Annotated in this window: 43 protein-coding genes and 1 pseudogene (1 of these 44 running past the window's edge); 26 read left to right on the top strand and 18 right to left on the bottom strand. The window is 72.1% G+C overall.

Going from position 1 to position 57,671, the window contains the following annotated elements; genetic code table 11:
• Positions 1–266, bottom strand: the beginning of a protein-coding gene (locus WN71_RS32710; RefSeq protein ID WP_046591912.1) for a zinc-binding dehydrogenase. The gene continues 709 nt to the left of window position 1, outside the view; the window shows 266 of its 975 coding nt (coding positions 1–266); it begins with the start codon at positions 264–266; the stop codon falls past the left edge of the window.
• A 164-nt stretch (positions 267–430) separates the two neighbouring features.
• On the opposite strand from WN71_RS32710, the gene WN71_RS32705 reads away from it, so the two are divergent.
• The 5 genes from WN71_RS32705 to WN71_RS32685 all read left to right on the top strand — a co-directional run bounded on the left by WN71_RS32705 (position 431) and on the right by WN71_RS32685 (position 5,066).
• The gene (locus tag WN71_RS32705; RefSeq protein ID WP_046591913.1) at positions 431–1,060 is read left to right on the top strand and encodes a TetR/AcrR family transcriptional regulator; all 630 of its coding nucleotides are present in this window, start codon (positions 431–433) and stop codon (positions 1,058–1,060) included.
• A 165-nt stretch (positions 1,061–1,225) separates the two neighbouring features.
• Positions 1,226–1,669, top strand: a complete 444-nt coding sequence (locus WN71_RS32700; protein WP_046591914.1) for an ATP-binding protein — start codon at positions 1,226–1,228, stop codon at positions 1,667–1,669.
• Positions 1,670–1,782: 113 nt separating this feature from the next.
• Positions 1,783–2,943: a PP2C family protein-serine/threonine phosphatase gene (locus WN71_RS32695; protein ID WP_046591915.1), complete on the top strand. Its 1,161-nt coding sequence runs from the start codon at positions 1,783–1,785 to the stop codon at positions 2,941–2,943.
• 309 nt (positions 2,944–3,252) lie between these two features.
• Entirely contained in the window at positions 3,253–4,380 is a 1,128-nt protein-coding gene (locus WN71_RS32690) for a sensor histidine kinase (protein WP_046591916.1), read from the top strand.
• Entirely contained in the window at positions 4,377–5,066 is a 690-nt protein-coding gene (locus tag WN71_RS32685) for a response regulator (protein ID WP_046591917.1), read from the top strand. Before WN71_RS32690 ends, WN71_RS32685 begins: the two co-directional genes overlap by 4 nt.
• Before the next feature lie 39 nt (positions 5,067–5,105).
• Here the strand turns inward: WN71_RS32685 and WN71_RS32680 are convergent, their stop codons facing one another.
• From WN71_RS32680 to WN71_RS32670, 3 genes are all read right to left on the bottom strand, one after another.
• Entirely contained in the window at positions 5,106–7,154 is a 2,049-nt protein-coding gene (locus WN71_RS32680) for a hypothetical protein (RefSeq protein ID WP_046591918.1), read from the bottom strand.
• A 120-nt stretch (positions 7,155–7,274) separates the two neighbouring features.
• Positions 7,275–7,967 carry a response regulator gene (locus tag WN71_RS32675; RefSeq protein WP_046591919.1) on the bottom strand — a complete coding sequence of 231 codons (693 nt, stop codon included), beginning with the start codon at positions 7,965–7,967 and terminating at the stop codon, positions 7,275–7,277.
• Complete coding sequence (locus tag WN71_RS32670; protein WP_240529847.1) at positions 7,964–9,346, bottom strand: sensor histidine kinase; 1,383 nt, start codon at positions 9,344–9,346, stop codon at positions 7,964–7,966. The genes WN71_RS32675 and WN71_RS32670 overlap by 4 nt, the downstream gene beginning before the upstream one ends.
• 333 nt (positions 9,347–9,679) lie before the next feature.
• On the opposite strand from WN71_RS32670, the gene WN71_RS32665 reads away from it, so the two are divergent.
• Both WN71_RS32665 and WN71_RS32660 read left to right on the top strand, forming a co-directional pair.
• Positions 9,680–10,372 (top strand): ABC transporter ATP-binding protein, encoded by a 693-nt coding sequence (locus WN71_RS32665; RefSeq protein ID WP_046591920.1) that lies wholly within the window; start codon positions 9,680–9,682, stop codon positions 10,370–10,372.
• The gene (locus WN71_RS32660) at positions 10,369–12,888 is read left to right on the top strand and encodes an ABC transporter permease (RefSeq protein ID WP_079178292.1); all 2,520 of its coding nucleotides are present in this window, start codon (positions 10,369–10,371) and stop codon (positions 12,886–12,888) included. Before WN71_RS32665 ends, WN71_RS32660 begins: the two co-directional genes overlap by 4 nt.
• Before the next feature lie 48 nt (positions 12,889–12,936).
• On the opposite strand, the gene WN71_RS32655 is transcribed toward WN71_RS32660, so the two are convergent.
• The 6 genes from WN71_RS32655 to WN71_RS32630 form a co-directional block, all read right to left on the bottom strand.
• Positions 12,937–15,396 (bottom strand): RICIN domain-containing protein, encoded by a 2,460-nt coding sequence (locus tag WN71_RS32655; protein WP_079178291.1) that lies wholly within the window; start codon positions 15,394–15,396, stop codon positions 12,937–12,939.
• Between the two features lie 251 nt (positions 15,397–15,647).
• Positions 15,648–16,244 carry a hypothetical protein gene (locus WN71_RS32650; RefSeq protein WP_046591921.1) on the bottom strand — a complete coding sequence of 199 codons (597 nt, stop codon included), beginning with the start codon at positions 16,242–16,244 and terminating at the stop codon, positions 15,648–15,650.
• Between the two features lie 203 nt (positions 16,245–16,447).
• The gene (locus WN71_RS32645) at positions 16,448–17,944 is read right to left on the bottom strand and encodes an MFS transporter (protein WP_046591922.1); all 1,497 of its coding nucleotides are present in this window, start codon (positions 17,942–17,944) and stop codon (positions 16,448–16,450) included.
• Between the two features lie 188 nt (positions 17,945–18,132).
• The gene (locus WN71_RS32640) at positions 18,133–18,774 is read right to left on the bottom strand and encodes a hypothetical protein (RefSeq protein ID WP_046591923.1); all 642 of its coding nucleotides are present in this window, start codon (positions 18,772–18,774) and stop codon (positions 18,133–18,135) included.
• A gap of 347 nt (positions 18,775–19,121) precedes the next feature.
• Complete coding sequence (locus WN71_RS32635) at positions 19,122–19,526, bottom strand: peptidoglycan-binding domain-containing protein (RefSeq protein WP_046591924.1); 405 nt, start codon at positions 19,524–19,526, stop codon at positions 19,122–19,124.
• 144 nt (positions 19,527–19,670) lie between these two features.
• Positions 19,671–22,505, bottom strand: coding sequence for a tetratricopeptide repeat protein (locus WN71_RS32630; protein WP_167382979.1), 2,835 nt, complete (start codon positions 22,503–22,505; stop codon positions 19,671–19,673).
• Between the two features lie 249 nt (positions 22,506–22,754).
• On the opposite strand from WN71_RS32630, the gene WN71_RS32625 reads away from it, so the two are divergent.
• From WN71_RS32625 to WN71_RS32610, 4 genes are all read left to right on the top strand, one after another.
• On the top strand, positions 22,755–23,324 hold the full coding sequence (locus tag WN71_RS32625; RefSeq protein WP_079178289.1) for an RICIN domain-containing protein: 570 nt from the start codon (positions 22,755–22,757) through the stop codon (positions 23,322–23,324).
• Positions 23,325–23,553: 229 nt separating this feature from the next.
• Positions 23,554–24,189: a hypothetical protein gene (locus WN71_RS32620; RefSeq protein ID WP_046591926.1), complete on the top strand. Its 636-nt coding sequence runs from the start codon at positions 23,554–23,556 to the stop codon at positions 24,187–24,189.
• Between the two features lie 228 nt (positions 24,190–24,417).
• Positions 24,418–24,960, top strand: a complete 543-nt coding sequence (locus WN71_RS32615; protein ID WP_046591927.1) for an ArsR/SmtB family transcription factor — start codon at positions 24,418–24,420, stop codon at positions 24,958–24,960.
• A gap of 17 nt (positions 24,961–24,977) precedes the next feature.
• Entirely contained in the window at positions 24,978–26,249 is a 1,272-nt protein-coding gene (locus tag WN71_RS32610) for an MFS transporter (RefSeq protein ID WP_420856551.1), read from the top strand.
• 143 nt (positions 26,250–26,392) lie between these two features.
• Here WN71_RS32610 and WN71_RS32605 read toward each other — a convergent pair whose 3' ends face one another.
• Positions 26,393–26,887 carry a hypothetical protein gene (locus tag WN71_RS32605; protein ID WP_046591929.1) on the bottom strand — a complete coding sequence of 165 codons (495 nt, stop codon included), beginning with the start codon at positions 26,885–26,887 and terminating at the stop codon, positions 26,393–26,395.
• A gap of 156 nt (positions 26,888–27,043) precedes the next feature.
• On the opposite strand from WN71_RS32605, the gene WN71_RS32600 reads away from it, so the two are divergent.
• From WN71_RS32600 to WN71_RS40360, 8 genes and pseudogenes are all read left to right on the top strand, one after another.
• A complete protein-coding gene (locus tag WN71_RS32600; protein ID WP_046591953.1) occupies positions 27,044–27,832 on the top strand; it encodes a VOC family protein in 789 nt (262 codons plus the stop codon).
• A gap of 220 nt (positions 27,833–28,052) precedes the next feature.
• Positions 28,053–28,886 (top strand): hypothetical protein, encoded by an 834-nt coding sequence (locus tag WN71_RS32595; RefSeq protein ID WP_240529846.1) that lies wholly within the window; start codon positions 28,053–28,055, stop codon positions 28,884–28,886.
• Between the two features lie 241 nt (positions 28,887–29,127).
• Complete coding sequence (locus tag WN71_RS32590; protein ID WP_046591930.1) at positions 29,128–30,690, top strand: APC family permease; 1,563 nt, start codon at positions 29,128–29,130, stop codon at positions 30,688–30,690.
• 108 nt (positions 30,691–30,798) lie between these two features.
• Positions 30,799–31,218 carry a hypothetical protein gene (locus tag WN71_RS32585; RefSeq protein ID WP_046591931.1) on the top strand — a complete coding sequence of 140 codons (420 nt, stop codon included), beginning with the start codon at positions 30,799–30,801 and terminating at the stop codon, positions 31,216–31,218.
• A 130-nt stretch (positions 31,219–31,348) separates the two neighbouring features.
• Positions 31,349–31,645 carry a hypothetical protein gene (locus tag WN71_RS32580; RefSeq protein WP_046591932.1) on the top strand — a complete coding sequence of 99 codons (297 nt, stop codon included), beginning with the start codon at positions 31,349–31,351 and terminating at the stop codon, positions 31,643–31,645.
• A gap of 221 nt (positions 31,646–31,866) precedes the next feature.
• A complete protein-coding gene (locus WN71_RS32575; RefSeq protein WP_071369905.1) occupies positions 31,867–32,346 on the top strand; it encodes a hypothetical protein in 480 nt (159 codons plus the stop codon).
• A 284-nt stretch (positions 32,347–32,630) separates the two neighbouring features.
• A pseudogene (locus WN71_RS43000) lies at positions 32,631–33,164 on the top strand (NB-ARC domain-containing protein); the annotation flags it as partial.
• A gap of 50 nt (positions 33,165–33,214) precedes the next feature.
• Complete coding sequence (locus WN71_RS40360; RefSeq protein ID WP_240529845.1) at positions 33,215–36,172, top strand: tetratricopeptide repeat protein; 2,958 nt, start codon at positions 33,215–33,217, stop codon at positions 36,170–36,172.
• A 101-nt stretch (positions 36,173–36,273) separates the two neighbouring features.
• Here WN71_RS40360 and WN71_RS32565 read toward each other — a convergent pair whose 3' ends face one another.
• The 6 genes from WN71_RS32565 to WN71_RS32540 all read right to left on the bottom strand — a co-directional run bounded on the left by WN71_RS32565 (position 36,274) and on the right by WN71_RS32540 (position 43,307).
• Complete coding sequence (locus WN71_RS32565; RefSeq protein ID WP_240529859.1) at positions 36,274–38,040, bottom strand: ATP-binding cassette domain-containing protein; 1,767 nt, start codon at positions 38,038–38,040, stop codon at positions 36,274–36,276.
• 185 nt (positions 38,041–38,225) lie between these two features.
• Complete coding sequence (locus tag WN71_RS32560; RefSeq protein WP_046592276.1) at positions 38,226–39,107, bottom strand: aminoglycoside phosphotransferase family protein; 882 nt, start codon at positions 39,105–39,107, stop codon at positions 38,226–38,228.
• Positions 39,108–40,194: 1,087 nt separating this feature from the next.
• Positions 40,195–40,458 carry a TM2 domain-containing protein gene (locus WN71_RS32555; RefSeq protein WP_046592275.1) on the bottom strand — a complete coding sequence of 88 codons (264 nt, stop codon included), beginning with the start codon at positions 40,456–40,458 and terminating at the stop codon, positions 40,195–40,197.
• Between the two features lie 265 nt (positions 40,459–40,723).
• Complete coding sequence (locus WN71_RS32550; protein WP_240529844.1) at positions 40,724–41,131, bottom strand: DUF2752 domain-containing protein; 408 nt, start codon at positions 41,129–41,131, stop codon at positions 40,724–40,726.
• Positions 41,124–41,597, bottom strand: coding sequence for an NINE protein (locus WN71_RS32545; RefSeq protein ID WP_046592273.1), 474 nt, complete (start codon positions 41,595–41,597; stop codon positions 41,124–41,126). The genes WN71_RS32550 and WN71_RS32545 overlap by 8 nt, the downstream gene beginning before the upstream one ends.
• Before the next feature lie 141 nt (positions 41,598–41,738).
• On the bottom strand, positions 41,739–43,307 hold the full coding sequence (locus tag WN71_RS32540; RefSeq protein ID WP_046592272.1) for a coiled-coil domain-containing protein: 1,569 nt from the start codon (positions 43,305–43,307) through the stop codon (positions 41,739–41,741).
• Positions 43,308–43,627: 320 nt separating this feature from the next.
• Here WN71_RS32540 and WN71_RS32535 point away from each other — a divergent pair, with 320 nt between their 5' ends.
• From WN71_RS32535 to WN71_RS32515, 5 genes are all read left to right on the top strand, one after another.
• Entirely contained in the window at positions 43,628–44,764 is a 1,137-nt protein-coding gene (locus WN71_RS32535; RefSeq protein WP_143074899.1) for an FHA domain-containing protein, read from the top strand.
• 210 nt (positions 44,765–44,974) lie between these two features.
• Positions 44,975–46,618 (top strand): hypothetical protein, encoded by a 1,644-nt coding sequence (locus WN71_RS32530; protein WP_143074898.1) that lies wholly within the window; start codon positions 44,975–44,977, stop codon positions 46,616–46,618.
• Positions 46,618–47,925: a hypothetical protein gene (locus WN71_RS32525; protein WP_046592270.1), complete on the top strand. Its 1,308-nt coding sequence runs from the start codon at positions 46,618–46,620 to the stop codon at positions 47,923–47,925. The genes WN71_RS32530 and WN71_RS32525 overlap by 1 nt, the downstream gene beginning before the upstream one ends.
• Complete coding sequence (locus WN71_RS32520) at positions 47,922–50,045, top strand: vWA domain-containing protein (RefSeq protein WP_046592269.1); 2,124 nt, start codon at positions 47,922–47,924, stop codon at positions 50,043–50,045. The genes WN71_RS32525 and WN71_RS32520 overlap by 4 nt, the downstream gene beginning before the upstream one ends.
• The gene (locus WN71_RS32515) at positions 50,042–51,895 is read left to right on the top strand and encodes a serine/threonine-protein kinase (RefSeq protein WP_046592268.1); all 1,854 of its coding nucleotides are present in this window, start codon (positions 50,042–50,044) and stop codon (positions 51,893–51,895) included. The genes WN71_RS32520 and WN71_RS32515 overlap by 4 nt, the downstream gene beginning before the upstream one ends.
• A 101-nt stretch (positions 51,896–51,996) precedes the next feature.
• Here WN71_RS32515 and WN71_RS32510 read toward each other — a convergent pair whose 3' ends face one another.
• Positions 51,997–53,469: an MFS transporter gene (locus WN71_RS32510; RefSeq protein ID WP_046592267.1), complete on the bottom strand. Its 1,473-nt coding sequence runs from the start codon at positions 53,467–53,469 to the stop codon at positions 51,997–51,999.
• Positions 53,470–53,629: 160 nt separating this feature from the next.
• Here WN71_RS32510 and WN71_RS32505 point away from each other — a divergent pair, with 160 nt between their 5' ends.
• Entirely contained in the window at positions 53,630–54,277 is a 648-nt protein-coding gene (locus tag WN71_RS32505; RefSeq protein WP_046592266.1) for a TetR/AcrR family transcriptional regulator, read from the top strand.
• A 948-nt stretch (positions 54,278–55,225) separates the two neighbouring features.
• Complete coding sequence (locus WN71_RS32500; RefSeq protein ID WP_052743227.1) at positions 55,226–57,043, top strand: stealth family protein; 1,818 nt, start codon at positions 55,226–55,228, stop codon at positions 57,041–57,043.
• Positions 57,044–57,671: the final 628 nt, after the last annotated feature.

Genomic DNA, 57,671 nt, shown 5'->3' with positions numbered 1-57,671 from the left:
CCGACGGTGGTGGCCACGACCCGCCTGCCGAGGAGGGCCGGGTCGACTCCGGTTCCGACGGCCGCGACCGTGCCGCCCACCTCGAGCCCCGGGACGTAGGGCACGGGAAACGGATAGCGGCCCGCCCGGACGATGATGTCGCCGTAGCCGACACCGGCCACTTCGACGTCGACCAGTACCTGGCCGTCGGCCGGGGCCGGCTCCGCCGTCTCCTCGACGCGCAGAACCTCGGGCGGCCCGAACCCGGTGACACGAACGGCTCTCAACTGGGGCTCCTCGCTCGCTGATTGACACCCGCACCCGAGCGGGACACCCTGTCCCGGATGAGGCGGCCTGTACGGTTCCAGCGTTGTCAGGCCTCGATCGTCCGACAAGCCTCAGACCGTGCACGGTGCTGCGTAGGTGTTCCGAACGGGACAGGGAGGCCGATGTGTCCCAGCCCGGGACCGGCCGCGTGACCGAGAACCTGCGGGTCCGGCGCACGCGCAAGCTGTTGCGGGACGCCCTCGTCGAGCTGATGGAGGAGCGCGGCTTCGACCGGCTCACGGTCGGCGAGATCACCGGCCGGGCGATGGTCAGCCGGTCCGCGTTCTACCGCAACTACCACGACAAGTTCCACCTCGCCGAGCAGATCTTCGACGACGCGATGGCCGCGCTGCTGGGCACCGTCACCGACGACACAGCGACCCGTTCCCCGGCCGAGCGATGGGTGGCGTTCTTCGAGCACATCGACCGCTACCACCGCTTCTACGGGGTCCTGCTGAGCAGGAAGGGCAGCCCGTGGTTCGCCACGAAGATGCGGGCCGCGCTGACGGACATGGTCGAGCGGCACCTCCGGCCGCCGGCCGAGGGTCGTGCGCCCGCGGACGACGGGGTGCGGGGCGGCGCGTCCGAGAGTCTTCCCGCGACCGTGCTGGGGGCGATGTTCACGCAGTCGGTCACCTGGTGGCTGGAACACGACCGGCCCTGCCCGCCGGAGGAGATCGCGGCCCGGTCCGCCCGGCTGGCGGGGGCCGTCATCGCGGCGGCCAACGGCGGGGCGGAGTCCGCGGGCGCATGACCGTGAGCCCACCGCGGGCTCACGGCGGGGGGTCGTACTTTCGGCCGATCCGGTCCGGCCATCGGGCCGATCCGCGGCGCTCCCGGCCGACCTAGCGTGAAGTGCTGTGCGGTCGCCCACCGGCACCGCCCGACACCCCACGTCCTCGACCCGGGAGGAATTCTCGTGCCCACCCGTGACCGGCGCCCCTGCATCGAACTGGTCCTCGTCCCGCACCCCGCCGCCGCGGCACAGGCCCGCCGTGCCGTCGCCGTCGTCGCCCGCCACGACCAGGAGATCGTCGAACGCGGTCAGCTGCTGGTCACCGAGGCGGTGGCCAACGTCGTCAAGCACACCGACAGCGCGCGGGTGAGGGTGAAACTCGCCGCGGACCGCGGCTCGGGATCGGTCTTCTGCGCCGTCTACGACGACGACCCCGACACTCCCGAGAACGGTGCGACCGGTCGTCCCCAGGCCGCGGACTGCGCCGACGCCCGGCTCGCCGAGTCCGGTCGGGGGCTGCACCTGCTGGAGAGCGAGAGCGACGACTGGGGCTGGGCTCAGGTCGACTGCGGGAAATGGCTCTGGTTCCACCTGCACCCCGCCGACGACCCCGTGTGCGGGGCCTGACCCACTCGCAGCGGCGGCCCCCGGGCCTGTCCGTCGGCCCGGGCGCGCAAGCGCGCGTGCCGCGCCCGCCCGCGCCCGCCTCGCCTCTCCCGACGCCGAAGGAGCCCCTGGCCATGCGCCTGCCTGCCGCAGTCGGCGTACGACTGCACCAGCGCCCCGAGCAGCCCGCGACCTGGGTACGTCTGCTCCCCGCGCTCCTCGTCCTGGCCGACCTGAGCCTCGACGCCTCCCTGCCGCGGCACGTCGCCGCCGGCTTCCTGTTCATCGCGCTCCCCGCGTGTACGGCGTTCTCCGCCGGGCCCGCGGGAACGGCCTGGGCGACCCTCGTCGCGGTCGCTCTGGAGGTCGGCCTCGCCGCGCGGGTCGGCCACCTGGTCGAGCAGCACCATCTGGCCGCCTACGCGACCACGGCGATCATCGGAGCGGTGAGCTGCGCCTTCGCCCATGAGCGGCGCAGGCGCAGCCAGGAACTGGTCCATGCCCGCTCCGTGGCCGAGACCATGCACGCCGCCCTGCTCAAGCCCGTACCCGAGCGGGTCGGACCGCTGCGCGCCAGCGGCCTGTACCGGCCCGCGGACGCCGCGACCCCGATCAGCGGCGACCTCTACGACGTGGAGGAGACCCCGTACGGCTGCCGCGTGCTCATCGGCGACGTGCGCGGCAAGGGGCTCGGGGCGGTGCGCACCGTGGCCGCCGTACTGGGCACGTTCCGTGAGGCGGCCCACGAGGCACCGGATCTGCGCGCCGTCGCGGCCTGCCTCGACCGGCGCCTGCGCCGCCAGTCCGCCGGGGACGACGACGCCGAGCTGTTCGTCACGGCCGCGCTCGTGGAGTACGACCAGGCCACCGGCCGGGTGACCGTGGTGAACCGCGGCCATCTCGAACCGCTGCTGGTGAGCTCCGGCGAGGTCCGGGAGCTGAGCGCGGGCCCCGGCCTGCCGCTCGGCCTGGGCGATCTGCCGGGCACCGGGACCGGGAGGGGCGGCCATGCCGCGGCCGGGACCGGGGCGGAAGTCGACAGCGAGACGGTGCACGGCGCGCCCGCCCGGCACACCCTGCGCCCCGGCGAGGTCCTGCTGCTGCACACCGATGGCGCGAGCGAGGCCCGGGACGCCGACGGCGGCTTCTACCCGCTTCAGGAGCGGCTCCGGCACCGCTTCGGTGAGGGCACCGAGCCGACCCCGGCGGACGTCGTCGCGCACCTCGCCGCCGACATCGCGCGCTTCAGCGACCGCAACCGCGACGACCTCGCCCTCCTCGCGCTGGCCCGCTGACCCCGCGGGGGCGAGCGCGGGGGCCTCGGGCACCTCGTGCAGCCGCCCGGTACGGCACCCCCGTGCAGCTCCGCCCGTTACGGCACCCGTACAGCCGCCCGGCACGGCACCCCGTGCAGCACATCCCGCAAGGCACCTCGCCGTCACCCGACAGCGCGCCCGCGGAGCCCGGCCGATTGCGCGCTCCCGGGCCGTGCGCTGTGCTGGGAGCTGTCGACCCGGACTCGGATGACCATGTTTCCCGAAACGCGCAGTGATCCCCCGCCCCGTGATCCCCCGCCCCGCTCGGCCCGCCGGGTCCGCGGCGCGGTGGCCCGTGGTGCGGTCGCCGCGGTCCTGGCGGGGCTCATCGCCGCCGAGGGCGTCGTCCTGGGCGGCCAGCCGACCGCGCCGCGGGCGATCGCGCTCGCCGCCGGGGTCGTCGTATGCCTGTGCGCGGTGCCCTGGCCGGGGGTGCGGCTGGAGGTGCGCGGAACCGTGGCGGCGGCCGTCTCGCTCGCCACCACCGTCGTCCTGCTCAGCGTCGACCGCTCCCTGCGGGACTGGGGCCTCGGCGAGTCGCTCGCCCTGCTGTTGCTGCTCGGCCCGGTCCTGCGGCGCAGCGCGGCGCCTACGGCGGCGCGGCTGGGGGCGGCTCTGGCGGTGGCCGCGGTCGGGGCACCGGCCCGGGACGCCCACCCGGGACCGTTCACCCTGGCCGCCGCCACGATGACGGCGCTCGTGTGCGCCCACACCCTGTCCCTGCGCGCCTACGACACCAGGCGGCTGGCCGAGCTGCGGGCGGTACGGGGCCAGGAGCGACGGGAGCTGGCGAGGGAGCTGCACGATCTCGTGGCCCACCACATCGCCGGGATCGTGGTTCTGGCCCAGGCCGGCCGCTGGACCGGCGCCGACGGACCGGGCACCGAGGCGTTCGCCCGGATCGAGAAGGAGGGCGACGAGGCGCTCGCGTCCATGCACCGGCTGGTCGGCCTGCTGCGCGACAGCGCGCGCACCGAGCCCGTCGCGGGCCTGAAGGAGGTGCGCGAACTCGTCGACACCTTCTCCCGCACCGGGCCCCCGGCCGAGTTCGACCTCGCGCCGGGCCTCGCCGCCCGCGTCGACAGGGCGTCCGCGGCGGCCGTGCACCGGGTGGTGCGGGAGGCGCTGACCAACGTACGGCGGCACGCCCGCGACGCGACCTGGGTCAAGGTCTCCCTGGAGCCGTACGGCGCCGACGGCCTGCGCCTGACCGTGCGCGACGACGGCCGGTCCGCCGCACCCGCCCCCGAGAGCCAGGGCGGCGGATTCGGCGTGGCGGGGATGGCGGAACGGGTCGAGGCGCTGGGCGGCAGCCTCACCGCCGGACCTGGGCCCGAGGGCGGCTGGCAGGTCCAGGCGCTGCTCCCCGCCACCCTGAGCGCCGCACGCACCGACCGCGGGAGCACGGCACCATGACGATCAGGGTCCTCATCGCGGACGACCAGGACATGGTCCGGGCCGGATTCCGGCTGATCCTGGAGCGTGAGGACGACATCGACGTGGTGGCCGAGGCGGCCGACGGCCGGGAGGCCCTGGAGCTCGCCCGGGACGTCCGGCCCGACGTGTGCCTGCTCGACATCCGGATGCCGGCCGTCGACGGCCTGGAGGTCACCCGGCGGCTCAACGCCGAGGCCGCGGCCGGCGGCACGAGGGCCCCGCGGATCGTGGTGGTCACGACCTTCGACCAGGACGAATACGTCCACACCGCGCTGCGCAACGGCGCCGTCGGCTTTCTGCTGAAGAACTCAGGTCCCGCCCTCCTGGTCGAGGCGGTCCGCGCCGCAGTGAACGGCGAGTCCCTGATCGCACCGGCGGTCACGGTCCGCCTCCTGTCCCGGATGACCGACCGCGGTGGCCCCCCGAAAGCCCCGGCCCAGCCGCTGACCGACCGGGAGCGCCAGGTGGTGGCCCTGCTCGCCCGCGGCGCCACCAACCAGGAACTGGCGTCGGCCCTGCACCTGTCGCTGTCCACCGTGAAGACACACCTGTCGAGCGTCCAGACGAAACTCGGCGCCCGCAACCGCGTCGAGATCGCCGCCTGGGCCTGGGAGAGCGGCCTGGTACCGCCCGCGCCCGGGGGCGGCCCGGACAACAGGCGCTGAATCCCCGGCGGTTGTGGCACCGGCCCGGCACCCGGACCGTCACCCGAGCCCGCTCTGCTCCAGGGCGTCCGCCGAACCCTCCCCGTACGTCCGGGACACGGCCTCGGCTCGTTCCGTCTCTGCCTTCGAAGCCAGGGCGTTGGCCGCGGAGTTGAAGCGTTCCATGGAGGTGGGGCGGTCGGGGCCGAGGACGTAGTCCTTCAAGGTGCGGCGGTGCAGGGCCATCGGGTCGGTGTACGGGGCGCGGACGGAGTCGAGGATCTCCGGCAGGCGGGTGCAGGCGCGGTCGAGGAGGTAGGCGCCGCCCGCGGTGGTGTAGGCCGAGCGGAACTCGTCGTCGGGGAGGTCGTCGGCGTTGGTCAGGACGTACGGCTTGAGGCCGGCCACGAAATCGGCGACCACCGAGGAGACGTCGCTGACGAGGATGTCCGCCTGGTTGAAGCACTCGTAGAGGGTGGGGAGTTGGTGGCGTATCACGCTGTGCGGGACGGGGCCTCGGCTCTCCCAGAAGATCCGGTGCCACTCGGCGCGCAGTTCCTCCCACTCGGCCGCCCGCAGGTGGTCGGGAAGCCGTGCCTCGCGCATCTGCTCGGCGGGGTCGCCGCCGTGCCGGCCGGACAGTTCGTCGAGGCGGGCTTCGATCTCCCGCAGCCGGAGCCGCGCGGCGGCGGTGGCGGCCTCGGTCTGTGCGGCGCCGTGCCGTGCGTTGTCGGCGCGCAGCAGTTCGCGGATCGCCTTGTCGGCGGCCCGGGCCTCGGCCGAGCGTTTGCCCGTGAGCGGGTGCGGCTTGTAGAGGATCCGTACGTTTTGCGCCAGGAGTCCCTCGACGAGGGGGACGCCCATCGGGATCAGGGAGGTGTGGCAGTCGTCGTCGCTCCAGCCCTCCCAGGTGGGCGCGTACAGGACCACGGGAACCGGGCCGGGGACGTGGTCGGCGTGCAGGCGGATCGTGGCCAGCTGCGGGCGGCCCACCTCGACGATCGCGCTGTCGCTGATCGCGTGCCGCACCCGCCGGTAGCGGTCGCGGCCCGCGCGGCCGGCCACCCAGATCTCGTCGTAGACCTTGCTCACCCGGTTGCTGCTGGCGAGCTTGTCGCTGTCGCCGTGGCCGATGAAGACGTGCTTGGCCTCGGCCATGCGCAGCATGTGCACGTTCTTGCCGGCGTTGCCGGGATACAACACCACCCGCACGTCGGAGAGTTCGAGTTCGGCGAGGTCGGCGGCCGCGGGCACGCACACCACCGGGGTCCGGGTGCGGCCGAGGTGGCGGAACGAGGCGCTCTCGCGGAGGATGATCACCGGTCGCAGGTCGAGCTGTTCGAGCGTCTCGGTCCACATGTCGACCTGGTACATGAAGTCACGGGAGATCGCGGCGAAGTTGAAGTAGAGCGCCATCTGCGGCCGGTAAACGGCCAGTTGGCGGTTGACCTCGGCGAGCACCTCCTGCCGGGGCGGGATGCGGCGCGTCCTGCGGTACTGGTCCAGCATCGCCACGACCGCCACCGCGCTCACGACGACGGTGAGGGTGAAACCGGCGAAGGCCGGCTCCCAGGTGCCGGCGGCGAGCGCGGCGAGGAGCCCGACGTGGGTCGGCAGATCGAGGTGGAGCAGCTTGCGCAGATGGCGCCGGTAGAGCACGGCGGGCGGCTGCCGCGGTATCGGCAGCTCGCTCATGTCGAGGTTGCGCACCACCACCGGCAGCGCCCGGCGCCTGCGGACGGCGTGGTGCACGGCGGCGTACAGCATCATCATCGCGAAGTGGGCGCTGACGACCACGAGGGCGGTGACCAGGACGGCGTCCGGCGCTGCCATGCGGCTGGCGAGCGCGAGCAGCATCACCGTGCGGATCGCGAACCGCATGGTCCGGTCGAGGTGCAGCGCCGCCAGCCGCCGCACCAGAGTCGGCGCGCGCACATGGAGCACCTCGTCCACCACGTACGTCACGGCCGACGCCGCCACGAACCCCCACAGGGAGGGAAGCAGCGCGCACACCGGCAGCGCGGCGAAGCCGGCGCCGAGCAGGAACACGAGGAGCAGGTCGCTCACGCCGCGCACGCGTAAGACGCCGCACAGCCGACGGATCATCATGGGCCGGTCTCCCCCCGGGGACGTTCGCCCCGACGGGCGATCTGGTGTAGCCAGTTCGACTCCGAAGGAGGGGGAAGAGTTGTACACCCGGACCACGCGAGATGTTCAACTCCCGTTGGCTCAGTGGGGCGGGCCCTGAGGAGCGATCAGTCCGCTCTCGTAGGCGAGGACGACGGCCTGGACGCGGTCGCGCAGGCCCAGCTTCGACAGGATGCGGCCGACATGGGTCTTGATCGTGGTCGGGCTGAGGAAGAGGCGGTCGGCGAGTTCGGCGTTGCTGAGGCCCGTCGCCAGCAGCCGCAGCACCTCCAGTTCGCGCGGGGTCAGCTCGGACAGGTCGGCGTGCGGGCCGGCCGGCGGGGACTCCTGCCGGTGGGCGAACCGCTCGATCAGCCTGCGGGTGATGGTGGGTGCGAGCAGCGCGTCGCCCGAGCGCACGAGGCGCACGGCGGCCACGAGGTGTTCTGGGGTGACGTCCTTGAGCAGGAAGCCGCTCGCCCCGGCGGTGAGCGCCGCGTACACGTAGTGGTCGAGGTCGTACGTGGTGAGGATGACGACGCGGGTGCCTTCGCAGCCGTCGGGCGGGTCGCCGAGGATGCGCCGGGTGGCCTCGATGCCGTCCATGCGCGGCATCCGGACGTCCATGAGGACGACGTCGGGCCGGGTGCGCCGGACGGCGTCGACGGCCTCGGCGCCGTCGGAGGCCTCGGCCGTCACCTCGATGCCGTCGGCGGCGAGGATCATCCCGAAACCCGTGCGCACCAGCGCCTGGTCGTCGGCGATGACCGCGCGCAGCGGGGCGGGCCCCTTCACAGTGCCTCCCACGGGACGCGGGCCGTGACCCGGTAGCCGCCGGCGAGCGTCGGACCGGCGGTCAGTTCGCCGCCGTAGAGCGTGAGGCGCTCGCGCAGCCCGATGAGGCCGCGGCCGTTGCCGTCGACCGGTGGCGAGTCCCGGACCGCTCCGGTGTCGGTGATCTCGATCTCCAGCCAGGACCCGGTGAAGCCGATGGCCACGGTCGCCGCGGCGCCCGCGGCGTGCTTGATGGTGTTGGTGAGCGCCTCCTGGACCACGCGGTACACGGTGAGTTCGACTCCGGGCGGCAGCGGACGGGGCGGCAGGGACACGGTCAGGTCGACGGGCGTCCCGGCGGAGCGCACGCGCTCGGCGAGGGCGTCGAGCTGTTCGAGACCGGGCTGCGGTTCGAGGCCGTCCGCGGGGGTGTCGCTGCCCGCGGACGGCCCCGCGAGCAGGCCCATCACATGGCGGAGCTCTGCCATGGCGGCGCGGCCGCCGGCCTCCACCGCCAGCAGTGCCGCCTTGGACCGGTCGGGGGCCGCGTCCATGACCTTGCGTGCCGCGCCCGCCTGGATGACCATCACGCTCACATTGTGGGTGACGACGTCGTGGAGTTCGGCGGCTATCCGGGCCCGCTCCTCCTCGACGGCCCGGCGCATGGCCGCCTCCTGGGCCTGCTGGAGGTCGGTGAAGCGTTTCCTGCTGGCCTCCAGCCGCCGCCGTCCGAGCCGGACGAGACTGGCCAGCACCCCGACGACCAGGAGCACGACGGCGGGGCTCGACCAGCCGGGCAGGACCGGGTCCGAGTCCCGGAAGGCGACTCCGGCCAGCACTGCGGCGAGGATCAGCGCGGCCATCGCGCGCCGCCGGTAGCGGCTGTGGGAGACCGCCCCGTAGGCGCCGATGCTGCACGTCAGCACGTTGATCCAGGAGACGCGGTCGCCTATGGCCAGGGCGGCGGTGGCGACCACGCCGAAGGTGAGGAGCGGATAGCGGCGCCGGGCCGCGAGGGGCAGGGCCGACAGCACCACCAGGAGCCAGGGCGCGGTGGAGGGGGACGTCTCGTACTGGAGACCGGGAACGGGGGCGTCCGGCGGGAAGGGGGCGTCGAGGCCGGTGGCGCCGGCCCTGGGGCTTGGCGTGACCCGTACCGGTCCGTCGCCCGGATAGCGTGCCGCCACGATCAGCGCGGCCACGGTCAGCGCGATCGCCAGCAGCACGTCCAGGCGGATCGCCCGCCGGGACAGTGGGGCGGGTTCCTCCGCCTCCGGGCGCATCGCCTCGCGCAGATGGCCCCACCACGTGCCCGGCCGCAGCGCGTCGCCGGCCCGCTCTCGCCATGTGCCCGCCCACCGTGCCGCGTGCGGCCCCCCGTACGGGTCCTCCTTCTCCATCCGCACATTGTGCGGCCCCGCGGCACGGGTGGACGTCCCCCTGCGTGACCAGCCCCTTGTCCCTCAGGCGTACGTCTTGAGGATGACCCCGCGCCCGGGTCCTGCGCGGGGTGGGCGGCATGTCGGTGCCAGGGCCGACGCGCCGCCGCCGTCCGCGCCCGTACGTTCACCGCATTCGCGGCGCGACCGCCGCGTACGACCGCAGCCGCGGGCACGACCGCGCCGCAGCCGCAGCCGCAGCCGCAGCCGCAGCCTGGGCCTGAGCCGCAACTGCAAGGCAGCTGCATCCGCACAGGGCAGCGCCCCACGACCCCGAAGGACGGACACACACCCATGACTCACGTGATCGAACTGGAGGGCGTGGCCAAGCGGTACGGCGGCGCCGACGCACCGGCGCTGGGCCCGGTCGACCTCGCGGTGGCGGAGGGCGAGGCCCTCGCGGTCACGGGCCCGTCGGGCAGCGGCAAGTCCACCCTGCTCAACCTCGTGGCCGGTCTCGACCGGCCGACGGAGGGCACCGTGACCGTGGCCGGACAGCGCATCGACCGGCTCAGCGAGCACGCCCTCGCCCGCCATCGCCGTACCCGCATCGGCATGGTCTTCCAGTTCTTCAACCTCCTCGACGACCTCACCGTCGTCGACAACATCCAGCTGCCCGCCCAGCTGACCGGGGCCTCCCGGCGGGCGGCGGCATCCCGCGCCGGGGAGCTGATGGACGTGCTCGGCATCCAGAAGCACGCCCGCGCCTACCCGGGCAGGCTGTCCGGCGGAGAGCGCCAGCGGGTCGCCGTGGCGCGGGCGTTGGTGAACCGCCCGGCCCTCCTGCTCGCCGACGAACCGACCGGCGCGCTGGACACCGCGTCGGGACAGGAGGTGCGCGAACTGCTCGTGGATCTGCACCGCGGCGGCCAGACCGTCGTCCTGGTCACCCACGACCTGGAGCTGGCCCGCGCGTGCGCGCACCGTACGATCCACCTGGTCGACGGCCGGATCGCGCTCGACACCCGCGCGGAGGCCGTCCGATGACCGGGTCCGACGGCGATGGCTTCGGGCCGGCGGCGGGCCCCGACACGGGCGGCGGTGCCCCCGAGCGTGCGGCGCGCCCCGACATCGACGGCGGCTCGCTCAAGCGTGTGCTGCGCTCCGGCATCGGCGGCGGTGCTCTCGGCCGGGTGGTGCGCTCCGGCGTCGGCAGACGGCGGGTCCAGACGCTGGTGATCGCCGTGGCCACGATGATGGCGGTGGCCGCGGCCGTGGTCGCCGGGTCCCTCATGGTCGCCACCGACGCCCCCTTCGACCACGCCTTCGCGCGCCAGCACGGTCCGCACCTCACCGCCACGTTCGACCCGGACAAGGCGACCACGGCCCAACTCGCTGCCACCCGCCACCTGGAGGGGGTCACGGCGAGCGCGGGACCGTTCCCGTCCACGACGATCAGTCCGGTGGACGGCAACGGCGGGCACCTGCCCTCCCTGACGCTGGTCGGCCGCGCCGATCCGGGAGGGACCGTCGACGAGCTGGACCTCAAGTCCGGCCGGTGGCCGCGAAAAGAGGGTGAGGTCGTGCTGTCGGACTCGTTCTCCGGCGACTTCCTCCGACTCGGTTCGACGTTGAAGAGTTCGGCGGACGCGGACGCGCAGACCCTGACCGTCGTCGGCTTCGCGCTGTCCGCCGGTCAGAGCGCCGACATGTGGGCGACCCCCGGCCAGGTCCGGGCGCTGGCCTCCGACGGGGCCGCCCTCGCGAGCCAGATGCTCTACCGCTTCGACTCGGCCGGCACGAAGTCCCGGATGGCGAACGACCGCAAGAAGATCGCCGCGGCGCTGCCCGCCGGAGCGCTCACCGGCGCCACGTCATGGCTGGACACCAAGCACCAGGCCAACCGGAACGCGTCGGTGACGATCCCGTTCCTGTTCGCCTTCGGTGTGCTCGGCCTCGTCATGTCCGTGATCATCGTCGGCAGCGTGATCAGCGGCTCCGTCGGCACCGGCCTGCGCCGGATCGGCATCCTCAAGGCCATCGGGTTCACCCCGCGCGAAGTCGTACGGGCCTATGTCGCCCAGGCGTTGATCCCCGCGGCCGCGGGCATCGCGCTGGGGGTCGTCCTCGGTAACCTGCTGGCCCTCCCGCTGCTGGCCGACACCGAGTCCGTGTACGGCACGGTCTCGCTCTCGGTGGCGTGGTGGGTGGACGTGCTGGTGCCGGCCTGCGCGCTGCTGGTCGTCGGGGTCGCGGCGCTCGTGCCCGCACTGCGGGCCGGGCGGCTGCACACCATCGAGGCGATCGCCGTCGGTCGCGCTCCGCGCACCGCACGCGGCCGGTGGGCGCACCGCGCGGCCGGGCGGCTCCCGCTGCCGCGACCGGTGACGTACGGCCTCGCGAGTCCGTTCGCCCATCCCGTCCGCGCCCTCGCGATGGTGCTCGCGGTGACCTTCGGGACGGTGGCCGCGACCTTCGCGGTGGGCTTGACCCAGTCCCTCAACGCGGTGGGCGCCGCGGACGATCCGCAGAACCGGGCCGATGTCACGGCCGTTACCGGTGCGTCCGGGGGCGGGGGCCCGCAGCGGCACCAGGCCCCGGCCGGCCCCCAGCAGGCGCCCGCGGCCTCGGGCGCGGGCGAACAGACACCGGCCGATCCGGCCGCGGTGCGTGCGGCGATCGCGGCACAGTCCGGTACCGCCTCGTACTACGGCACGACCGAGGGCGACGCCACGGTGCCCGGCGTCTCGGGCACCGTCCGGGCCACCCTCTACCAGGGCGACTCCCGCCCCGGCGCCTACGAGATGATCCACGGGCACTGGCTCTCCGGCCGGGGCCAGGTCGTGGTGCCCACCGCCTTCCTGGAACGGACGGGCACCGAGATCGGAGACAGCGTGCGGGTGACCTTCGAGAAGGAGACGGTGAGTCTGCGCATCGTCGGCGAGGCCTTCGACTCGTCGAACGACGGCATGGACGTCCACGCCGACCTCGCCAGCTTCACGAAGGCCGCGCCCACGGAGTTCCACATCGAGGTCAAGTCCGGTGTCACTCCCGCCGCCTACGCGACGAAGCTGAGCGCCGCGGTCCGGCCGCTGGGCGGCGACGCCTTCGCCGAATCCGTCCAGGAGGGCGGGGGCATGATCGTCATCCTGGAGGCGATGGCCGCGCTCCTCACCCTCATGCTGGTCTCCGTCGCGGGGCTCGGCGTCCTCAACTCCGTGGTCCTCGACACCCGCGAGCGCGTCCACGACCTGGGGGTGTGCAAGGCGGTCGGCATGTCCCCGCGGCAGACGGTGGGTTACGTGCTCGCCTCGGTCGTCGGCATCGGCGTGGTCGGCGGACTCGTCGGCGTCCCCGCCGGATTCGCCCTGCACGGCTACGTCCTGCCGGTCATGGGAAGGGCCGCGGACACCGGCCTGCCCCCGTCGGTCCTCGACGTCTACGGCACCCCGGAACTGGTCCTGTTGGGCGTGGCCGGCGCGCTCGTCGCCGTACTGGGGGCGCTGGGTCCGGCCGGATGGGCGGCCAGGGTCCGCACGGCCACGGCGCTCCGCACGGAGTGAACGAGCCCACCGGCCGGTGACGGCGACGCGGCGGCGGACGGCGCGACCTCAGGCGAACTGCCAGAGGTGGTCGGCGGTGCCGTTGTCGTCGTACTGGACGACATGGGCGCTGTTGGCGGTGGACATGAGGTCGACGCCGAGTACCTTCTGGGAGTTCTTGTTGCGGATGCGGTACCAGCCGTCGCCGTTGTCGATGAGCTGCCAGAGGTGGTCGGCGGTGCCGTTGTCGTCGTACTGCACGACGTGGGCGCTGTTGGCGGTGGACATGAGGTCGACGCCGAGTACCTTCTGGGAGTTCTTGTTGCGGATGCGGTACCAGCCGTCGCCGTTGTCGATGAGCTGCCAGAGGTGGTCGGCGGTGCCGTTGTCGTCGTACTGCACGACATGGGCGCTGTTGGCCGTGGACATCAGGTCCACGCCCATGACCTTGCCGGAGTTCTTGTTGCGGATCAGCCGGTAGGCCGCGGCCGGCTGCCAGAGGTGGCCGGTCGTCGAGGTGGTCGGGAAGGCCGAGATCCGCAGGCGGGCGGCGCCCATCGGGATCAGCGTCACGGTCTCGACGGCCGCGGCGGTGCGGGCCGGTGAGTCCTGGAGCGGGGCGACCACGTGCTGGTCGTCCGCCTGCCACTCGGCGATCCGCCGCGCGGGCGCGCCGATCCGCACCGGTGTCGCGGTCCGGTCGAAGGGGTCGGCGGGCAGCGGGCCGCCGCTCCGGCTGAACGTCCAAGTGCCCTCGTCGGGGGCGAGTCCGTAGTTCCACGGCGTGGTGGCGTGCACCTCGTACGCGGGGAACCGGGTGGTGCCGTCGTACTGGACGTAGTTCTCGCCGATGTCGAGCGAGTAGGTGAGGGGCCCGTGGTCGACCGCGGTGGCGCCGTGGTTGCCCGTCCAGGTGCGCAGCGTCGTCGACTGCGGGAACCGGAGCGTCACGGTGTCGCCGTTCTTCCAGGTGCGCGTGACGACGGTCCAGGACGGTCCTGCCGTGGCGGAGACGGCGGTGCCCGCGACGGTGACCTGCGGGGATCCGCACCAGCCGGGGATGCGCAGATACAGCGGGAAGGCGAGCGGCTTCGGCGCGGACAGGGTCAGGGTGACCGTGTCGCCGAAGGGGTAGTCGGTGGTCTCGGTGACGGTCACCGCGGTGCCGTCGGCGACCTTCGCGGTGACCTGGCTGGGTGCGTACATCGCGGCGGCCAGCCCCTTGTCGGGGGTGGCGAGCCAGAGCTCCTCGGTGAAGTAGGGCCAGCCCATGCCGTAGTTGTGCGGGCAGCAGCGGTACTGGTCGACGCCCGGCATGAACGCCTGCATGGCGAAGCCGTTCTGGAACTGCCCTTGGGACTTCGGGGTGTTGTCGAGGTCGACGCTGTTGGCGCCGGTGATGTAGTGGACCGCCTTGCCGGCCGGATCGAGTGCCGCGGGCAGCGAGTTGAAGGCCAGGTCCTCGCAGCGGTCGGCCCACACCGCGTCGCCGGTGATCCGGGTCAGCAGTTGGTGGCTGGCCATGAACTCGACGATGCCGCACGTCTCGAAGCCCTGACGGGGGTCGCCGAATCCGGGCCGGGCGTTCTCGTCACCGGCGAACCCGCCGCCCGGGAACTGGCCGTACGAGGTCATCACCGACGTGTAGTTGTGGTAGGCGGACTGGGTGAGCGTCGTGGACGGCGAGCGAAGCGCGTACTGGGCGGGCTCGCGGAATCCCTGCGCGATGTTGACGTTGTGCAGGGACGGCAGGTTGTCGACCCAGTTCGCGCCGTTGGCGTGGATCTTGTCGGCGAGGTCCAGCAGGAACGCGTCGCCGGTGCGGTTGTAGAGCCAGAAGACGCTGTCCAGTCCGTCGCCCCAACGCACCGACACCCAGCTCTGGTTGAACGCCGAGGCGCCCTGCGCGTTCATGAACCGGAAGAAGCCGGTGAGCAGCGGGACGATGCGGCTGTCGCCGCTGTACTCCTGCCAGTTGCGCAGGGCCCAGGTCAGCGGCAGGAAGGGCCAGAAGTCCGGGCCGCCGCCGAGCGAGGTGCGCAGCGCGGTGGGACCGAACCAGCCGTCCGACCGGCCGGTGGCCACGATCGCGTCGATCCACTGGCGTACGGCGGCCAGCGCCGTGGCGTCCTGGGTGAGGATCGCCAGGTCGACGTACCCGCGCAGCCAGTACGGCACTTCCTCCCAGCCGGTGCGCTCGGGGTGCGCCCAGCCGCTGTCGGACATGACGAGGAAGTGCGAGAGGGCGGCGTACTGGCCGCACAGGCCCGCGAGTTGCTGACGCAGCCGGGTGTCGAGCCAGCCGCGCGCGGTCACCGCTCCGGGCGGCAGCCGCAGGAAGGCGGTCGGCGCCAGGGGCGCGGCGTTCGGCGAGTACAGCCCGCCTTCGGCCGCCGCCACGCGGGAGACCGCGGCGGCGTGTGCGCCGCCGCCCGCCGCCTGCGCGCTGCCGGTCACGGCGAGCGGGATGCCGCCCGCCCCGACGACGGTCAGCGCGCTCGCGACGAAGTGCCTGCGGTCCAGGGACATGAGCGCCTCCGAGCACGATCCGACACGTGAACAGACAAGAACCCACGAGCCCGCGGGCGGCGCCACGGAAGCTGGGGTTTTCAACGTTGGAAAGCGGAGTGTTAGTGAGCATGACAACATGAACCATCAAGAGTGTCCAGAGGAAGCGCACAACCTCGCACAGCGTCGGGACGGTGTGCGAGGTTCTCGGTCCGGCGCGGGGGAGTGCGATCGGTGCGGAGGACTTCCTACGGCTCCGGCTCCGGCTCCGGCTACGGCTCCGGCGCGGGCTCCGCGGCCTCCGGGAATCCCAACTCGTCCAGCAGCGCGCCGAAGAGGTCCTCCACGAACGTCTCCTGGGACCGCAGCAGCTCTTCGATCCGGGACTGCCGCGCGGCGGCCGGGACGCCCGCGTCGGCAGCCCACAGGAGGGCGCCCTCGGCGTCGGCCGGCACATCCGCTTCGAGCTCCGCGCGCTTGCGGCGCACGGCCTCGGCGAACTCGGGTGTGGACACCCACAGGCTCACGTCGTCCAGGTCCTCGGGTTCCTCGGCGAGGAGAGCCGCGGCGTGGTCCAGGTTGAGCCACGCCTGCCAACGCCGGCCGTCGGTTCCCAGCCCGGTCACGAGGGCGACGTCGCTGTCGGAGACGTCCGCGACACAGGCCGGGGCGCCGGTCCAGCCGACCAGTGCGGACAAGTCGTCGTCCTCCCACCGCTCGTGATCGAACTGGAGGGTCTGCCAGTCGCCCGGTCGCGGAGGCCAGGCGTGCACGGTGTCCTGCTGCTCCTCGTCGATGCCGGCGAAGACGGGTGCGTCGCGCAGTGGGCGATCGCTGCGGGCAAAGACCAGGTGACCCGAGAATCCCACGGAACCCCCTCCTTGGAGATGTTGGCGCGCACCCTATGGCCTGGTACCGACAGAGCCGGCCCGGTACCGACAGAGTCGGCCCGGGCCGGCTCGGCCGTTGCGTGTACGCCGTGTCCAAGGGGCGGGCGGCCGACCGTGCTGGAGTCGTGTTTGGTCAGCCGTGCTGGAGTCGAGGTCTGTCGGCCACCCGAAATGACGGTGAGTCAGCCGCGCCGGACCGCTTCCTCCGCGTCGCCCTCCTCGAAGCCCGGCCGGGCGGTCGGCGCGGCGCGTTCCGGCTCGGGGTGAGCCCGCCGTACGCGCAGGTCGGCGACGGCCAGCAGCAGAGCGATCGCGCTCATCCCCGCGGCGGTGAGCAGCCCGAGCTGAATCGCCGTCACGGAACGGGTGTGACCGGCCTGATGGGCGAAATACACCGAACCCACGAGGGCGATGCCCGCCGCCGAGCCGATGCGCTGCCCCGTCTGCAGGACCCCTCCGGCGGCGCCCGCCCGCCGTACGGGCACGCGGGTGAGCGTGAGGGTCGTGTTGGGGGAGACGGTGAGTCCCGAGCCGATCCCGCCCACGACCATGGGCAGGGCCGTGGCCCAGCCGACGCTCTCCAGGGGCACCAGCCCCACCGCCACGATCACTCCGAACAGCCCCACCACGACGGCGAGAAGACCGACGACGACCAGCTTGCGTCCGTGGCGCATCACCAGCCGGCCCCCGATCGCGGCGCCGACCGCGGACGAGGCGGCGAAGGGCAGCACCGACAGACCGGCCGCCAGCGCGCTGTATCCGGCCGTGTTCTGGAGGAACAGGGAGTAGACGAAGAAGACCGTGGTGAAACCCGCGAAGTAGGTCAGGCTGATCAGGGAGCCGAGCGTGAAGGAACGCAGGGCGAACAGGTCCAGATCGATCAACGGGGCCCGCCCGCGCTCCTTCTGCCGCCGCTCCCACGCCCAGAAGGAGAGCAGCAGCACCGCGCCCACCGGAAGCAGCGCCCACTTCAGCCGCCCGGTCCACTGCTGCTCCTGCACCAGCGGCAGCATCAGCGCCAGCACCGCGCTGCCGAGCAGCAGCACACCGAACGGGTCGAACTCCTCCCGCCTGCCCGTGGACGGGAAGCGGGGCAGCAGGCGCAGGCCCGCGGCGAACGCGGCCACCCCGATGGGCAGGTTGACGAAGAACACCCAGCGCCAGCCGTCGTCGGTGCCCACCGCGTCGATCAGCACGCCACCGACCAGCGGGCCCGCCGCCGTCGAGACACCGATGACGCTCCCCAGCAGCCCGAACGCCTTGGCCCGCTCGGCGCCCTGGAACATCTGCTGGATCAGCCCCGAGGTCTGCGGGGCGACCATGCCCGCCGCCGCGCCCTGGATCAGCCGGAACAGCACCAGCCAGGAGGCTCCGGGAGCGAGACCGCACGCCCCCGAGGCCAGCGTGAACAGGGCGAGGCCCACGAGGAAGGCCTGGCGCCGCCCGCGCATGTCGCCCAGCCGACCCGCCGGGACGAGGACCAGCCCGAAGGTCAGGGCGTACCCGGAGACCACCCAGGACTGGGCGGCCTCCGAGGCGGACAGCCCGTGCTCCATCGAGGGCAGTGCCACGTTCACGATCGAGGTGTCGAGCAGGGAGATGAAGCCCGCCGTCAGACAGACGGCGAGCGCCTTCCACCGCCGTTGGTCGGGGGCGGGCAGGGCTTGGACTGTGGTCATGGGGTCACGCTAAGCAGCCACCGCGCCCAACGCGTGGAAGGAGCCGTTCCGCGCGCGTCGTAGCCGGTGGGCGCCGCCGCGGGGGCCGGACCCGGCGGCCCGCACCACCCGTGCACGGAACCCGGCACCCGGCCCCCGGAACCCAGCCCCCAGCCCTCGGCCCCCGGGGCCGGAACCCGCCACCCGGCTCAGGACACCGCCACCACCACGTTGAACCACGGAGTGCTCAGCGAGGAGAGCGGCGACCTCAGCTTCTGCATGTCGACCCGGTAGGTCCCGGCCGGGAGCACCCCGCCGCCCGGGTACGGCGCCAGCGGGAGGTAGCGCCCGTTGAGGGCACCGGTCGACCGGTCCCGCGTCCAGATCCCGGCGGAGGTGTGCAGCCAGGTCACGGGCCCCCGGCTCAGCGACGGGTTCACGGCCGAACTCTGCGCCGAGTTGAGCTGGAAGGTGGCTCCGACCAGCGACGGCACCCGGGCGGCCCGGGTCAGCGTGAACGCGAAGTAGCGGTGGTTGTAGGGGACTCCGGAGGTCAGCGGCGGGCAGTTGACGGCGACGACGGTGCGCCCGGTGACGTTCCCGAGTTGGAACGGGCTGCTGTACGAGCCGGCTCCGGCGAGTCGGCGGCAGTCGTACCGGTAGGTCGCGGCGGAGGCGTCGGGTGCGGCGGTGCCGACGATGGCGAGGGCGAGTGTCGCCGCGACCCCCAGCCAGGTCGTGGTCCGCCGGGTCCGGATACGGGTCCAGGCGCGGATGCTGGTGCGGGTCCTGGTGTTGGACCGGGTCTCAGGGCGGGCGGCGGTGGCTGCGGCGGTCCGGGCTCGATCCATGGACAGTCCCCCTCGTGCTGGTGCTGGTGCTGGTGCTCGTGCTCGTGCGGTCGCGCGTTCGCGGCGCCTTCCCGGGGGCTCTCGCCCGTCGGGACCTCGCTCGCGACGAGGTTCGTAGGGTAGGCGGCTATGTACGGGCAATGAGACATAAGTACAGAAAGGCCCGGGATTGACTGGAACGTCGCCGACTGTGGCCGGGTGCGTCGGGTGGCCGGCACCACGGCACCAGGGCAGCGGTGATCGGTGATCGGTGACGTCACGGCGAAGGGCCGGGGCATGGTCGGTCTCCGCGCGGCGGGCCTCGCGGCCGCGGTACCCCGGCCCGAACTCGTCTCGTGGCGCGGTGGCTACGGCACGCGCTTGCACCGGATGTGCCACTGATCGGGATGGTGCTTGATGGCCCTCCTGGTGTTGGGGCCGTAGACCCCGTCCGGCTCGGTGCCGGCCTGCCGCTGGGCGTACCTGAGCGCGTCCTGGGTGCGCCGCCCGAAGATGCCGTCGTCGGCGATCGTCGAGCCGTAGCACCTGCGGAGCGAGCGCTGCAGGGCGACGACGCCCGGGCCCTGGGAGCCGACGGTCAGCAGGCAGTCGACCCCGAAGGGGCTCGCCGGCACCGTCGCCTGGTGGTAGCTCTTCGCCTGACTGCACCGCGGCAGAGCGGCGGCCGGCCCTGCCTCGGCCGCGTAGGCGCTCTCGGTCGCGGCGGTGAGCAGGAGTGCCGCCACGGCGACCCTGCAGAACTTTCCCCACATGATTACGCTCCTTTCCGCCCAGCAGTCCAGCAGCCCGGACGGGTCCCGAAACAGAGCCCGCACGCACGCGCCCGCGGCATTGAGCGAGCGCGAGAAGGCGACGCGCGCCCTCTGGGTGCTTCCGCCAGATGACCGCGCCGCCGTCTAACCGGCGGGCTCGTCGCTCCGCGCCTCCGGCAGTTCCCGTACGACCGTGTCCACCAGGGCCACGACCGTTGCGCCATAGCGTGGTCCGGTGTCGGGGTGTGCGCGGATGATGGACCTGGTGTACCGGAGCAGTGCCACGCCGTCGCGTAGGAGCGACAGTCTGCCTCTGGCCAGGAGCGGGAGCACGATGGTGCGGATGCCGTCCCACCGGTTCTGTGCGAGCCAGGCCGAAGCGGCTCGGGCCACCTCCCGCAGCACCTCGTCGTCCCGCCGATGGTGCCGTTCAAGGAGGCCGAAGGCTCGGTCGGTCAGTTCCTGGGCGTACGGAGCGTTCCGGCTCCAGGCCTGGATGCCGCGACGCAGCGCTTCGTGGGCCTCTCCCGGGCGACCTTGCCACATCAGCGTCAACGCAAGGCCGGCCCAGGCCCATGCGTAGTCGGGGTCCAGGAGGACGGCACGTTGCAGGTCGGGCAGCGCATCCGTGTAGCGGCCGACTCCCCAGCGCACCCACCCCCGGGCGGCGGCCTGCCAATCGCCGTCGGGCGCCATCTCCACGGCCCGGTCGAGATCGACCAGAGCGGAGTCGTCCTGGTGCAGCCGGAAGTACGCCCACCCGCGCCACGTCAGTGCCCATACGTCCGTCGGATCGGCTTCCAGCGCGAGGTCGAAGGCCTGGACCGCTTCGGCCGCGCGGCCGAGCCGGCAGAGCAGGAAGCCGTGCCTGGCGTGCACACGGGCCTTGTCAGGGGCGAGGACGAGCGCGCGCCGGATGTCGTCGAGTGCCTCGTCGATGCGGTCCGCGGCGCAACGGCACTCGGCTCGTTCGAGCAGGACCCGCACCGAATCCGGATGCCGTGCCGCGGCTGCGTCGAAGCCCACGAGCGCTTCGGCAAGGCGGCCTTTGCGGCACAGCAGACGGGCCCGGGAGATGTGGGCGCCGAGATGGCCGGGCGCTGCCGCCACAGCCCTGTCGTAATCGGTGAGCGCGGCCTCGTCCCTGCCCAGCTCCTCCAGTGTCAGCCCGCGTTCCACCAGCCCGACGGCGCTGTCCGGCAGCTCCGCCAGGACGCGGTCGAGATCCGCCAGCGAGTCCTGGTGACGCCGCATCAGCCTGAGGACGAACCCTCGGCGTATCAACGGGCCCGCGTTGTCCGGCTCCAGGGCCACCAGCCTGTTCACGTCGTCCAGGCAGAGCTCCATACGGCCGGCGAGTTGATGCAGCCACGCCCGCTCGGACAGGGCGGCCGCCCGGTGCGTACCGTCCAGCCGGCCGTCCTCGAGGAGAAGACCGAGGAAAGCCGAACAGTCCTGCGACTCGTCCTGAACCGTGGCGGCAAGGGCCTGCCCGATCTGCCGGACCCGGTCCGCGTCCGCGTCCGCTCCCGCCTGCATCATGGCCTCGGCGACCCGTCGCCCCACGACCGGACCGACCTCGGCCGCGCGCACCGCGGCGTGCAACGCCTCGGGCACCGCGCCGTCCCGCTGCCCGCACAGCACGTGGTAGACCTCCTCGACGGCGCAGTCCTGCCACTGCGGGTTCCACCAGCCCTCTGTGACCTCCTGGTGCTGCTCGTCGCGCCAGCCACGCCAGGCGCGGGCGAGTCGGCGGTGGCGCGCCCGCCAACGCTGCGGCGAGCGGGTCCGTTCCAGCCGTACCATCGCCGTGCGCACCACCTCGTGGTAACGGCAGCTTCCGGCCTCGTCCTGGACGAACGGCATGCCTCTCAACCACTCGTACAGCTCCACCCCGTCCTGCCCGTCGATGAGGACGTCCACGACGTCCTGGTTCACCGTCCTGGGCAGGGCGCAGACCAGGGCCGTGGTACGGCGTGACTGCTGCGGCTCCCACTTGAGGAAGCGGTCGACGGCGTCACCGGCGGAGTCCCCGACCTGGGAAATGTCGGACGGGCGGCTCTCCGCGAGGGTGGCCACGAGCACCGGCAGACGGCCGGTGACCGCGAGGATCACCTCCACCACGGGCGGGGAGGTCACGCCCTTGTCCAGCAGCAGCTGGCGGGTTTCCTCCTCCGTGAAGGGCAGGAGCGGCAGGTACGCCATGGCATCCAGGTACGGGGCCCAGGCCCCCGGGTGCAGGCGGTGCTGACCCGCGACCGTGACGACCAGGTTCGCCGGCAGGTCGCCGTAGCGGCCCTCCACCAGGTCGAGCAGCCACGTGCCGAGGAACACCTCGGTCCGCTCGTAGGTGTCGAAGAACAGGGCGACCCAGGAGACTTCACGGGCGAGGCGCTGCAGGAGCTCCACGAACGGCGGGGTGAGCGCCTCGGCGGGCCCGAACGGGAGAGCGTCGGCGGCGCGACCGCGTTCGCCGAGGAATGTTCCCACCCGGTGAGCGGCCTGGCTCACCTCGTCGGCCGAGACGGTGCCGGCCAGCGGTCCGACCACAGGCAGGCTCTGTACGACGGCGAGGCCCACGCCGGCCGCGATCCTGCCCGCAGCGGAGGAACCCTCGGCGGCCGGGTCCGCCGGTGCCTGCGCGTCTCGCAGTTGCTGCCGGTACGCGGCCAAGGCCCTGTCGAACTGTTTCGCCGCGCTCCCCGGGGCCAACTGCCGAACCAGCGTCTCCAATGTGGCGACGAGCCCCTCCGCCTTCTCGTCGGCCCGCGCGGTGACCGCACCCGCGTCGTCCCGGGCCACACGCTGGAACTGCTCCACCAAGAGGGTCTTGCCCACCCCGGCGTCCCCGTGGACGTTGAACAGGAACCGTCGTCGCTCGTCATCCTGCTCCGTCGCGAAGTTGCCGCGGAAGTCCGCGAGTTCCGCCCTGCGCCCCACGAACCCGGACCGCCGGCGACGGCGTATCAACTCCTGCATGCTCGGACTCTCAGCCATCGCCTGCCCCCGCGCTTCTCGTCCTCCGTCCCACTGTGACAGGGGGCGGCGACCACTCGCAGGGCCTTTGCGGCAGTGCGTCGCGGGCGCCTGGTTTGAGTGGCGCCCGGGTTCAGCGGTGCCTGGTTGTTGCGGTGACCGCCGACAAGGTCGGCGAAGTACCCGGCCATGACCGGTGTTTCCCGTGACCTCACCGCCATGACCTGAACACAACTGGTACAGGTGGGAATCATGCGCCACGATGATGGGCCTCAACCGGGCCTGGTGAAAAGGAAGGTGGGCATGTATTTACGGTGTGCGACCGCGGTTTCCGCGATGGTTCTGGGTCTGGTCACCGTGCCGGTGTCTTCTGCGTCCGCGGCTTCCGCGATGTATATCGAGAACGTGAACAGTGGGTTGTGTCTTGCCATCGGCAGTGCCAGCAAGACGCAGGGCGTGCAGGCGATCCAGTGGAACTGCGAGTCGGGACATGCCGAGCAGCAATGGACCTATGTGACCGACGAGGACACGATCACCGCGATCAAGAACGTCAACTCCGGTCTCTGTCTGGCGATCGGGAACGGGACCGCGGGAAACGGCGAAAAGGTCATCCAGTGGAATTGCGAGGCGAGTGCGAATCACCTTGAGCAGTTCTGGATTCACGGCGGCAGTACGTGGCACTGGAAGAACGTGGACACCAGCCAGTGCATGGCCATCGGGAGCGGGAGCAAGGTGAAGGGCGTCGGAGCCATCCAGTGGAATTGCGAAGGGGAGAGCGACGGAACGCATCCCGAGCAGATGTGGGTGACGGCGAACTTCTGACGGGGCGGTGAGTCCCACGTCGGCGCCGACGATGCTCTGGGTGACGCGGGCGGTGTGTCGACTCCCACCATCCGATGCGCTGCCGGAAGTCGTCGGCGCCGCAGTGGTCGCGGAGTCAGTGACTCCCACCTGCGTGTCGGCGCGCCGGAAGCCTGAGCGCGCCCCCCGTCATGGGGGGAGCGGGGGCGGCGGCTTCGTGGCGCGTCGGGCCTGCTAGAAGTAGGGGCCGATGGGTACTCAGGAGCGCGAGCGCAAGGTGTACCGGGCGCTTCGGCGGGCCGGCCTCGACGTGATCCCCGACGCTGTGCCGGCCGGGACCATCCCGTTCGCCGGCGGATACGGTGTCGAGGACGTGACCGGCGGCTTCAGTCACCCGTACGCGACTCCACGGCTCGTCGAGCGGCTCAACGCCGACTGGTACGACCTGGCCGTCTCCTCGGGCCTTCTCGACCACCGGCGCGAGTTCCTCGTCATGCTTCCGCAGGGCACCCGGTCGCACCGGGCCGCTCAGGAGCATCTGCACAGTGGCAGTGACGCGCCGATGCTCTGGACCCGGGTCCGGCTCCTGGACCGCTGGGACATCATGGGCCGGGGCGCGGCATCGGCGTTCCTCGGCGTCCGCGCGGGCCACCCGGCGTTCGCCATGATGGCGCTCGACAGCAGTGTGTACATCGTCGCCTCCACGGGGGAGGCCGGTGTCGACGTGTTCGCCGTGGGTCACCCGGACCGCTCGGAGAACATCCTGCGGCGCATGGAGCAGATCGTGCTCGACGACAGTCCCTACGACCATCCTCAGGGCAAGTGGCAGATCGCCGTCTGGCTCAAGGGTCGCGGCGGGAGCACCGCCGCCCTTTCGGACCGCTGACGCCGCGGTCGGACCGCTGACGACGGGCCCAGACCGCTGACAGCGTGGCCAGACCCGTGCGCCGACTCGCCAACCGTTTCCGCACCCGTCCCGGGTCGCCCACGTCCCGGGCCGCCCCCGCTCCGCCCCGGGCCGCATCCGAGCCGTTCGCGGGGCAACCCCGCCGCCCCAAGCGCGAGTTCGGTCAAACCGCTTGCCCAATGGTCAAGAATCGTTGACCATTGCTCCATGCCTACTGACGACGATCTCCCCGAGGCCTTGCACGTCACCACCGGCGAGCAACTGCGCGCCGTCTCCAACCTCACGCGGCACCGGATCATGGCCGTACTCCGCTTCGAGCCCGCGACGATCACGCAGATCGCCGACCGCGTCGGCCTCGCGAAGGGGAGCTCCAGCTACCACGTACGGCTGCTCGAACGAGCAGGCCTGGTGAAGGTGGTGCGCACGCGCAAGGTCCGCGGGGTCACCGAGCGGTACTACGCCATGGCCGCGCGGTCCATCGTCCTGCCGGACCCTGGCGAGGGCGGGCCGGATGTGCTGATGCGGCACGCGGTGGCGGACCTGGAGGCGGCGCCGGCCGATGGCGAGCGGCACGTGCGGATGGCCCATCTCCGGCTCACCGACGAGCAGTTCGCCGAACTGGGGGCGCGCCTGGAGGAACTGGCCGACGAGTACCGGAAGTTGTCCGATCCTTCGCTGCCGGACGCGTCACTCGTCTTCGCACTGTTCCACCCGTCATCGCGTGAGCAGGCTGAAGGGGGCGCCAAGTGAGCACAGACATCAGGAAGTTGCCGACCGGGTTCGGACGGCTGTGGACCGCGCAGACGGTGTCCTCGCTCGGTGACGGGGTGACCCATGCCGCGCTGCCGCTGCTCGCCTTGACGTTGACGCGGGACCCGATGGCGCTCGCCGTCGTCACGGCCGCCGGAACGCTGCCGTGGGTGCTCTTCGGGGTGCTCGGCGGCGCGCTGGTGGACCGCTGGGACCGGCGACGCACGATGTGGGTCATGGACGCGGCGCGTGCGGTGCTCCTCGCGACACCCGCGGCAGCGGCCGCCCTCGACGCGCTGAGCATCGCGCTGCTCGCGGCCGTCGCCTTCCTGCTCGGCCTCGGCGGACTCTTCTTCGACACGGCCGCCACGGCCTACCTGCCGGACCTGCTGGGCCGCGACCCCGTACTCCTGGAGAGCGCCAACTCCCGTCTGCGCGGCGCCCAGACCGCCGCGTCCGGCTTCGCGGGGCCGCCTGCGGGCAGCGCCCTGCTCACCCTCGGACGAGCGGTCCCGCTGCTCGCCGACGCCGTGTCGTTCGCGCTCTCCGCGCTGCTCGTACGGTCACTGCCCGCCGCACCCCGGCCCGTACCGCAGGCCCGGGAGTCGCTGCTGCGGCAGGCGCGGGCCGGAGCCTCGTACGTCTTCCGGGACCGGTTGCTGCTCGGGCTCGCGCTGCGTCCGGCCGTCGGCAACATCGCCTTTCTCGCCGTCGAGACCGTGCTCGTCCTCTTCGCGCACGAGCGTCTCGGCACCGGCACCGGCACCTTCGGCTTCGGCCTCCTCTTGACGGCGGAGGCCACCGGCGGTCTGCTCGGCGCGGGCATCGCCTCCTTCCTCGGCCGGCGACTCGGCACCGGCGCCGCGCTCACCTGCACGGCCGCGGTCGAGGGCCTCGCCATCCTGGGTCTGGCCGCCGCCCCGAACCCGTATGTCGCCGGGCTCGCGCTCGCCGTCTGCGGAGCGGGCATGGGCGCGACGATGGTGCTCGGCCCCTCCCTGCGCCAGACGATCGTTCCCGCCCATCTGATGGGCCGGGTCGCCTCGACCTCCCGGATGCTCGCGATGTGCGCCGCCCCGTTCGGCGCCTTCCTCGGCGGCTGGCTGGCCTCGGCCTACGACGTACGCACCCCGCTCTACGCCGCCGCGGGCCTCCTTCTCGCCATGACGACCGTCACCGCGACCATGACCAGCAACCGCCGGGTCGAGGCGGCGCTGCGTGCCGCCGCCCCCGCCGGCGACGCGGATCACCCGGAGACCGGTGCTCCCGTGCGGGAAGGGGCCGTATAACGTGCGGGGTAAAGTCCGCGCTGCGAGGCCGGAGCGGGCGGCCACATGGTGACGTTCGTGCGGCCCGAAGCAGTCGGCCGCGAGGATGGCGACCGAAGTGCCGCAGGAACAGGCCCGGTTGAGACCGCTGTCCGGCGGAGGGCTCAGTCGGCAAGGCCCTCCGATCGCAGTACCTCGAGTTCGGCCTTGTAGGTCGCGAAGTGCCTGGAGCGCGTGGGTGCGACCGCGGCTCTGGAGATGTCCAGGGCCCAGTCGACGTCCGCGTAGTACGAGACCATCCCGGCCGTGAACCGGTCCTGCAGGTCCTGCGGCAGCCCGAAGTTCGGGGGAGTCGCCATCAGCGGGCCGATGTTGCCGGCCAGCGTGACGTGCTTGAACACGCAGCCGTGCAGGTGAAGCAGCGAGGTGATCGCCAGCCCGTCGACCCGGACGTCCTCGAACCGCACCCCTTGCACCACGCACCGCGTCGCCCGGCACCGCCTGGCGGTCACGTCCCTGACGACCAAACCCAGCCCCGGGTCGTCGAATTGAGCCAGCACCGCCCCGTTGAACAGGCACCGATCGAGCTCGACCGCGCCCAGCACGCGACCGCTGCCCACCGACTTCACGCCGACGATCTCCTGCTTCTGCAGCAGCATACGAGCCACCCCCGTGCAGACCAGGTCCTGATCCAACCACGGTTGGCTCCCCCGAACGAATGAATCGGCCGGGGCTCGGGCGGCCGTGCGCCGTTATGTGCGCGAGGGGTGGGCATGGTGGCCAGCGACCCTGTCACCCACCCGCTGGAGAACCGCATGCTCGGCACCGCCTTCCGTACCGGATCGCCCAACTGGCTCGACCTCGGCAGTCCCGACACCGGCGCGGCCGCCGCCTTCTACGGGGCGGTCTTCGGATGGGAGTTCGTCTCCGCGGGACCCGAGGCGGGCGGCTACGGCTTCTTCCGGACCGGTGGCAAGACGGTGGCCGCGCTGGGGCAACTCACCGAGGAGGGCGCGCGCTCCGCGTGGATGGTGCACTTCCAGAGCCCCGACGCGCAGGCCACCGCCGAGGCCGTGCGAGCCGGGGGAGGAACCGTGCGGATGGAGCCCATGGATGTCATGGGCGAGGGCTGGCTCGCCCAGTTCACCGACCCGCAGGGCGCGCAGTTCGCCACCTGGCAGCCCGGGAAGACCGGCGGGCTGGAGACGGCCTCGGAGGCGAACACCCTGGTGTGGGTGGAGCTCCACGTACCGGACCCGGTCGCCGCGATCCGCTTTTACGCCGGGGTGTACGGCTGGCGGTACAGCGAGATGCAGACCCCGGGGATGACGTACCGGGTGCTCAGCATCGGCGAGGGAGACCAACAGGAGGGGTCCTTCGGCGGCGTCGCGCCGCAGGGCGGGGGCGACGGGTCGGCTACGGTGCCCTGCTGGGTGCCGTACTTCCACGTGACGGACGTCGACGCCACCGTCGCGAAGGTCGAGAGCGGCGGTGGCGCCGTGGTGATGCCGGCGGCGGACGTTCCCGAGGTCGGCCGGATCGCGTGGGCCTCCGACCCGGCAGGGGCGGTGTTCGCCCTGCTGAAGCCGGACCCGCGGATGTAGACCGGTTCCGTCCGGACCCGCGGATGTGGTCCGGTCCTGTCGGACGCTTCCGCCCAGTCCCGCCCGGTCCCGCTCGGTCTCGTCGGGCGACGAGGTCGGGCGGTTGCGTCCGGTCCCGTCGGGCGACGACTCGATTTCCTCGAAGTCCCTTCGTGTGCAGGTGAGTTGTCGGGGGGGGCGACCCGCGCTCGCCGTACGCCGCCCGCTAGCATCTGTGCGCATGACGGGACGGGGTTGGCGGCTGGGCGCCGTAGTGGTGCTGGCGGCGATCTGTGTCTCCGGCGCGGGAGGGCCCGGCGTCGTTCGTACGGCGTCCGACCTCGGCCCCCTGCCTGCCGACCGCTACGACTTCACACCGCGGGACTACCAACGATCGGAGCAGGCGCAGGCGTTGCTGGTCCGGCAGTGCATGGCCGGACGTGGCCACCCGCACTTCCCGCTCGACCCCCGCTACCCCGTCGACCCGATCGTCTCCACGGCCGTCGGAACGGAATACGGCGCCCTGGATCTCGCCGCCGCGCGCCGCTGGGGCTACGGCTGGGACCCGGCAAAGCCCCTCGCCTCCCAGCCGGAGGGTCGCCGTATGACCCAAGCCGAATACGCGGACTTCCCCGCCTGCAGCGCCGACGCGAGCCGCAGTCTGATGCACGGCATCGACGCGAAGCGGGACTGGCTCTACGCGAGCACGCGGACCCCCGAGGTCGACAAGGCGGTCGAGCGCGACCCGCGCCTGCGCGACGCGTGGGACGCGTGGTCCCGCTGTGTGGCGGAGCAAGGCCTCACGCGCTATCCCGACCCGGTCGCCGCGTTCACCGACACCGCCTGGCACCGGGGCAGCGACGGCAACACCCGGCATACGGAACGTGAGCGCTCCACCGCCGTCGCGGACGTCACCTGCAAACGCCGCCTGCACACGGCCGAGACCTGGCACACCGTGCGGGCGCGGGAGGAGGCCGCGGACATCGCACGACACCGCGCCCGCTACGCCGCCGGACTGCGGGCGCTGCGAACGTACCGGGCCACTGTCGCCGGGGTGCTGCGCAGGCTCGGCTAGCGGGGCGCCGACGCGGCGCCTGGAGACCCCGTACCCGGTGGGTCCGACCCGGTGTCCGGTGGGCCCGCGGTCGCCCGGAAGGCGGCTCGACTACCGGTTGTCGGCGAGCGGGTTCATGCTGGTCAAAGCGGCCCGGTTCGTCGAGCGGTCCCCGTGACGCACGGAGCGCTCGGGTGACCGGGCGGGGGACAGCGTGCGCCCGGTCCACCCCGGCGGGCGCCACCAGGTTCCGGAGGGCGTCATGAGCTCACCATCCGTCCCGCCGCCCGCGCCGCTGCCCCCACTGGGCCCCGGCGCCACGGACAAGGGCCTCAAGGGCGGCGCCCTCGGCCTCTTCTCCAGCACGGTGATCGGGCTGGCCTCGACGGCCCCCGCCTACAGCCTCGCGGCGACCCTCGGCGTCATCGTCGGGATCGTGGGCTTCCAGTCACCGATCGTGGTCATCCTCGCGTTCGTCCCGATGTTCCTCATCGCCTACGGCTACAAGGAACTGAACCGGGCCGACCCGGACTGCGGCACCACGTTCACCTGGGCGGCGCGCGCCTTCGGCCCCCGTACCGGCTGGCTGGGCGGCTGGGGCATCGTCGCGGCCGACATCATCGTCATGGCGAATCTCGCGCAGATCGCCGGCGCGTACGGCTTCCAGCTCATCGGCGCGGACGGGCTGGCGCAGAACACCTTCTGGGTCACCTTCGTCGGCGTCCTGTGGATCGCCCTGATGACCCTGATCTGCTACATCGGCATCGAGCTGTCGGCCAACCTCCAGAAGGCACTGCTCACCATCGAGGTCGTGGTGCTGTTCCTGCTGTCGATCACCGCGCTGGTCAAGGTGTACGGCGGCACGGCGCCGGGCGTCTCCTCGGAGATCTCGTGGTCGTGGTTCAACCCCTTCGAGATCAATTCCTTCGACGACCTGACCAAGAGCATCCTCGCCGGAGTGTTCATCTACTGGGGCTGGGACACCGCGGTGTCCGTGAACGAGGAGACCGCCGACCGCGACCGGACGCCCGGGCGCGCCGCCGTCATCTCCACCGTCATCCTGCTGCTCGTCTACGTCATGGTCACCACGTCCGCGCAGGCCTTCGCGGGGGTGGGCGACAAGGGCATCGGCCTCGGCAACCCGGACAACTCGGGAGACGTCCTGTCCAGCCTCGGAGCCGAGGTCTTCGGCACCGGCGGCTGGGGCACGGTCGCCACCAAGCTCCTGATCGTCATGGTCCTCACCTCGGCGGCGGCCTCCACCCAGACGACGATCCTGCCCACCGCCCGCACCACGTTGTCGATGGCGGCGTTCAAGGCCATCCCGCAGCGCTTCGCCCGTATCCACCCCCGGTTCCTCACCCCGACCTGGTCGACGGTGGGCATGGGCCTGGCCTCGATCGTCTTCTACGTGATCCTGACCCGGGTGAGCGAGAACGTCCTGGCCGACTCCATCGGATCGGTCGGCCTGATGATCGCCTTCTACTACGGCCTCACGGGCTTCGCCTGCGTCTGGTACTACCGCAAGGTCCTGACCCGCAGCGCCCACGACCTGTGGACACGCGGCATCATGCCGGGCCTGGGCGGAGTGATGCTGCTGTACTTCTTCGTCAACGCCTGCTTCGTGTACGCCGCCGCCGACTACGGCAGCACCTCGTGGACCCTGCCGTTCCCGCCGCACCGGCAGCTCGGCGGCGTCTTCGTCACCGGCATCGGCGCCCTCCTCCTCGGAGCCGTCCTGATGTTCGCGTACAGCGCCTTCCGCCCGTCGTACTTCCGCAAGGACACGATCCCCGTCTCCTCCCACGACCGGGAAGGGCATTGAACGGACAGCACCCGTGGTGCGGAGTGGGATGATCGTGTCCCGCCCGCGTACACGTGGCGAAACGCTCTGTACCGGGTCACCGGTGACCGACGAGGAAGACGAAGACCGATGACGTTGAAGGTGGGCCAACGGGTGCGGCTGGCGACGGATCTGCGGCTCGCGGGCGCGGTGGCCCCGGTCGACCCCGCGGGAGAGCCCCAGGTCGACCTCGCCGGAGCGCCCCCGGTGGGGCCGGCCGTCTCCGTGGCCCTGGCAGCGGGCGTCGAGGGCGTCGTCGAGCGTGTGGACGAGCATCAGCGCGAGCAGAGCCACGAGGTCCGCGAGTACCTGCGCCTGAAGTCGCTCCTCGACGACTACGGCCCCCAGATGCCGCCGGCGAGCAGAAAGCAGGCGGAGCAGCAGGTGGGGGACCTGGAAGCGGACTGGGTCGCCCATCAGCGACACATGCTCCGCGCCACCGTCCGCGTCCGGCTCGACAACGGGTTCATCCTCGACGACGCCCCCGAGGAGGTCTTCGCCGGCGCCTGACCGGCCGTCGTACGACAGCGAGGTGGTGCGCCGTCCGTCCGCTCACCGCCCCGGCTGCCCGAGCCGCCGTCACGGAGTGCGCCCCTGCGTCGGGCCCGCGTTGTCAGTGGTGGCTGCGAGTGTGTACGTCATGAACGGTGACGAGCAGCTGTTGAGGGGCCGGGTCTACGGCCGCGACCACGACGCCCCCGACCCGGGCCCGCTTCCGCACCGCACCTACGCCGTACTGGTCGGAGGGCCGCTGGACGGCCTGCTGCTCGACATCCACGACTGGCGGGCCGAGGAGATCGACGCGGGCGCCGCCCTGTCCACCGAGTTGTCGCAGTGGCCCGGTGGCCGCGCCCTGTACGACCCGCGTCCCGGTGAACCCCGCCCGACCGGCCCGGGGGTGATCTGCCGCTTCTACCACTCCGGAGACACGCCCTGACCCCCTGACCTGGAGGGGGGAGGGGGAGCGCCACGGGGAACCCTGGTCGACGGTGCGGGGCAAGGGGAACGCGACCGGCGGTCAGTTTGCCGAATCGTCCAGCTGTGCCTTTTTCGCGCGAGGAGACTCGTTCCAGGCGGATGGGAATACTCGGACAGGGGGCACCGCGCTGACGGCTTCGGCCGCGTGCCGGGAGAGCCGAGAGACAACAAGGGGGGACCGTGGGACAGACCGGCAGGTGGGTGGCGGCGGTCGCGGTCACAGTCGCCGCGTTCGGCGCGGCGACATGGCTGTGCGGGGCGCTGATCCTGGCGACGGCGATCCATGACGACGCCACCCGATGGGGCCTGGCGTGCGGAGCGGGCTCCGCGGTGGCGGCCCTGGCGGGCATGGGCGGCTACGGGTACGCCACCGGCGGGCGGCAGACGGCCACAGCCGCCGCGGAATCCGTCACGGCGTCGGGCGAGCGATCGGTGGCGATCGGCGGGAACAGCCACGGAACGATCATCACGGGCGACGGCACCACCATCGCGGCACCGGCCGGTCCCGGCCCCGCCCCGACCGGCCCCCCGGCGGCGCCGCAGCCCCCGCCCGGCGGGACGGCCGCGACCGGGAACCGGGCGGTGGCCATCGGCGGGGACAACCGCGGCACCGTCAGCACCGGCGACGGCGACGGCGGAAACGCGGGAGCCACCCCGTGAAACGGTGGTTCCGCCGGCGTCACGCCGACCACCGCAAGCCGGACCCCTCGGCGCTGGGGGCGCGCACTCCCGCGCAACGGCAGCCGCAGCCGCAAGCTCAGCCGGAGCCGCAAGCTCAGCCGGAGGAGTCGGAGTCGGATCGGGATCGGCACTCGCAGCCGCAGCCGCAGCCGCAGCCGCAGCCGCAGGCTTCCGGCGCTCGGTCGATCGTCGTCGACGGCGACAACTACGGAACCAACATCACCGGGGACCACGCCCGGGTGGTGACCATCCCGCTCCGCCCGATGGCGGAGATCGCCACCCCCCAGGGTCTGGACCACAACTTCCCCCACCGCAGACCTCTCATCGGCCGGAGCGCCGAACTCGCGCGGCTCGACGAGGCGCTGGCAGGTCCGGGCGGCACAGTGATCCAGGCCGTGCACGGCCTGGGCGGCGTCGGCAAGAGCGCCCTGGCCATCCATTGGGCCACCACGCGCGCACGGGGGCACACGCCGATCCGCTGGATCGACGCCGGCACAGCCGACTCGATCCAGCGGGACCTGGCCCAGTTGGCCGTCGAACTGCAACCCGCGCTCCGCCAGGCAGCACTCGGCGACGACGAACTCGTCAAGCAGGCCCTGCAATGGCTGGCCACGCACAACGGCTGGCTCCTCGTCCTCGACAACGTGGACCGGGTCCAGGACATCGAGCCGCTGCTCGCCCGAGCCCCCAACGGCCGCTTCCTCATCACCAGCAGGCTCACCCTCGGCTGGCCGCGCTCCGCCACCGTCATCCGCCTCGACGTCCTGAGCGAGAGCGAGTCCCTGACCCTGCTCACCTCCCACGCCTGCGCCCGCGGACCGCGGGACATGGACGGTGCGGCCGACCTGTGCGCGGAACTCGGCCACCTGCCCCTGGCGCTCGAACAGGCCGGCGCCTACCTGGCCCAGACCCCCGGGCTCACCCCCCGCGGCTACCTCGCCCTCCTCGCCCGCTATCCGGCCACCATGCTCGACGAGCCCGCGCTCACGCCCTCCGAGGTGACGATCGCCCGCGTCTGGCGCCTGACCCTCGACACCATCGCCGGGCAACGCCCTCTGGCCACCCACCTGCTGCGGGTCCTCGCCTGGTACGCCCCCGACCGCATTCCCTTCGAGCTCCTGGAGCGGGCGGGCACTTTGCCCGCCGTGCACGGCGCACTCGGCCTGCTCACCGCCTACAGCATGACCACCGAAGACCCTGCCACCAGCACCCTGTCCGTCCACCGCCTCGTCCAGACCCTCGCCCGTACCCCCGACGACCCCGCCGATCCGGACGACCACCGGCCGGCCGGGAAGGAGCCGGACCCCCACCGCGAGCCCGGCCTCATCGACCGGGCCAGGAACGACGCGACCGCCCTCCTGCTCGCCATGTTGCCCGACACGTGGGACACCCCGCTGACTGGCCGGCCTGGCGGACGCTGCTCCCGCACGTCGACGCCGTGGCCGAGCACTCCGCCCGCCGGCACGACACCCACGCCACCGCCGCAGTCCTCGCCCGTACGGCGCACTATCTCGGAGGCCAGGGACAGACCGCACACGCCATCCGTCACTTCGAGCGCGCCGCAGAAGCAGCCCGGCGGGTGGACGGCGACGACCACCCGGACACTCTGGCCGTCCGGGTCGGCCTCGCGGGCGCCTACCGGGCGTCGGGCAGTCTGGGCCGGGCCGTCCCGTTGTACGAGGAGACCCTGGAGGTTGCCCGGCGGGTGCGCGGTGACGAGCACCCCGACACGCTGGCCCTGCGGAGCAACCTCGCAGGCGCTTACCGGGCGTCGGGGAGCTTGGGGCGGGCCATCCCGTTGTACGAACAGACGCTGGACATCGCTCGCCGGGTGCAGGGCGACGACCACCCCGACACGCCGGTGGCCCGGAACAACCTGGCCGTCGCCTACGAGGCGGCGGGGGATCTGGGCCGTGCGATCCCGCTGTACGAGCAGGTGCTCGAAGACCGGCGGAGGCTCCTGGGCGAGGACCATCTGAACACCCTGACGTCCCGGAACAATCTGGCCCACGCGTTACAGGCAGCGGGGGACGTGGCCGGGGTGATCCCTCTGTACGACGAGAACCTGGAAGCGAGCGTGCGGGTCCTGGGAGCCGACCATCCGACCGCACTGACCTCGCGGAACAACCTCGCCTTCGCCCACAAGACGGCGGGGGATCTGGGCCGTGCGATCCCGCTGTACGAGCAGACGCTGGCCGACCGGCAGCGGGTTCTCGGCGACGACCATCCCGACACGCTGACCTCCCGGCACAACCTCGCCAGCGCCTACGAGGACGCGGGACAAGTGGCCCGGGCACTCACGCTGTACGAGCAGAACCTGCAAGCCGCTCGGCGGGTCCTCGGCGACGATCACCCGAACACCCTCACCATGCGACATGGCCTGGCCTACGCCCACGAGACGGCGGGGAATCTGGGCCGGGCGATCCCGCTGTACGAACACGTGCTCGCGGACCGGCAGCGGCTCCTGGGCGACGACCATCCCGACACGCTGACCTCCCGCAACAACCTGGCCGGCGCCTACGAGACGGCGGGGGACGCGGCCAGGGCGATCCCCCTGTACGAGCAGGTGCTGGCCGACCGGCAACGTGTCCTGGGCCACGACCACCCCGACACGCTCACGTCGTGGAACAACCTGGCCTACGCCTTCGACGCGGCGGGGGATCCCGGTCGGGCGATCCCGCTGTTCGAGCAGACGCTGGCCGACCGGCTACGGATTCTGGGCGACGACCATCCCGATACGCTGGCCTCCCGCAACAACCTGGCCTACGCCTACAAGGCGGCGGGGGATGTGGCCAGGGCGATCCCGCTGCACGAACAGAACGTGGCGGCCAGCCTGCGAGTGCTGGGCGCGGACCATCCCAACACGCTGACCTTCCGCAACAACCTGGCCGGTGCCTACAGGTCAGCAGAGGATCTGGGCCGGGCGATCCCGCTGTACGAGCAGACGCTGGCCGACCGGCAGCGGCTCCTGGGCGACGACCACCCGGACACGCTCACGTCGTGGATCAACCTGGCCGGCGCGTACGGAGCGGCGGGTGATGTGGCCAGGGCGATCGAGCTGTACGAGCAGAACGTGACAGCGAGCGTGCGCGTTCTGGGCGACGACCACCCCATTACCCTCGCCTCCCGCAACAACCTGGCCGACGCCTACGAGACGGATGGGAACACCGTCCAGGCGATCCGGCTGTTCGAGCGGGTGCTCGCTGACCGGCAGCGGCTCCTGGGCGGCGACCACCCCACGACCTCGGCTTCCCGGAACGACTTGGCCGGCGCCCTCGAGACGGCAGGGGAGGCGGCCGCGGCAATCCCGCTGCGCGAGCAGAACGTGGAAGCCAGCATGCGGATCCTGGGCGCGGACCATCCGGAGACCCTGGCTCATATGAACTACCTCTTCGTCGCCTGCCGGTTGGCCGGGGACGTGGTCCGGGCGATTCACGTGTGCGAGCAGAATCTGCGAGCGAGCGTACGGATCTTGGGCGACGACCACCCCGACACGCTGACGATCCGGGGCAACCTCGCCGACACCTACGAGGTGGCGGGAGACGTGGCCCGGGCGATCCCGCTCTACGCGCAGAACGTGGAAGCGGGCACGCGGATCCTCGGCAGTGACCACCCGCGGTCCCTGGAGTGCCGAAGCCTTCTCGCGAACGCCTACGAGACGGCGGGCGACCCGGCCGCGGCCATCCCGCTCCACCGACAGAACCTGGAAGTGAGCGCGTTGTTGCTGGGCGAGGACCACCCCGTCACCCAGGCCTTCGACGACAGGCTCGCACAGGCCCGTCGGGCGATGGGCAACCCGGATTAGGCCTGGTTGTCGGGCAGAGCCAACGTGGCCCCGCGTCGGGATGCGGGGCAAGGCGGGGCCGCGTCGGGACGCGGCCCCGCCGATAGGGGAGGGGTGACAGGTCAGCGGTCCTGGCTGAGGGCGTAGAGCTCGCCCAGGAGGCTTCCCTCGGTGGTGACGAGGGCGTCGAAGGTGCCCTCCTCACGGATGAGGCCCTTTTCGAGGACGATGACCCGGTCGGCCATCCGCACGTTGTCCAGGCGGTGCGTGACGACGACCGTGATCCGGTCCGGGGCCATCTCGCGCAGCTTGCGGAAGATCAGGTGCTCGCCGCGGGCGTCCATCTCGCTGGTCGGCTCGTCCAGGACGAGCACGGCCGGTTCCCGGTACATCGCCCGCGCGCAGGCCAGGCGTTGCCACTGTCCGCCGGACAGTTCGTGCCCGCCCCACACCGAGCGGGCCAGCAGGGTGTCGAGCTGGTGCGGGAGCCCTTCGAGGGCCTCGGTCATGCCGACGCGAGTGGCGGCGTCCCAGATCCGGTCGTCGCTGTGTTCGCGGGGCTGGCCGAGGGTGATGTTCTCCCGGGCGCGCAGCGGCCAGTGCCCGTTCTTCTGGGGGACGAGACCGACGTGCTGCCACACCGATTCCGCGTCGGCGGTCGCGAGGTCGGTGTCGTCCCACCGTACGGTTCCGCCGGTCGGCACCGTCAGTCCGGTGAGCATGCGGATCAGCGTCGACTTGCCGGCGCCGTTCTCGCCGACCAGCGCGACGACCTCGCCGCGGTTGAGGGTGAGGGTGATCGGGTGCAGGGCCGGGGCCTCCTTCTCCGGATAGGTGAACTCGGCCTCGCACAGGCGGATCTGCTGCGGCGCCTTGGCCTGGACGGTGCCGCGTGCGGTCGTCATGGAGCGGACCTCGTCGACGAAGGCGTGGTAGTCGCTGAGGTAGAGGCCGTGGTGGAACATGACGGCGCCGTACCGCACGATCGAGTTGAGGGCGCGTCCGGCTGTCTGCGAGGCGACGATGGCGGTGCCCGCGATCGCGGTGGACATGGCGCCCGAGAGGGCGAGCGCGGCCAGCGCCGCCCACATGCCGAACGTGAAGAGTCCCGCCAGGGATGCCGCGAGGAGCGTCACGAGCAAGTACGGGCGCGCTCCTTCGAGTTCGCGTCCCTCGACGCGGTCGCACATCGTCCGGTACCACGCGTGCAGGTAGGGGCGCATGGTGTTGGCGCGCAGTTCGTCGGCGAGCTCGGAGGTGGTGAGCCACCAGCGCATCATGCCGCGCACCGTGCGGGCGGAGACGGTGCGGTCGTGCACGCGGTAGTCGATGCGCGCGGCGATCACCCCGCCCAGCCCGCGCGGGACCACCGACAGCAGCAGCACGCCCAGGAGCAGGGGATGGAGCGAGGTGAGGACAGTCGCCGCGGACACCAGCTGGACGAGTCCGTTGGTGAGGGTCTTGGCGTCGTCCGCGAGATCGACCGCGCGCAGGGCGCCGGTCTCCGCGGCCTGGCTCCGGTCGGTGAACCCGTGGGTGTCGTAGGCGGACAGCTCGGCTCTCATGTGCAGGTCGACCAGGGTGAGATCGGCGGCGGACGCGATCTTCGGGTTGAGGCGTCGGGTCGCCCAGTCCGCGAGGATCCACATCCCGGCCCCGGTCGCCATCGCGGCGACCGCGACGGCCAGCGACGGCCACGCCGCCCGCAGCCCGGTCCGGGCGTCGGAGGTGGCGAGGTGCGGCAGCGCCTTGGAGACCGCGGTGAGCATGACCGCGGTGCCGAGGCCGGACAGCAGCTGGCACAGGAGGATCGTGATCGTCATACGGCGGTCGACGGACCAGGCGAGCCGGGCCGTCTGGGCGAGCGCGGTCGGGATCCGGCGTGCCATGTCGCGCAGGCTGGCGTCGTCCATGGCGCGGCGGTGCTTGCGCCCGTGGTAGTCGAGCTCGACGGGGGCCGTGGGCCGCGGATCCGCCGTGCGTGCGGCGGGAACGGCCGGGGTTCCCCCGGCAGTGGACGGGGAGTGCGGTACGGCTGCCGGTGCCGGCTGCCGGTTGGTGATGCGGGGGAACCTCACGCGAACACCCCCGTCATCAGCCGGTCCAGGGTGCGCCGCCCGCGCGCGGCGACCAGCGGGTCGCCGTACGCCTCGCCCCAGTTGAGGGCCTTCACCGCGTCCAGGCCGGACAGACACGTCAGTGCGTGCTGCTCCCGCGCCGTCAGCTCGCGGCCGTATCCGCCCAGGAAGGCGGTGCGCAGCCGGGGTCGGTCGACCCACACCTCACAGGACATGACGACGAACTCCTCGACGACGGGGGCGAATCGGGACCGTTCGAAGTCGATCCAGGCCGCGTACCGCGACCAGAGCAGGTTTCTCGGCCGGGCGTCGCCGTGGAGGAACCCGAGCGGCACCGGGCCGGCCTCGGCCAGCCGGCCGGCGAGTCGGCGTACCAGGGCGTGTTCCGCCGCGGTCAGCCGGTCACCGGCCTTCTCCAGATGCCGGTACGCGCCCTCGGCCGCGGCGCGCAGCGCACCTTCGGCCTCGGTGCGTCGGTGGCCGGTGAGGTCGCCGGCCGCGTGCAGCCGGGCCAGGAGCATGCCGCCCTGGCGGTGTGCCTCGTGCTCGGCGGCCGCCGTGAGGGGGAGTCGGCTCACCGGGCTGCCGGACACGGCGGTCGTCAGCAGCGCGAGGTGTTCGGCGCTGGAGGCGCGCAGGTGGGGTGCGTGGCCGGCGCCCAGCGCGGGCGCCGCGTGCCGCAGGGCGAACGTCTCGCGCTCGTAGGCGCGCGCCGTGGGGGAGACCTTCAGATAGAACCGGCAGTCGTTGCCGCCGACGAGCTCCCAGACCCGGGAGTTCTCCCGTGGGTGCGAGGCGTCCCGGACCTCGGTGACGCCCCCGGTCTCGCGCTCGGCCCAGCGGCGCAGCACCGTGGGCAGTGCCTTCGCGTCGCTCATGCCCCCCACCTCGGTGACGGTCGTGATGCGGATGCGAACGGGGCGCGGCGCGCGTCCGCCGGACGCTGGAACACCGCGGGCTTGACGGTCCGGGCGGGGGGATTTTCGAACGCGGGGTGGGCGGCAGGGAGCGTACGGACAGGATTCACGGTTTCTCCTCGGTAGGGATCGGTGGGAGCACCCCGTACAACGTGGCTGTTCACGGGGCGGATACGGGACGGAGCGGGCGACGGGTCGAGCGCAGGTGCGAGATGTGGCGCCGTGGTCAAGAGCGGTCGGCGCCCTGGTCCGTTCGATTCACTCGTCAAGGGGACAGTGGCGAGGGCGTGACCCGAGTGGGGGATTGCGTGCGTGTGTGGGAAGCACCGGTCTCCTCGGTGAGGCGTGATGAGGCTGCGTGGTCAGGCGTGTTCGGGCGCGGTCAGGCGCGAGGGGACTGCGAGACGGAACCCTCGGTCACGCCACTGACAACCGGGCGGGGGCGAGATCGGGATCCGGACAATCCGAACACCCCTCCCGGTATCGGGGAGCCGCCCGCGGGCGAGCCGGATGGCCTGGGACGGAGCCGGAAGAAAGGATTCTCGAACCGGCCCGTGGATGCCCGGAGTTGAGGGGCCGACGAGATGACTTGAATTGGCCCGCTGCGTGGGTCCGCGTGGGTGAGGTCCGCGGTCGCGGACCGTGCGCGGGCGGACCGGCGGCTATCGTCGGGGCCTTCGGCGGACGTGCGGCGGATGGTGCTGCCCCGTGCGCGCGGCTACTGGCCGGCCGGTATCCGGCGGGACCCCGCGAGACGGACCACCCGCTGCTCGACGCCGTCACCATCCAGGGCCTGACCCGGCAACTGGGCAAGGCGCAGGGCCTGGACATCAACTACCGGACGGGCGGCGCCGTCCGCCACGCCACCGACAGGAAGGCCGGAGCCGCTGTACGCGCGGAGGCTGCCGCCAGGGCCCCGGGTGCGACGGCCGCCCCGGGGGCTTTTGCGGATACGGCTCCGGCCCCCTCCCTGTGACGTCGGGGAGGGGGCCGGAGAAGCGGGCCGTGGGGATCATGCCCGGGAACGGTGCGGAGCGGGCGGACTTGGTCAGCCGCGCAGCACACGCCCCTGCTTGTCGGTGCGGTCGTTGCTGGTGAGGAAGAGGATGCCGTCGATCAGCGCCCAGACGCCGAGGCCGCCGCAGGTGAAGAGCTGGGCGATGGCCACGCCGGTGCTGCCGACGTAGAAGCGGCCGGCGCCGAAGCCGCCCAGGAAGATCTGCAGGATGCCCGCGACGACCTTGGACTTGTCGGAGTAGGGGCGGCCGGCCGGGTCGACGCCGTAGGGGGCCTCAGGGGTGGGGACGGTCATGGAAATTGCTCCTGGCGATACCGTGAGAAATCACAAAGACCCGGAGCGTACGTGCTCCGGACCGGATGAGCGCAGGAGGGAGCTCACCGCGAAGCACGCAACAGCCATCCCCCTGTGAGTGGAGACTTTACGGAGCCATGAAGGGCGGATGGGAGTTGCGTCGAACTATTGTTCCCGTTCCGTGATCATTTGCAGGCGGCGCCCGGTCAAGTCGGGTCTCGGCGCGCCGCATCAGCCGCCGGAGCCCTCCTCGCGGGCGCGTGGCCTACACGACGTTGCGGGCTACGGTCCATGCCACGGCGAGCGCCAGAACGAGAACCTGCGCGCGGCCGCTCAGCCGGGGCTGCCAGCGACGCCCTCGCAGGCCTTCCACCATCCAGCGCCCCAACAGGGCCAGCGCGTAGGGCGACACGAGCAACAGGGCTCTGTTGTCCAGCCAGGCCGCGGCCCAGTGACCGTGCATCAGGTCGTACACCATGCGGGTGCCGCCGCAGGCGGGACAGAGCAGGCCGGTGACGAGCCGGAACGGACACTGGGGCAGGACGTGTCCGGGCTGGTGCGGATCGGTGACGTAGAGATACCCGGCGCCCGCCGCGCCGGCGGCGAGCACCGCGAGGGGTGCCGCCGTCGGATGCCGGAGCAGCGACCAAGGGCGCGACAGGGCGTCAGCCACGCAGGATCCGGCCCTGGGCATCGGTCTGGTTGTCGCTGGTCAGCATGATGATGCCGTCGACGAGCGCCCAGATGCCGAAGCCGCCGCAGGTGAAGAGCTGGGCCAGGCCTATGCCTACGTTGCCGATGTAGAAGCGTCCGACGCCGAGGCCGCCGAGGAGCAGTTGCAGCACCCCCGCCACGATCTTCGACTTGTCGGAGTACGGGCGGCCGAACCGGTCGTATCCGTAAGGGGCGTTGGGGTCCCCGGTGTAGGTGCCGGGCGGCACGGGACCGCCGGGGTACCCGTACGGCCCGGGGGGCTGCTGGGCGTACCCGTACGCGCCCGGGGGCTGCTGGGCGTACCCGTAACCCCCGGGCGGCTGCTGGGGATATCCGTAGCCGCCGGGGTCCGGCCCGTAGGGGTGCGTTCCGTAGGGACCCGGCTGCGGCTGTTGCGGCTGCGGCTGCTGGGGCTGCTCGCTCAAGGGGACTGCTCCTGGGGCCGGCGCGGGTGAACCGCGAAGACGTGAAGAGATGATCAGGTCGGACATCATGCACGAGAAGCGGGGCGCTGTGGGAGTCGGGGCGCGTGCTTGCCCCCCTTGGTCCGTTGTGCGCGGCTCCCGTCATGCCTCCGCATAGGGGGAGCGGGCCGGCGGCGTTTCGGTTCCCGGCTCGCACCGGTGCTGCATGGAATGGGTCGCGGCGAGGAGGCTGGGTATGTCGGTGACGGCGCTTCGGCTGATCGTGTGGCGGCCGCAGGCGGCGCACCGGACGCCGAGGTGGACCCGCTCGCCGGACACGGCGACCAGGAGGATGCGCTCCCCTCGGGTGTCGGTGATCTCGGCGGTGGGGTGCGGTCCGTCGGGGAGCCCCGCTGTGCCGTTCCGGTTCGTGAGGGGGGTGCGGCCCTCGCGCAGGAGGTCCAGTCGGCTCGTGAAACCGCCTTCCTCGGACTCGGGGAGGGCCTCGTACCAGGGGCCGTCGCTCCATTCGCCGAGGGAGCCGGTCACGGCGCGGCCGGGCATGGCGGAGGCGATGGCGTCGAGGAGGGGGCGTCCGCGTTCCCGGCGGACCGCGGCTGCCTGGGAGCGTGCCTGGGCGAGAAGGACGGCGCGCTCGGCGGCGTCCTTGCGGCGCTTGCTCAACTCCTGTTCGCGCAGCGTGTCCATGCCGGAGTGGGCGAGGGGTGTGAGGTGTGCCGCGGCGGCGAGGCTCTCGAGATCGGACGTGAGCCGGGTGACGCGTTCGGCGTGGCCGCGTGCGATGTCGCGGGTGAACCGCGCCTTCTGCGAGGCGGGCTGCTCCGGGTTGACGTAGGGCTTCGCCCGGAACCTGGCCATCAGCTCCCCGGCCAGGTCGAAGCCGGGATACGGGTTGGACCTGGAACTCCTGTTGTAGGCGGCGTTGATGGCGGTCCAGTCCTCGGGGAGCACTCCGAAGGGCTTCTCCACGCGTATACGGCGGAAGCCGGTGGGGCCGATCAGCGCGAGGTGGAACAGCCCGGAGACCAGGACAAGAGCCTGGTCGTCGGCGTAGAGGTGGAAGGCGTTGCTCTGGTCGGCCAGCAGGGCGAAGGCCGAGGCGACGACTCCTACCGCGGGAAGCTGCACCAGGACCCACAGGGCAGCCGTCGCCGGGCCCCGGACCGGCCGGTCCGGGGCGAACGGGGCGCCGGTCGCCGCGATGACCTGTCTCTGGCGGCGGTGGCGCGGCAGGGCGAGCAGAAGACGTCCCGCGGCCAGGGCGGCGCCGCCCGCGAAGGCGAGGGCGACGAACCATGCGGCCGCCCAGTCGGCGGTCAGCAGGTCGAGGGTCGCGGCGACGGCGATCAGGCGCAGGACGAGGTTGCGCCGTGCCTGGCGGCCGGCTTCCTTCTGGGCGGCGGAGAGCGCCTCCTGCCACCGGTTCTGGGCCGCTCGCGCGCGGACGGCCTCCTGTTCGGCCGCCTCGGCCGCGGCCCTCTGCTGTTCCTGGGCGTCGAGTCCGTCGGCCTGGCGGAGCAGGGCCGCGTGGTGGGCCTGGGCGCCCTCCAGCTCGGTGGTGGTCCGCTCCCAGTCGCGCAGTGCCCGTTCCCATGCCTCCTGTGCGCGGTCGGCCTCCCGCTCCGCGCGGGCTCTGTCACGCAGTTCCGCCTCGCAGCGCTCGCACGTCGACGAGGCGTCGTGTTCGCACAAGGCGCCGATGTGACTCAACTGGTCCCCTCCGGATGGCCGGCGGCCGAGTCCCGCCTCCTCGAATTCTCCACAGGTGCGGTTCGTGCCGCCGTGACGACAGGTGTCCTCGCCCCGTCGCCCAATCCCTGGATCCGTTGACTGTGCGCAGGTCAGGGGGATGTGACGGGGTGTTGAGAACCCTTGCGCCGCTTGATCGACAACGTTAATGTACCCAGCATCATTCGAGAGATCCAGTGCAGATTTCGTGAAAGAGCGATCTGTCTGGCATGGATTGTGGTAATGGCGACGGCATTTCGGTGTGGACTGACCCCGGGCCGACGTCCTGCCGGGGGTGCGTGATGAAGGTTGCGGGAGCGGTGGTCGATGTCTCCAACGTCTGCTGGTCGGACGCTCTGCCGCCGACGGGGCGGCACTTTCCGCTCCTGGAGCGGGTGTTCCTGGTCCGGGACGCGTGGCACCGGCAGTACGGGCAGCGCGCGCCGCTGACCCTGGTCGCCGACAACTCCCTGCGTCGGCAGCTGTCGGCGGAGGACCAGGAGCGGCTGCGGCGACTGGAACAGGAGGTCGAGCTGCACTTCGCGAAGACGGCCGACCCGACGCTGCTGTCGCTCGCCGAGCGACGCGGCCTGCACGTCATCAGCCGCGACCAGTTCACCGATCTGCGGCGCGACTTCCCGTGGATCGCCTCCGCGCCCGCCCGTTTCCTCGGCTGGCGCACCGAGGCGGGGACGGTGCGCCTGGAGCCGAGCGGCATCCGGCCGGTGTCGGCACAGGTGGTCTCCCGGGCCCTGGAGGGCAAGGATCTGAAATTCCATCAGCGCCTGGACCACCGCAACCCGGTGCACAAGCGCATCCTCGGCCACCACTGGCGCTGTGAGGACGCGGGCTGCCTCAAGGCGCTGATCTGGCCGGACCGGCTCCACGACTGGCCGCTGCTCGACGCCCGTGGCGTCGCGGTGTGCACCGGCTGCAAGGGCGCCGTGCGCCGACTCGGTCCCCGCACCCGCCCCCGCTCCTTCGTCGTCGCCGACGCGCGCACCGGCGACGAGTACCTGCGTTTTCCCGTCGGTGAGGGCGACGCGCTCGAAGTCGGCCGCGGCGAACTGCGCTACGGCATCAACCTGGCCTCCACCGAGGTCGACGCGCCCGCCGACGTCAACCTGGTGAGCCGCCGCCACCTGATGCTGAGCGTGGAGCGGACCTCCGGCAATCCCCGGGTCGGCGTCCTCGACCTCGGCTCGGTCAACGGCACGGTGCTGGAGCGCGCGAATTCGGCGCCCAGGCGCCTCGACGCGGGCGAGTCGGTCACCCTGCGGGAGAAGGACCGGCTGGTGCTCGCCGGCGCCGTGACGCTCCGCCTCTCCGGGCAGCAGCACTTCTCCGACGAGCAGCAGCAGCTTCCGCGCCTGGGGGCCGCCGGCGGCGGCCGGACCCGCATGTTCCTGCCCGAGGACGCGGACACGTCCGGCGTCTGACCCGTCCCGGTCCCTCTTCCTCCGGGCCACCGGCCGGGCCCCGGCCGCGGTGGGGTTCCTCACCCGGTCCACCCGGGTGTCCGACCTGGGCCCGCTTCCTCGGGCCGGTCCGGGGGCCAGGTTCCTGAGCGTCCGGCGGGGAGTCCGTCCGCCCGCGCCCGTCTTCTTCACCTCCACACGTAGGGATGAACCGATCGCATGCTGGTGAGCGTGACCAGAGTGGGGCCGTCACGGCACTCACTGACCAAGACCGTCGCCGTGACCGGCGCCGAGGCCGGCGCGGTGCTCGGCGGCGCCCGGCTGCCCCTGCCGCCCGGCTCCCTCGGCGCGCCGGAGATCGTGCCCGACGCTCCCGGCCCCGGCCTGCTCACCGTCCGCTGCCCGGACGCCTGGCTCGGCACGTCCGCCGCGCGTGACGAGACGTACGGGTACCTCGCCGACGTGCTGGCGGCGCTCGCCGACTCGGCGCGCTCGCTGCGCGCGACACTGCACGCTCCGGGCGTCCAGCTCGATGCCAACGGCCCGCGGCCCGCGCTGGCCGACGACCCGCACGCGATGTGCACGGTCGACGACGCCGAGCAGGAGGTGCTCGTGAACCTCCTGCGCCGGCACAGCCCGACACTGATCGCGCTCACCGGCCGGGTCCGGGTCGGCGGGCCCGCCGACCGGGCCGGCTCGCGGCGCCTGCTGGAGTCCCGCGAGCACCTGGCCACCCGGTACCTCGCCGCGCCCGGCGCCCGCTACCTGGAGCACCACCGCGGCGAACTGCGCCGCCGGGAGGGCATCTCCGACCTGCTGCGCATGGACGTGGCCCCGGTCGTGGGCCGACCCGGCGTCGCTGCGGAGGTGGTGATCCGGTGCGTCGACGCCCAGGTCTCCCTGGCGGACCTGCGGGCCCAGGCGCTGCTGCTCGACGCCCTCGCCCTCAAGGCGCGCCGGATGGCCGCTCGCGGCCTGCGGGAGACGGACGTCGCGCAGCGCGTCATCGACACCGACCGCACCCGCGCGGTGGCCGAGGGGCTGCGCGCCCAGTTCGTCAAGCCGGGCGGGCGCGACGTCGGTGCCGACGGCGGCGGGAGCGGGGGTGTCTCGGCCCGGCTCGCCGGGCGCCGCCTGCTGCGTGAACTGGTGCCCGAACTCACCCTGCTTGAGGCGAGCGCGCTCGAACTGCTGCCGCTGCTTGCTCCGTTGGAGCTGCCCGATCTCGGGCTGCGCCCGCTTCGGACCCAGGACCTGCTCGGCCGCGCGGCCGCAGGGCGCCCTGGCGAACTGCGCGACTGCGCCGAGGCGCAGCTGTGCGACCCGAGTCCGGGTGGAGCACTGCGCGAGGCGTTGCGCGAGACGTCGCCTGGCCGGCTCGAACTGCTCCTCGCCAACTGGGACGCGTTCCTGGCGGGCGGCGTCGTGCCCACCGACCTCCCGGCCGCGGACAGCCGTCCGCGCCGAGGCGACCACAACAACCGCGGTGGGCGCGGCGGTCAGGGCGACCGGAGTGGCCAACGGGCGCAGAACCGCAAGGGCGGTGGAGCTCCGGGCGGCCGCAACGGCAACGGCGGCGAGAACCGCGGCAGCAGCAACGGCGGCGGCAGCAACCGCGGCAACGGCAGCCCGCTCAATCGCGGCAACAGCAACAGCAACAGCACGGGCCGCAATGACAACCGTGGCGACAACGGCAGCGGCGTCAGCAACAGCCGTAGCGACAAAGGTCGTAGCGACAACGGTCGTAGCGACGACGGTCGTAACGGCAACCGCGGCGGCAGTGGCGGCACCCGTGGCGGCGGGAGCGCCGACGGGCAGCAGCAGCGCCGGCGCCCCGGCCGTCCGGCCGACCGCACGGATCGGAGGGATTCCTGATGAGCAACTCCCGGCCGGCACAGATCGAGGCCGTCCTCGACCTGCGCGAGTGGAGCGTCCCGCTGAACGGCCCGGACGACCTGCGGGCTCTGTGGGCCGCGTTGGAACCCCAGTTCCACGGCGTCCCACTTGCCGGGCACCGGTCGCACACCTGGCGTGCCGCGGCCGGCGCGATCACCCTCGAGGTCGTCCGGGCCGACCCCGCCGTCCTGGCGGCCGGCCCGGACACCACCGTCAGCCTGGTCGCCATCCGCGAAGCACCCTGGCACGGCCGCACCTGCCGCGCCTGCGAGAGCGGCGGGGAGAGCGGTGTTGGACAGGGTGTCCACCGCTGCGACACCTGCGCGAACCTCGGTCTCGACGCCGACGTCTGCGCCGCGCATGCGGTCCTCGTCGAGGGCACCTTCGCCGTGTCCTGCCCCGAACACCGTCCGTCCTGCCGGGAGGAGGGGTGCGGCTCGGCGGCCACGTTCTGGTGCTCCGGGAGCCGCTGCCGCTCCCGGACGGCGTGGTGCGACACCCACCGCGTACGGCACCCCCAGGACCCCGACACCGCGTACTGCCCCGCCTGCTACCGCCTGGCGTTCCCCGTCTGCGAGCACCCGGGCTGTGCCGCCGCCGGCACCGTGACCTGCGACTGGCACGATCAGAGCGGCCGGCCGTGCGATGCCCAGGCATGTACCCGGCACGCTCGCCGCTGGCAGGTGTTCGGCCCGAAGGAGATCGGCCTCGGCCTGTGCCGGACCCACGACGCCGTCCAGGGCCGAGCCCCGATGGAACTGCTCCATCAGATCTGCGTCGGCGCCGCCCGCAAGCGGCACGGCCGCATGCCCTCGCTCCAGGCGTTCGCGCACACCTTGCGCAACTGCGGACACCGCGCCCTCGCCGTCGACTACCCGGGCATCCGTTCCGTCCTGGACGCCGTACGGACCCGGGCCGACGCGAGCGGTGTCCGCGGCCTCGGCCCGGGCATGGACAAGGCGGCGTCCGGCTGGCACAAGGAGCTCAGCCGGCTCCACGGCAACAGCGTCGCCGGCGCCGAACTGCTGGACAGGCTCAAGAGGTTGGTGCTCCTGGGCGACCAGCGCTTCGGCGGGCAGATCGCCGCCGAACTGCGCCTGGAGGAGTACAAGCCGGCCTTCACCGCGGGCGGCAAGGCGCACCCCGGCAGGCTCTGGGTGCTCCTCCCGCAGGACCTGCGCGGTCTCTTCTCCGGCAAGGCGAGGGCCCGAGCGATCGCCTACGAGCGGGAACTGGGCGTGGAGATCAAACTGGCGGACAACAACACGGGTAAGGGAAGACGATGAGCACGCCGTCACTGAGCGAGCGGACCCACCGGCTGTTCCCGGCGGGGCCCGCGGACGGCCCGCTGCGCGGCCAGTCGGTCGGGGTGAACCCCGCGGACCTTCCGCACGGAACCGGCGCCACGGGCACCCCTGCCCTGCTCGTCGTCGACTCCGACATCGAGGAGATCGCCCTTCCCGTCAGGCTGGTGCCGCTGCGTGAAGTGCCCCAGGGCGTACTGGCGGTGGGCGACGAGACCTGCGCCGGGATCGGACTGGAGGCCTCCTATGCACCGGCGAGCTGGCGCATCGAGCACCCGCCGCTGGTCGCACTGGACGAACTCCACCTGGAATCGGCGGGCGAGAGCGGCCTGGACGAAGCGGCCGAGGCGCTGGAGCGGTCCGACCTCGTCGGCCGGCTGCTGTGGATCCCCGAGCGGGACAGCCAGGAAGTCGGCATCCGCGCCGACGGCACCCCTTACCGGGTCAGGCATCACGACGCGGGCGGCCGTACCGCCGTGCTGGCCGAGATCGGGCAGCACACCCACACCGAGGTGTTCGTCTCCGGCGCCAACACCGGCGTCGACATGGTGGTGCTCGCCGACTGCAGCACCTCCATGCTGGTCCCCGACATCCCGGCGCTGCCCGGCGGGGGACAGGGACTCTCCGAGGACCCCGTCGGATACGGCTGGAACGTCTCCGGGCCCAAGGAACAGCGGGTCGAGGTACTGCGCAGGGCGCTGCACCATCTCGTCGCCGAGCGGCGCCGACTGCGCGGCCGTACCTCACGCATCGCGCTGTTGGAGTTCACCAGGACCACGAAGCAGGTCTTCCCCCACAGCGGCATGGCCGAGTTCGACGCCGACTCCCCGCGCACGGTCGTGTCGGACTTCGAGAGGGCCATCAACGCCATCTATCCGCTCACGGGGCAGGGCACCCACATCGGAACCGCGCTGCACGAAGCGTCGGATCTGCTGCGCCGGTACGGCAAACCGGGCAACGAGCAACTGATCGTCCTCGTCAGCGACGGCGGGGACTGGGTGCAGCCGGGCGCGGAGACCACGGGTGAGGTGGCGGACGCCTATGAGAACCCCGTCCTGCTGATGGAACACCTCCACCGGGCCCTGGGGGTGCGGGTCCACACTGTCGGCATCAGCACGCCCGAGCTGTTCCGGCACTGGCTCGCCCAAGGCAACCCGGACGGCCCGGGACTGTCGCCCGACCACGACCTGCTCAAGGAGATCAGCCGGGTCGGCGGCGGCGACGCCGCCGTCATGGGCGGACTCGACGTGATCGTCCGCGAGTTCGCCGAACTGGGCGCCGGCACCGCGCGCCGCATCCGTCCCGGTGAGGGGTGTGCCGTCGGCGGCCCGCTGTCCCGGGACACCACCGACGCGCTGCGCCGGATCGGCGAGCAGGCGGCCGCCCCGGCGACCCCGCACGCGACCGGAGGCGACGCATCGGCGCGGGCCGTCGACGTGGCGTCGCCCCAGCGTCTGCGGGACCGGATCTTCGAGGCACACGGACTCGTCAACGCCGAGGCCCGCAGGATCTTCCGCAAGCCGCTGCTCGCGGTCGAACACCTCAAGAAGGACGTGCAGCGCTCCGTCCTGCAAGGTGAGGTACACGGCAGACAGTGGTTCATCAGCGACCTGACCAGCACATCCTTCACCCCCGACCTCACCGGGATACCGTCGCCGTCGGCGCAGCTGCGCCGGCCGCTCACCGCGCTCACCTCCTTCCTGGACGAACTGCGCTGTGCCGCGCCCGAGAAGCAGGCCGACGGCGGCTGGCGCGCCGGACAGGCCGACCGGCTGGCGGGACTGCTGGAGGACCTCGCCGAGCACCTGACCCGGGCACCCGAGGCGGCGCCGCTCACGTCCGGCGCCAACGAGGTGGCCGCCGACCTCGCGTACACCCCGACCCTGGCGGATCCCGCGCCCGCCCGGGTCGCGGTGGCGGCGCCACTCCCGGCACCGGCGCTCCCGGCACAGCACGCGCGGCTTCGTGCCGCGGAGGAGACCGCGATACCGATCGCCGGCAGCGAACCGCGGGCCACGCCCGCCCCGGAGCCGCCTCCGCCTGCCCCGCCTGTGTCGCCGACCGACCCGTTCCGTGACCTCGGCTACTGGGGTCCCGCATGAACGAGCCCGTCTGGCAGCCGGGCCAGACCCTGGGACCGTGGGAACGACCCGACGAGTTCCGGCTGGTCGAACACATCGCCAGCGGCGGCGAAGGGGAGTTGTGGAAGGCGGTCCGCCAGAACCGGTACGGTCACGAACAGTTCCACGCGGTCAAGGTGCTTCACTCGAAGTTCTGCGCGACCGAGGAGGACCTGCGGGCGTGGACCGCACGCTGGAACGACAGCTTCCACGACGTGCTGCAGATCCACCATGTCAGGGGACTGGTCCGCTCCGACGTGGTGGAGGGGCCGCAGCCGCACCCTGAAGGACGGCCCGCCAAGGACCGCGGGCTGTACCTGATCGGCGCCTGGGCGAACGACGCCTCCCGCCTGGACGACTGGGCGCGCGACTGCACGGCTTCTCCGGCGGAGCGGCTGCGGGTGCTGGTGGGTCTGTGCGAGATCGTCGACGACCTCCACCGGGAAGGGTGGGTGCACCGCGACATCTCCGCCGGAAACGTCATGGTCGACTCGGCCGGCAACGTGCTGCTGATCGACCTGACGTTCCTGTGGCGCCTGAACCGCGCGATCACCGTGCCGATCGCCACCGCCGGGTACGCGGACGCCGAGGCCAAGGGGGCGCTGCCGACCACCGGGAAGGACCGGCGGGCTGTGGGCGTGCTCGCCCGGGTCCTGCTACTGCCCCATCAGTCGATCCATCCGGACGAGGAGCTCAGCGACGTCGCCGCCGCGGCGCCGGGCCGGCTCGCCGGGGCGGGCTATTCGGACGCCGTGATCGACTGCCTGATGGAGGTCCTCGGGGAGCAGGGAGGCACGCGTGCCCGGCCGCTGACCGAGTGGGGCCGGAGGCTGGTGGACCTGGTCGGGGCGGAACCGGACCGTCGTCAGACCTGCCTGGCGATCGCCGTGGACGCCCACGACCGTCCGGTCGCCGTCACCGGCGGCGACACGGGACTGCGCTGGTACGTCTCCGCCGGGGCGGAGGGCTCCCCCGCGGACCCGCTGCCCGCACAGCCCGGCGGGCCGCGCACCGCCCGCGACCTGGCCCTGGTCCGCGACGGCCTCGGGCGGCTGGTGGCGGCCGCGGTCGACGACGCAGGCGTGCTGTGGGCCGGCACCGCTTCCGACAACGACGACAACGACGACGGCGGCGCATGGCGGCCCCACCTGGCCGAGGGCGCGCGGGGCGTCGCGGCCCTGGTCTCCCCGCGGGGTGAGACGCTGCTCTGGACGGCGACCCCGGGCGGCCTTGCCCTGCTCACGCTGTCCGCCGAGGGCTACGCGCCGCGGGGGCACACGGTGCCGACAGCGCCGGGCTCCCGGGTGCTCGGCGCGACCTGGGACGCCCACGGTCTGCCTGCGGTACTGGTCACCGGCGCTGACGGGGTCTGGCACTGGACGTGGCCGCCCGGCGCCGCCGAACCGCACCGCGCGCAGGTCTGCCGGGTGCCCGCGGTGGACGGCTCCCTCGCGCTCAACCGCAGCTGGGGCGAGCTGGAGGCGTGGGTGCTCGGCGAGGACGGCGTCGAGTACCACCTGACACGGCATCACTCCGGATCGGCCTGGGTGGTGTTGAACGACCGTACGGCGACGGGCGGGTGCACGACGCTGCACAGCGTCCACCAGGGCATCGTCCGCGTCCATGCCGGTCCGGCCGGGGTGACGCTGACGATGGACAGCTCCGCCCCCCGGGTCGAGCAGGACCTGGACACCGGCGAGGCCGGGCCTCTCGCGCTGCACCAAGCCCGCGACGGCGCTGTCCAGGTGGCAGCCGTGGTCGACGGCGAACCGCGCTGCTGGACGGAGAGCTGGTCCCAGGACTGGGTGCGGGTGGAACTGCGCGCCCTGTGAACCACCGCCTAACTGCACGCCCTGTGAACCACCGCCCAGTGTGCGCCGTCCCTGGAGGTGTACCGACGCTGCGCCGACAGGGTTCATTCGGCCTGCGGCCGTCAGGCCGTTTCCTCGGCGGGATGTTCCTCGGTGCTGCGCGAGTTGGTGAGGCTCAGCGCGCCGCCGGCCGCGATCAGGCCGACGAGGACCGCCAGGAGGCCGTAGATGATCCGTTCGCCGTGGAAGAAGGAGGCGACGAGGTCGCCGTTCCAGGTGCCGGCGGGGAGCTGGGTGGTGACCAGCGCGGCGATCAGGGTGCCGACGATGGCGGTGCCGATGCTGGAGCCGACCTCCTGGGCGGTGTCGTTGAGGGCGGCGCCGATGGAGGTGCGGTTGCTCGGCATGGCGTCGACGAGTGCGACCGCGCAGATCGTCATCACGGTGCGCAGGCCCACGGTCATGAGCACCATGCAGACGGCGATGGCGGCGTAGCCGTGGTCCACGCCCCAGGCGAGGCCGGCCAGTGAGCCGGCCAGGCAGGCCGCGCCCACCAGGCAGGCGATGCGGTGGCCGAACCGGCGCGCGAGCCACTCGGACAGGGGAGTCGCGGCGAGCATCGTCACGATGATCGGCAGGTTGGCGAGGCCGGCCCGCACCGGGCTCCACCCGTAGGCGTACTGGAAGTGGAGGATCAGCCCGAACATCACGCTGGCCATCGCGATCGACGTGCCGGTCTGCGCGAGGGTGGCGCCGCGGACGGTCCCGTTGGAGAAGAGGCGCAGGTCCAGCATGGGCGCCGCGCTGCGGCGCTCGTGCCGTACGAACGCGATCGCGGCCGCGACGGCGCCGATGGCCGACGCGAGGGTGGCCGCGGAGAGCCAGCCGTGGTCGACGCCGCTGGTCATCGCGTAGCAGGCGAGCCCGATGGTGGTGATGCTCAGGGCGGCGCCCGGCAGGTCGAGGGCGTCCTTGGTGAGGTCCTCGGGCCGGTCGGCCGGGACGCCGAGCCGGACGCCGATGCAGGCGATCAGCGCGATCGGGGCGTTCACGACCAGCAGCCATTCCCAGCGCACGTGGGCCAGCGCGGTGCCGCCGAGCAGCGGTCCGAGCACGAAGCCGGACATGCCGACGACGATCATCACCGTCATGGCGCGCATGCGCAGGGCCGCGTCGTCGAAGAGGCGGAAGACCAGCGAGTTCGTGATCGGGGCCATCGCGGCGGCGGCGATGCCGAGCACGGCCCGCAGGGCTATGAGCTCGCCTGCCGTGCTGACGAGGACGACGCACAGGCTCACCGAGCCGAACACCGCGAGTCCGGTCAGCAGAACGCGACGGCGGCCGAGCCGGTCGGCCATCGACCCAGCGGTCAGCAGCAGGCCGCCGAACGTGAGCGAGTACGCCCCCGTGACCCATTGCAGCGCGGTGGTCCCGCTGCCGAGGTCGCGGCCGATGGTGGGCAGGGCGATCGACAGCAGCGTGTTGTCGACCATCTCGACGAAAAAGGCCAGGCACAGGGCGGCCAGAGGGATCCACGCCGCGCGCAAGGACGGGTAGGTGCGTGGTGAGGAGGTTTGAAGCGTGGCGGTGGTCATGGCAACAGGTCCTTCCTATCGAACGCCGTACGGGTATCGAACAGCGTACGATGCGATACGATAGAACAACGTTCGGTACGACGCAAACAGCGAGGTGACGGAAGCCATGACAGGCCTGCAGAGCCGCTCCGGAGCGGGACGCCGACGGGCTTCGCACTCGATGGAGTCCGTACTGACCGAGGCGGTGGCCCTGCTCGACGAGGCCGGGGCGCCGGCGCTCACCTTCCGGGCGCTCGCGCAGCGCCTCGGCGGCGGCGTCGCCAGCATCTACTGGTACGTGGCGAGCAAGGAGGAGCTCCTCGACCGCGCCACCGACCACGTGATGGGCGCCGTACTGTCCGACGTCGAGCGGCTACCGGGCAGCGACGACCCGATCGACGACCTGCGCGCGATGGCCGTGACACTGTTCGGCGCGATCGTGCGCCGGCCCTGGCTCGGCGCCTACTTCATGCGCAACGTCGACGTCCAGGGCAACTCCCTGCGCCTGTACGAGAAGCTCGGCCGGCAGACCCTGCGCCTGAACCTCACCGCGCACCAGCGCTTCCATGCCGTCTCCGCGGTCGTGGGGGTCGTCGTCGGCTCCGCCGTCGACATGGGCCAGGAACCGCCGCAGGAGATCCTCGACGGGGCGGCGACCCGCGAGGAATTCCTCGGCCGCTTCGCCGAGGCCTGGCGTGAACTCGACCCCGAGGACTTCCCGTTCGTGCACGAGATCGTCGACGAGTTCGACGGCCACGACGACGTCGACCAGTTCCGCTCCGCGCTGGACCTGACGCTGGCGGGGCTGCGGCTGCAGGCCGGTGCCTGAACTCGGCGCTCGCCGTCGCCGGGTGCAGGACCGGTGAGGTCGCGGGTGGGCGATGGGTGCCGGGCCGCTGTCATGGTGCGCCTGCGTCGCTCGCCGTGCCCGCGTCGGCGATGCCGGCTCCGGCGGGACATCGCGCGTGGCGACCCAGTCGTCAGCCACGCGATCCGGTACCCGGGTGGTGCCCTCTGCGGCAATACGGCTCTGGCGTTCCTCCGGCGCAAGAGGCGCTGCTTCCGCCGTGGCGCTGCGGTATCGGAGGAACCGCCCCTGGCCGGGCGGGCGGCGTCCATACGGTTCCAAGAACTGCCGAGCCCCCGCGGTTGATCGTGAACGAGCGTCGTGTGGACCGTGAACCGCGTCGCGTGTAGTGGTCGGGGCGCGGTGAGACTCGCACCAGGCCATGGTCTGACTCGCGGCGCCGTCGAGCCATGAGCAGGTCTGGGCGGATCGGGGCCGGAAGGACGGTCGCGCCCCGTGACGGGCTGCAGTCGGCCCGGATCCAGGTGTATGGGGGCAATTCTAGATTTCCGGCATTCTCGTATATTGTCGCTGCCGTCTACATGTGTCCGGTATCCGTACGGCAGCCGCAAGCGCTGCACGGATGCATTCCAGCCATCCTGCGGTGCGGGATCGCGAGGGAAATTTCATCTCGCACCGAGTTGCGGAGATAATGTGAATGGCTGCTTCACGTAATCTCCCCGAAGTTGCGGGTGGGCTGTCTCCTTGAATGGGCCATCCATCCCCGCTCGACGCCGGAGGCGCGGGCTGCTGCCCATGGGGACGGCAACCTCCTTCGGTCGCGATCATTGCGGTCGCCAAGGGTTCTTGATCACCGTGGTGACCGGGGACCGGAAGTCTGCTTAATATGCTCGTCGCGCTCTCAGTGATCTTGTTGGCCCGGGTCGGCCGAGGTGTCCGGCCCGCTGGTGAGGAGGAACCGGACCCGTCATGCCGTCACGCCTGAAGACCGCGGGAGAGCTGCTCCTGCCCGCCCCCGTCCGTGAGCGCCGGGAGCGGGAGCGCCAGGAGCGGCGTCGGAGGGCCGTGGCGCAGGCGGCCGAGGCGAAGCGAACGGCGGCCGAGCGGGATCGGGCCGCCAGGACCGCGGCCCGTCGCGGGAAGCTGCTGCAGGACGACGCCGCCCTGGCAGAGGTCCAGGCCGGAGGCGGCACCTACGTCGGCCGCAGGGTCACGGCGTTCACGGCCGCCGCGGCGTCGGCCCGCAACCTGTCCTTGGTCGCGGACGCCCTGGAGCACGCGGGCGTGGAGTATTTCCTCGTACCCGGCCGCTCGCCGCTGCGCCATGTGGTCGGCATTCGCCTGCGAGACCGCAAGGCGCTGCTGGACGCCATGCGAGAGCTGTACGGGTCGACCGCGCTCTACGCGATGAGGCCCGGCAAGGAGGCGTGGCCCGCCGGGGCCGCGCTGTACGCGGACGGCGCCCTGCCCGCCGCCCTCAAGCGCGGCGGGACCATCCGCTTCGCCGAGATCCTGCTCGGCCCCGCGGACCAGGTGCTCGCGGGCTTCTCTCAGGGCTGCGACGTGGAGTTCTGGCAAGAGGGGGACGAGCTCCTCGCCGCGCAGGAACGCGGCGAGGAGCGTGCCGCCGAACGCATAGCCACCCTCCACACCCAGGCCCCGCCCGCGGTGCTCGCCGGGGCTCTGGTCGCCCCGCGTGCCAACGCCGTATCCGACGTCGTGCCCGCCTCCGGGCTTGAGCCGGCCGCCCGCGAGATAGCCGGGCGCACGTACCCCACCTGGGCAGATTTCCACCAGCCCGTCATCGGCACGGTCGACTTCCCGGTCGACGTCGTCTACACCTGGGTCGACGGCGACGACCCCGTGCACGCCGCCAAGCGGCAGGAGCATCGCGGCCGCGGGGCGGCGGCCGCCCCCCGCATCCACGCCCGCGAAACCGGCGCCTCCCGCTACACCAGCCACGACGAACTGAAGTACTCCCTGCGTTCCTTGCAGATGTACGCCCCGTTCGTGCGCAATGTCTACATCGTGACCGACGGCCAGACCCCCCACTGGCTCGACATCCACGCCTCCGGCATCCAGGTCGTCGACCACAAGGACATCTTCGACGACCCCACCGCCCTGCCGGTGTTCAATTCCCACGCCATAGGCACCCGGCTCCACCACATCGAGGGCCTGTCGGAGCACTACCTCTACTTCAATGACGACGTCTTCCTCGGCCGCCCCGTGACCGCCGGTCACTTCTTCTACGGCAACGGCGTCGCCAAGCTCCCCTTCTCGCCCTTCCAACTGGGCCTGGGCGCCCCGCATCCGGACGAGCCCGCGCCGAACGCGGCCGGCAAGAACGTGCGGCGCCTCCTGCTCGACGAGCACGGGCAGTTCACCGTGAACAAGTTCATGCACACGCCACACCCGCAGATCCGGTCCGTCATGCGGGACATCGAGGAGCGGTTCACGGAGGACGTCGCACGCACCAGCCGCTCCCGCTTCCGTGCCACCACCGACATCGCCATGGGCGCCTCCCTGCACCACCACCACGCCTACCTCACCGGCCGCGCCGTGCCGGGGAGGTTCAAGCTGCGCTACATCGACGTGGCCCGTCCCGAGGCCGCAGACCGCATGGCCGAGCTGTCGGCGAGCCGCGGGTTCGACTTCTTCTGCCTCAACGACGTCAACACCCCCGCGGAACAGCAGGAGAAGGTCGCTGCCGAGCTCCACGCCTTCCTGGAGGCGTACTTTCCCTTCCCCAGCCGCTACGAGCGGACCACGGCTCACCCCGCTGTCTGAACACACGGTCATGGGCCGACCCATGACCTGATCGCCCCCGCGCACCGGCGCGCCCTGTTCCACGACGCTCGCGACGCCGTTGGCGGTTGTGCGGGACACTCCGGCCGAACATCGGCTCGCCTCACCCCCGGACCGGAAGTGGCGCCGCACCGCGAGGAGGCGACAATTACCGGCCATTTTGGCCAGTTCAATGAGGTATCGCCGAAGGGTGATCGGTCTACGCAGACGGCTCATGGCGGCCGGACTGCGCGCGCGTATTTTCCGTGAGGCGGAAATGCCTACGCAAAGGTCCCTTCCGGCGTAACGCTGACGCGCGGGACTCTAGCACCCACCAAGCTGATGATCAAGAAAAAGGCCTGCCTGGGCAGGCAGATCTCGCCTCCCGACGGTGATCATTTTGTCCGTGTTGGGGATGTGTGAATACTGACCGGCTTCTTGGTTCCCATACGGTCAAGATGACGGAAGATGGCCTCTTTCTTGCCTTTTCGTGTTGCGAAATCAAAGAGTAAAGCGCTCTTGACGATCTTTATTAACCTCGTATTTAGTCTCTCCTTACGTGATTCATGGGTTCGCCTAGTCGGCGTGCCCGAAAAACAACTAGCCTCGATCTTGCATGACGGCCCGCCAA

Source organism: Streptomyces mangrovisoli, from assembly GCF_000974985.2.
GTDB classification, from domain to species: Bacteria; Actinomycetota; Actinomycetes; order Streptomycetales; family Streptomycetaceae; genus Streptomyces; species Streptomyces mangrovisoli.
Note: the sequence above shows the minus strand (reverse complement) of the source record. Positions and strands in the feature narration are given on the sequence as shown.

Bases quoted from the DNA above. Each gene is read 5' to 3' on its own strand.
- WN71_RS32555 (WP_046592275.1), bottom strand. From the start codon at position 40,458: ATGACCGTCCCCACCCCTGAGGCCCCCTACGGCGTCGACCCGGCCGGC.
- WN71_RS32685 (WP_046591917.1), top strand. From the start codon at position 4,377: ATGACGATCAGGGTCCTCATCGCGGACGACCAGGACATGGTCCGGGCC.
- WN71_RS32600 (WP_046591953.1), top strand. From the start codon at position 27,044: ATGCTCGGCACCGCCTTCCGTACCGGATCGCCCAACTGGCTCGACCTC.
- WN71_RS32585 (WP_046591931.1), top strand. From the start codon at position 30,799: ATGACGTTGAAGGTGGGCCAACGGGTGCGGCTGGCGACGGATCTGCGG.
- WN71_RS32590 (WP_046591930.1), top strand. From the start codon at position 29,128: ATGAGCTCACCATCCGTCCCGCCGCCCGCGCCGCTGCCCCCACTGGGC.
- WN71_RS32520 (WP_046592269.1), top strand. From the start codon at position 47,922: ATGAGCACGCCGTCACTGAGCGAGCGGACCCACCGGCTGTTCCCGGCG.
- WN71_RS32670 (WP_240529847.1), bottom strand. From the start codon at position 9,346: ATGGAGAAGGAGGACCCGTACGGGGGGCCGCACGCGGCACGGTGGGCG.
- WN71_RS32680 (WP_046591918.1), bottom strand. From the start codon at position 7,154: ATGATGATCCGTCGGCTGTGCGGCGTCTTACGCGTGCGCGGCGTGAGC.
- WN71_RS32535 (WP_143074899.1), top strand. From the start codon at position 43,628: ATGAAGGTTGCGGGAGCGGTGGTCGATGTCTCCAACGTCTGCTGGTCG.
- WN71_RS32505 (WP_046592266.1), top strand. From the start codon at position 53,630: ATGGAGTCCGTACTGACCGAGGCGGTGGCCCTGCTCGACGAGGCCGGG.
- WN71_RS32620 (WP_046591926.1), top strand. From the start codon at position 23,554: ATGGGTACTCAGGAGCGCGAGCGCAAGGTGTACCGGGCGCTTCGGCGG.
- WN71_RS32635 (WP_046591924.1), bottom strand. From the start codon at position 19,526: ATGTGGGGAAAGTTCTGCAGGGTCGCCGTGGCGGCACTCCTGCTCACC.
- WN71_RS32640 (WP_046591923.1), bottom strand. From the start codon at position 18,774: ATGGATCGAGCCCGGACCGCCGCAGCCACCGCCGCCCGCCCTGAGACC.
- WN71_RS32615 (WP_046591927.1), top strand. From the start codon at position 24,418: ATGCCTACTGACGACGATCTCCCCGAGGCCTTGCACGTCACCACCGGC.
- WN71_RS32565 (WP_240529859.1), bottom strand. From the start codon at position 38,040: ATGGCACGCCGGATCCCGACCGCGCTCGCCCAGACGGCCCGGCTCGCC.
- WN71_RS32625 (WP_079178289.1), top strand. From the start codon at position 22,755: ATGCGCCACGATGATGGGCCTCAACCGGGCCTGGTGAAAAGGAAGGTG.
- WN71_RS32660 (WP_079178292.1), top strand. From the start codon at position 10,369: ATGACCGGGTCCGACGGCGATGGCTTCGGGCCGGCGGCGGGCCCCGAC.
- WN71_RS32695 (WP_046591915.1), top strand. From the start codon at position 1,783: ATGCGCCTGCCTGCCGCAGTCGGCGTACGACTGCACCAGCGCCCCGAG.
- WN71_RS32500 (WP_052743227.1), top strand. From the start codon at position 55,226: ATGCCGTCACGCCTGAAGACCGCGGGAGAGCTGCTCCTGCCCGCCCCC.
- WN71_RS32515 (WP_046592268.1), top strand. From the start codon at position 50,042: ATGAACGAGCCCGTCTGGCAGCCGGGCCAGACCCTGGGACCGTGGGAA.
- WN71_RS32560 (WP_046592276.1), bottom strand. From the start codon at position 39,107: ATGAGCGACGCGAAGGCACTGCCCACGGTGCTGCGCCGCTGGGCCGAG.
- WN71_RS32595 (WP_240529846.1), top strand. From the start codon at position 28,053: ATGACGGGACGGGGTTGGCGGCTGGGCGCCGTAGTGGTGCTGGCGGCG.
- WN71_RS32645 (WP_046591922.1), bottom strand. From the start codon at position 17,944: ATGACCACAGTCCAAGCCCTGCCCGCCCCCGACCAACGGCGGTGGAAG.
- WN71_RS32605 (WP_046591929.1), bottom strand. From the start codon at position 26,887: ATGCTGCTGCAGAAGCAGGAGATCGTCGGCGTGAAGTCGGTGGGCAGC.
- WN71_RS32655 (WP_079178291.1), bottom strand. From the start codon at position 15,396: ATGTCCCTGGACCGCAGGCACTTCGTCGCGAGCGCGCTGACCGTCGTC.
- WN71_RS32510 (WP_046592267.1), bottom strand. From the start codon at position 53,469: ATGACCACCGCCACGCTTCAAACCTCCTCACCACGCACCTACCCGTCC.
- WN71_RS32525 (WP_046592270.1), top strand. From the start codon at position 46,618: ATGAGCAACTCCCGGCCGGCACAGATCGAGGCCGTCCTCGACCTGCGC.
- WN71_RS32580 (WP_046591932.1), top strand. From the start codon at position 31,349: ATGAACGGTGACGAGCAGCTGTTGAGGGGCCGGGTCTACGGCCGCGAC.
- WN71_RS32665 (WP_046591920.1), top strand. From the start codon at position 9,680: ATGACTCACGTGATCGAACTGGAGGGCGTGGCCAAGCGGTACGGCGGC.
- WN71_RS32630 (WP_167382979.1), bottom strand. From the start codon at position 22,505: ATGCAGGAGTTGATACGCCGTCGCCGGCGGTCCGGGTTCGTGGGGCGC.